The sequence below is a fragment of the Streptomyces sp. NPDC057428 genome (assembly GCF_042803195.1).
Classification (GTDB): domain Bacteria; phylum Actinomycetota; class Actinomycetes; order Streptomycetales; family Streptomycetaceae; genus Streptomyces.
The window spans coordinates 1-57671 of sequence record NZ_JBHVCT010000002.1; the positions used below are offsets into that span (position 1 = coordinate 1).

At 70.2% G+C, this 57671-nt stretch carries 53 protein-coding genes (1 of these 53 running past the window's edge); 31 read left to right on the forward strand and 22 right to left on the reverse strand.

Annotated features, from left to right (window positions below; translation table 11 throughout):
• Nucleotides 1–45: 45 nt before the first annotated feature.
• Both ACFU5K_RS00895 and ACFU5K_RS00900 read right to left on the reverse strand, forming a co-directional pair.
• A complete protein-coding gene (locus ACFU5K_RS00895; protein ID WP_384055099.1) occupies nt 46–789 on the reverse strand; it encodes an isocitrate lyase/phosphoenolpyruvate mutase family protein in 744 nt (247 codons plus the stop codon).
• A gap of 75 nt (nt 790–864) precedes the next feature.
• Nucleotides 865–1371, reverse strand: a complete 507-nt coding sequence (locus ACFU5K_RS00900) for a carboxymuconolactone decarboxylase family protein (protein WP_384055102.1) — start codon at nt 1369–1371, stop codon at nt 865–867.
• Nucleotides 1372–1418: 47 nt separating this feature from the next.
• On the opposite strand from ACFU5K_RS00900, the gene ACFU5K_RS00905 reads away from it, so the two are divergent.
• The 3 genes from ACFU5K_RS00905 (at nt 1419) to ACFU5K_RS00915 (ending at nt 4457) form a co-directional block, all read left to right on the forward strand.
• Nucleotides 1419–2819, forward strand: a complete 1401-nt coding sequence (locus ACFU5K_RS00905; protein ID WP_384055104.1) for a PLP-dependent aminotransferase family protein — start codon at nt 1419–1421, stop codon at nt 2817–2819.
• Nucleotides 2820–2987: 168 nt separating this feature from the next.
• Nucleotides 2988–3263: a hypothetical protein gene (locus tag ACFU5K_RS00910; protein ID WP_384055107.1), complete on the forward strand. Its 276-nt coding sequence runs from the start codon at nt 2988–2990 to the stop codon at nt 3261–3263.
• Between the two features lie 6 nt (nt 3264–3269).
• The gene (locus tag ACFU5K_RS00915; RefSeq protein ID WP_384055109.1) at nt 3270–4457 is read left to right on the forward strand and encodes a glutathionylspermidine synthase family protein; all 1188 of its coding nucleotides are present in this window, start codon (nt 3270–3272) and stop codon (nt 4455–4457) included.
• A 15-nt stretch (nt 4458–4472) separates the two neighbouring features.
• Here ACFU5K_RS00915 and rocD read toward each other — a convergent pair whose 3' ends face one another.
• The 4 genes from rocD to ACFU5K_RS00935 all read right to left on the reverse strand — a co-directional run bounded on the left by rocD (nt 4473) and on the right by ACFU5K_RS00935 (nt 8278).
• Nucleotides 4473–5678: an ornithine--oxo-acid transaminase gene (gene rocD, locus ACFU5K_RS00920; protein ID WP_384055112.1), complete on the reverse strand. Its 1206-nt coding sequence runs from the start codon at nt 5676–5678 to the stop codon at nt 4473–4475.
• Nucleotides 5679–5781: 103 nt separating this feature from the next.
• Nucleotides 5782–6555 carry a hypothetical protein gene (locus tag ACFU5K_RS00925; RefSeq protein ID WP_384055114.1) on the reverse strand — a complete coding sequence of 258 codons (774 nt, stop codon included), beginning with the start codon at nt 6553–6555 and terminating at the stop codon, nt 5782–5784.
• 105 nt (nt 6556–6660) lie between these two features.
• Nucleotides 6661–7548, reverse strand: coding sequence for a hypothetical protein (locus ACFU5K_RS00930; protein ID WP_384055117.1), 888 nt, complete (start codon nt 7546–7548; stop codon nt 6661–6663).
• Between the two features lie 22 nt (nt 7549–7570).
• Nucleotides 7571–8278, reverse strand: coding sequence for an RNA polymerase sigma factor (locus ACFU5K_RS00935; RefSeq protein WP_384055120.1), 708 nt, complete (start codon nt 8276–8278; stop codon nt 7571–7573).
• 54 nt (nt 8279–8332) lie between these two features.
• Between ACFU5K_RS00935 and trpS the strand changes: the two genes are divergently transcribed.
• The gene (gene trpS, locus ACFU5K_RS00940; RefSeq protein ID WP_384055123.1) at nt 8333–9346 is read left to right on the forward strand and encodes a tryptophan--tRNA ligase; all 1014 of its coding nucleotides are present in this window, start codon (nt 8333–8335) and stop codon (nt 9344–9346) included.
• A gap of 90 nt (nt 9347–9436) precedes the next feature.
• Nucleotides 9437–10027 (forward strand): 2'-5' RNA ligase family protein, encoded by a 591-nt coding sequence (locus ACFU5K_RS00945; protein ID WP_384055126.1) that lies wholly within the window; start codon nt 9437–9439, stop codon nt 10025–10027.
• A 40-nt stretch (nt 10028–10067) separates the two neighbouring features.
• On the opposite strand, the gene ACFU5K_RS00950 is transcribed toward ACFU5K_RS00945, so the two are convergent.
• Entirely contained in the window at nt 10068–10826 is a 759-nt protein-coding gene (locus ACFU5K_RS00950) for a decaprenylphospho-beta-D-erythro-pentofuranosid-2-ulose 2-reductase (protein WP_384055129.1), read from the reverse strand.
• Nucleotides 10827–10926: 100 nt separating this feature from the next.
• Nucleotides 10927–12276, reverse strand: coding sequence for an FAD-binding oxidoreductase (locus tag ACFU5K_RS00955; protein ID WP_384055132.1), 1350 nt, complete (start codon nt 12274–12276; stop codon nt 10927–10929).
• A gap of 128 nt (nt 12277–12404) precedes the next feature.
• Here ACFU5K_RS00955 and ACFU5K_RS00960 point away from each other — a divergent pair, with 128 nt between their 5' ends.
• The gene (locus ACFU5K_RS00960; protein WP_384055135.1) at nt 12405–13334 is read left to right on the forward strand and encodes a YihY/virulence factor BrkB family protein; all 930 of its coding nucleotides are present in this window, start codon (nt 12405–12407) and stop codon (nt 13332–13334) included.
• Here the strand turns inward: ACFU5K_RS00960 and ACFU5K_RS00965 are convergent.
• Nucleotides 13282–14529 (reverse strand): D-alanyl-D-alanine carboxypeptidase family protein, encoded by a 1248-nt coding sequence (locus ACFU5K_RS00965; RefSeq protein WP_384055138.1) that lies wholly within the window; start codon nt 14527–14529, stop codon nt 13282–13284. The two genes, ACFU5K_RS00960 and ACFU5K_RS00965, sit on opposite strands and share 53 nt — an antisense overlap.
• 121 nt (nt 14530–14650) lie before the next feature.
• Between ACFU5K_RS00965 and ACFU5K_RS00970 the strand changes: the two genes are divergently transcribed.
• From ACFU5K_RS00970 to ACFU5K_RS00980, 3 genes are all read left to right on the forward strand, one after another.
• Entirely contained in the window at nt 14651–14896 is a 246-nt protein-coding gene (locus tag ACFU5K_RS00970) for an SCO4848 family membrane protein (protein WP_384055141.1), read from the forward strand.
• 51 nt (nt 14897–14947) lie between these two features.
• Nucleotides 14948–16312 carry a metallophosphoesterase gene (locus tag ACFU5K_RS00975; protein ID WP_384055143.1) on the forward strand — a complete coding sequence of 455 codons (1365 nt, stop codon included), beginning with the start codon at nt 14948–14950 and terminating at the stop codon, nt 16310–16312.
• Nucleotides 16313–16564: 252 nt separating this feature from the next.
• Nucleotides 16565–18118: an ABC transporter substrate-binding protein gene (locus ACFU5K_RS00980; RefSeq protein ID WP_384055146.1), complete on the forward strand. Its 1554-nt coding sequence runs from the start codon at nt 16565–16567 to the stop codon at nt 18116–18118.
• Here the strand turns inward: ACFU5K_RS00980 and ACFU5K_RS00985 are convergent.
• The 7 genes from ACFU5K_RS00985 to ACFU5K_RS01015 form a co-directional block, all read right to left on the reverse strand.
• Nucleotides 18105–18848: a TetR family transcriptional regulator gene (locus tag ACFU5K_RS00985; RefSeq protein ID WP_384055149.1), complete on the reverse strand. Its 744-nt coding sequence runs from the start codon at nt 18846–18848 to the stop codon at nt 18105–18107. The genes ACFU5K_RS00980 and ACFU5K_RS00985 overlap by 14 nt on opposite strands.
• Before the next feature lie 253 nt (nt 18849–19101).
• Entirely contained in the window at nt 19102–19698 is a 597-nt protein-coding gene (locus ACFU5K_RS00990; RefSeq protein WP_384055152.1) for a hypothetical protein, read from the reverse strand.
• Nucleotides 19699–19871: 173 nt separating this feature from the next.
• Nucleotides 19872–20639: a succinate dehydrogenase iron-sulfur subunit gene (locus ACFU5K_RS00995; RefSeq protein WP_384055155.1), complete on the reverse strand. Its 768-nt coding sequence runs from the start codon at nt 20637–20639 to the stop codon at nt 19872–19874.
• Nucleotides 20639–22393, reverse strand: coding sequence for a succinate dehydrogenase flavoprotein subunit (gene sdhA / locus ACFU5K_RS01000; protein WP_384055158.1), 1755 nt, complete (start codon nt 22391–22393; stop codon nt 20639–20641). Before sdhA ends, ACFU5K_RS00995 begins: the two co-directional genes overlap by 1 nt.
• A 29-nt stretch (nt 22394–22422) precedes the next feature.
• Nucleotides 22423–22902: a succinate dehydrogenase hydrophobic membrane anchor subunit gene (locus tag ACFU5K_RS01005; protein WP_384055161.1), complete on the reverse strand. Its 480-nt coding sequence runs from the start codon at nt 22900–22902 to the stop codon at nt 22423–22425.
• 5 nt (nt 22903–22907) lie between these two features.
• A complete protein-coding gene (gene sdhC / locus ACFU5K_RS01010; protein WP_384055164.1) occupies nt 22908–23288 on the reverse strand; it encodes a succinate dehydrogenase, cytochrome b556 subunit in 381 nt (126 codons plus the stop codon).
• A 167-nt stretch (nt 23289–23455) separates the two neighbouring features.
• Nucleotides 23456–24154, reverse strand: coding sequence for a 2-oxo-4-hydroxy-4-carboxy-5-ureidoimidazoline decarboxylase (locus tag ACFU5K_RS01015; protein WP_384055167.1), 699 nt, complete (start codon nt 24152–24154; stop codon nt 23456–23458).
• Nucleotides 24155–24389: 235 nt separating this feature from the next.
• Here ACFU5K_RS01015 and ACFU5K_RS01020 point away from each other — a divergent pair, with 235 nt between their 5' ends.
• From ACFU5K_RS01020 to ACFU5K_RS01045, 6 genes are all read left to right on the forward strand, one after another.
• Nucleotides 24390–25976 (forward strand): family 20 glycosylhydrolase, encoded by a 1587-nt coding sequence (locus ACFU5K_RS01020; RefSeq protein WP_384055170.1) that lies wholly within the window; start codon nt 24390–24392, stop codon nt 25974–25976.
• Between the two features lie 226 nt (nt 25977–26202).
• Nucleotides 26203–26907, forward strand: a complete 705-nt coding sequence (locus ACFU5K_RS01025) for a DUF4328 domain-containing protein (RefSeq protein WP_384055172.1) — start codon at nt 26203–26205, stop codon at nt 26905–26907.
• A 73-nt stretch (nt 26908–26980) separates the two neighbouring features.
• Nucleotides 26981–27493: a hypothetical protein gene (locus ACFU5K_RS01030; protein ID WP_384055175.1), complete on the forward strand. Its 513-nt coding sequence runs from the start codon at nt 26981–26983 to the stop codon at nt 27491–27493.
• Nucleotides 27494–27611: 118 nt separating this feature from the next.
• A complete protein-coding gene (locus tag ACFU5K_RS01035) occupies nt 27612–28205 on the forward strand; it encodes a hypothetical protein (protein ID WP_384055178.1) in 594 nt (197 codons plus the stop codon).
• Nucleotides 28206–28566: 361 nt separating this feature from the next.
• Nucleotides 28567–29250, forward strand: a complete 684-nt coding sequence (locus tag ACFU5K_RS01040) for an RNA polymerase sigma factor (protein WP_384055323.1) — start codon at nt 28567–28569, stop codon at nt 29248–29250.
• Nucleotides 29229–30305, forward strand: coding sequence for a hypothetical protein (locus tag ACFU5K_RS01045; RefSeq protein WP_384055181.1), 1077 nt, complete (start codon nt 29229–29231; stop codon nt 30303–30305). Before ACFU5K_RS01040 ends, ACFU5K_RS01045 begins: the two co-directional genes overlap by 22 nt.
• Before the next feature lie 204 nt (nt 30306–30509).
• Here ACFU5K_RS01045 and ACFU5K_RS01050 read toward each other — a convergent pair whose 3' ends face one another.
• Nucleotides 30510–31382 (reverse strand): L,D-transpeptidase family protein, encoded by an 873-nt coding sequence (locus tag ACFU5K_RS01050; protein WP_384055326.1) that lies wholly within the window; start codon nt 31380–31382, stop codon nt 30510–30512.
• A 235-nt stretch (nt 31383–31617) separates the two neighbouring features.
• Between ACFU5K_RS01050 and ACFU5K_RS01055 the strand changes: the two genes are divergently transcribed.
• Nucleotides 31618–33198, forward strand: a complete 1581-nt coding sequence (locus ACFU5K_RS01055; protein WP_384055184.1) for a methylmalonyl-CoA mutase — start codon at nt 31618–31620, stop codon at nt 33196–33198.
• Between the two features lie 128 nt (nt 33199–33326).
• On the opposite strand, the gene ACFU5K_RS01060 is transcribed toward ACFU5K_RS01055, so the two are convergent.
• Nucleotides 33327–34604 (reverse strand): acyltransferase family protein, encoded by a 1278-nt coding sequence (locus tag ACFU5K_RS01060; protein WP_384055187.1) that lies wholly within the window; start codon nt 34602–34604, stop codon nt 33327–33329.
• 217 nt (nt 34605–34821) lie between these two features.
• Here ACFU5K_RS01060 and ACFU5K_RS01065 point away from each other — a divergent pair, with 217 nt between their 5' ends.
• Together ACFU5K_RS01065 and ACFU5K_RS01070 are read left to right on the forward strand one after the other, a co-directional pair.
• Nucleotides 34822–36375: a hypothetical protein gene (locus tag ACFU5K_RS01065; protein WP_384055189.1), complete on the forward strand. Its 1554-nt coding sequence runs from the start codon at nt 34822–34824 to the stop codon at nt 36373–36375.
• The gene (locus ACFU5K_RS01070) at nt 36372–38720 is read left to right on the forward strand and encodes a glycosyltransferase (RefSeq protein ID WP_384055192.1); all 2349 of its coding nucleotides are present in this window, start codon (nt 36372–36374) and stop codon (nt 38718–38720) included. The genes ACFU5K_RS01065 and ACFU5K_RS01070 overlap by 4 nt, the downstream gene beginning before the upstream one ends.
• A gap of 144 nt (nt 38721–38864) precedes the next feature.
• On the opposite strand, the gene ACFU5K_RS01075 is transcribed toward ACFU5K_RS01070, so the two are convergent.
• A complete protein-coding gene (locus tag ACFU5K_RS01075; RefSeq protein WP_384055195.1) occupies nt 38865–40238 on the reverse strand; it encodes a polysialyltransferase family glycosyltransferase in 1374 nt (457 codons plus the stop codon).
• Entirely contained in the window at nt 40235–41218 is a 984-nt protein-coding gene (locus ACFU5K_RS01080) for a glycosyltransferase family 2 protein (RefSeq protein WP_384055198.1), read from the reverse strand. Before ACFU5K_RS01080 ends, ACFU5K_RS01075 begins: the two co-directional genes overlap by 4 nt.
• A 219-nt stretch (nt 41219–41437) precedes the next feature.
• On the opposite strand from ACFU5K_RS01080, the gene ACFU5K_RS01085 reads away from it, so the two are divergent.
• The 13 genes from ACFU5K_RS01085 (at nt 41438) to ACFU5K_RS01145 (ending at nt 56056) form a co-directional block, all read left to right on the forward strand.
• On the forward strand, nt 41438–42823 hold the full coding sequence (locus tag ACFU5K_RS01085) for a DUF6716 putative glycosyltransferase (protein ID WP_384055201.1): 1386 nt from the start codon (nt 41438–41440) through the stop codon (nt 42821–42823).
• A gap of 20 nt (nt 42824–42843) precedes the next feature.
• The gene (locus tag ACFU5K_RS01090; protein ID WP_384055204.1) at nt 42844–44082 is read left to right on the forward strand and encodes a cytidylyltransferase domain-containing protein; all 1239 of its coding nucleotides are present in this window, start codon (nt 42844–42846) and stop codon (nt 44080–44082) included.
• Nucleotides 44083–44094: 12 nt separating this feature from the next.
• Nucleotides 44095–45030, forward strand: a complete 936-nt coding sequence (locus ACFU5K_RS01095; protein ID WP_384055207.1) for an N-acetylneuraminate synthase family protein — start codon at nt 44095–44097, stop codon at nt 45028–45030.
• A gap of 11 nt (nt 45031–45041) precedes the next feature.
• Entirely contained in the window at nt 45042–46085 is a 1044-nt protein-coding gene (locus tag ACFU5K_RS01100; protein WP_384055210.1) for a hypothetical protein, read from the forward strand.
• 471 nt (nt 46086–46556) lie between these two features.
• Entirely contained in the window at nt 46557–47798 is a 1242-nt protein-coding gene (locus ACFU5K_RS01105) for an amidohydrolase (protein ID WP_384055212.1), read from the forward strand.
• 138 nt (nt 47799–47936) lie between these two features.
• Nucleotides 47937–48983 carry a BMP family protein gene (locus ACFU5K_RS01110; RefSeq protein WP_384055215.1) on the forward strand — a complete coding sequence of 349 codons (1047 nt, stop codon included), beginning with the start codon at nt 47937–47939 and terminating at the stop codon, nt 48981–48983.
• A 236-nt stretch (nt 48984–49219) separates the two neighbouring features.
• Nucleotides 49220–50806 carry an ABC transporter ATP-binding protein gene (locus ACFU5K_RS01115; RefSeq protein WP_384055328.1) on the forward strand — a complete coding sequence of 529 codons (1587 nt, stop codon included), beginning with the start codon at nt 49220–49222 and terminating at the stop codon, nt 50804–50806.
• A complete protein-coding gene (locus ACFU5K_RS01120; protein ID WP_384055218.1) occupies nt 50803–51921 on the forward strand; it encodes an ABC transporter permease in 1119 nt (372 codons plus the stop codon). Before ACFU5K_RS01115 ends, ACFU5K_RS01120 begins: the two co-directional genes overlap by 4 nt.
• A complete protein-coding gene (locus tag ACFU5K_RS01125; protein ID WP_384055220.1) occupies nt 51918–53180 on the forward strand; it encodes an ABC transporter permease in 1263 nt (420 codons plus the stop codon). The genes ACFU5K_RS01120 and ACFU5K_RS01125 overlap by 4 nt, the downstream gene beginning before the upstream one ends.
• Nucleotides 53181–53233: 53 nt before the next feature.
• A complete protein-coding gene (locus ACFU5K_RS01130) occupies nt 53234–53575 on the forward strand; it encodes a cytidine deaminase (protein ID WP_384055331.1) in 342 nt (113 codons plus the stop codon).
• A gap of 150 nt (nt 53576–53725) precedes the next feature.
• Nucleotides 53726–55003 carry a thymidine phosphorylase gene (locus ACFU5K_RS01135; protein ID WP_384055223.1) on the forward strand — a complete coding sequence of 426 codons (1278 nt, stop codon included), beginning with the start codon at nt 53726–53728 and terminating at the stop codon, nt 55001–55003.
• Between the two features lie 98 nt (nt 55004–55101).
• Nucleotides 55102–55692 carry a Uma2 family endonuclease gene (locus ACFU5K_RS01140; RefSeq protein WP_384055225.1) on the forward strand — a complete coding sequence of 197 codons (591 nt, stop codon included), beginning with the start codon at nt 55102–55104 and terminating at the stop codon, nt 55690–55692.
• 61 nt (nt 55693–55753) lie between these two features.
• Nucleotides 55754–56056, forward strand: coding sequence for an STAS domain-containing protein (locus ACFU5K_RS01145; protein WP_384055228.1), 303 nt, complete (start codon nt 55754–55756; stop codon nt 56054–56056).
• A gap of 26 nt (nt 56057–56082) precedes the next feature.
• On the opposite strand, the gene ACFU5K_RS01150 is transcribed toward ACFU5K_RS01145, so the two are convergent.
• Nucleotides 56083–57072 (reverse strand): sigma-70 family RNA polymerase sigma factor, encoded by a 990-nt coding sequence (locus ACFU5K_RS01150; RefSeq protein WP_384055231.1) that lies wholly within the window; start codon nt 57070–57072, stop codon nt 56083–56085.
• A 97-nt stretch (nt 57073–57169) separates the two neighbouring features.
• Nucleotides 57170–57671: the 3' portion of a L,D-transpeptidase family protein gene (locus ACFU5K_RS01155; RefSeq protein ID WP_384055233.1), read on the reverse strand. Its footprint extends 215 nt past the window's final position; only the last 502 of its 717 coding nucleotides appear in the window; its start codon lies beyond the right edge, outside the window; the stop codon is at nt 57170–57172.

Sequence of the window (57671 nt, forward strand, 5' to 3'; positions counted from 1 at the left end):
GCCCCCGGCAGCGACTGCTGCCGGGGGCGCCCTGGTACGTGCCTCTCAGTGACCGGCGAGCCGGTCTGCGAGGCCGCGCACGGCTTCCGCGGCCCTGCGCTGAAGCTGGGGCCCGAAGGTGACGCGTGCCGCGCCCAGTTCACCGAGCCGGCGGCTGGTGGACGGCCCGTCGGGTGCGCCGAGCGCGTTCAGCGGCACGGTCAGGGCCGCGGCCACCCGGGGGAGGGAATCCGCCGGGGCCATGATCGGGTAGACGCAGTCCGCACCGGCTTCGGCGTAGAGGCGGGCGCGGGCGATCGTGTCCGACTCCGCCTCGGCGTCCGTCGCGCCCGGGGTGCCGTGGATGTACGTGTCGACGCGTGCGTTCACGAAGAGGAGGCCGCCCGCCGCGGCGCGTACCTCAGCCAGCCGGTCGGCATGCTTCCGCGGTTCCACGAGGACGCCGTCGGCCGAGTCCTCCAGATTGCAGCCGACCGCACCGGCTTCCAGCAGCCGCCCGACGAGTTCGTCCGGGGCCAGCCCGTAGCCGCCCTCGATGTCCGCCGACACGGGAACGGACACCGCTCGCGTGATCCTGGCCACCGCCGCGAACATCTCGGCCGCGGGGGTCTGCCCGTCGGCGTACCCGAGCGACGCCGCGACACCCGCGCTCGGGGTGGCCAGGGCGGGAAAGCCCGCTTCCTCGAAGGCCCGGGCGCTCGGGACGTCCCACGGGCCCGGCAGGACCAGCGGGTCACCGGGCGGGCGGCCGTGGTGCAGTGCGCGGAAGAGGGCAGCGGACTGGGTCATCGGTACTCCGGGTCTGTGGGGGGACGTGCGGGCGGCGGAAACCGGTGTGGCAGGCCCGATCGCGGACGGCTCGGCTCAATGGCTGCCGGGGGTGTAGTGCCCCGGGGTCAGCCGGAAGGTCACGCCGAAGCGGTTCCAGGCGTTGATCACCGTGATGGCCGCGATCAGCTGGACGAGCTCGGCCTCCTCGAACTGCGCGGCCGCCTTCGCGTACACCTCGTCCGGGACGAATCCGTTGGTCAGGACCGTCACCGCCTCCGTCAGCTCGATCGCCGCCAGCTCCTTCTCCGTGTAGAAGTGCAGCGACTCCCGCCAGGCGCTGAGCTGGATGACGCGCTCGACGGACTCCCCGGCCGCGAGAGCGTCCTTGGTGTGCATGTCCAGGCAGAACGCGCAGTGGTTGAGCTGCGAGGCGCGGATCTTGACCAGTTCGAGGAGCTTCGGCTCGACGCCCTTACGGGACGCGGCGTCCAGCCGGACCATGGCCTTGTAGACGTCGGGGGCGAGCTGGGCCCACTGCAGGCGGGTCGGGTGCTCGGGGGCGTACTCGGAGGTGGCGTGGTCCTGTGTGTTCGTCGTCATGCGTACGACGCTACGCGTCGGGTGGCGCAGCGGTATGGTCCATTTCCATGAAGGATTCCTGGGCCGCTTTCGGAGCCGACCTGCATATCGAACCGTTCGGCGCCGGTCTGCGCAGCGGGCTGATGAACGCGTTGCGGGAGGCCGTCCGCACCGGCCGGCTGGCGCCCGGCACCCGGCTGCCCTCCTCGCGGACGCTGGCCCTCGACCTCGGGATCGCCCGCAACACCGTCGCCGACGCCTACGCCGACCTGGTTGCGGAGGGCTGGCTCACCGCCCGGCAGGGCTCGGGGACGAGGGTCGCCCAGCGGGCCGACGCGGCCGGGCCGAAGGCCCACCGTGCCCCGTCCCGGCAGGTGCGGCGGCGGCCCGCCCACAATCTGATGCCCGGATCGCCGGACCTCTCGACCTTCCCGCGCGCCGAATGGCTCAAGGCGTCGAAGCGCGCCCTCACCGTCGCACCCGACCAGGCCTTCGGTTACGACGATCCGCAGGGTCGCATCGAGCTGAGGACGGTCCTGGCCGACTATCTGGCGCGGGCGCGCGGGGTCTACGCCGCCCCGGAACGCATCGTGATCTGTTCCGGATTCGCCCACGGGCTGGCCCTGATGGGCCAGGTGCTGCGGCAGCGCGGCGTGCGGGAGGCGGCCGTCGAGTCGAGCGGGCTCGACATCCACCGGGACCTGTTGAACGGAGCCGGCCTGGGCACCCCGTGTCTCGCGGTGGACGAACTGGGGGCCCGGACCGGCGAGCTCGGCGGGATGCGTCGCGTGGGAGCGGCCCTGCTGACTCCGGCCCACCAGTTCCCCACGGGCGTCCCGCTCCATCCCGACCGGCGAGCGGCGGCGGTCGACTGGGCACGCTCCTCGGGCGGCCTGATCCTGGAGGACGACTACGACGGCGAATTCCGCTACGACCGGCAGCCGGTGGGCGCACTCCAAGGGCTCGACCCGGAACGGGTCGTCTACCTGGGCACCGCCAGCAAGTCGCTGGCGCCGGGCCTCAGGCTGGCTTGGATGGTGCTGCCGGAGGGGCTCGTGCGGGAGGTCTGCGGCGCCAAGGGCGGCCCCGAGTGGATGACCGGGTCGCTGGACCAGCTGACCCTCGCGGAGTTCATCGCGTCCGGTGCGTACGACCGGCACGTGCGTGCCATGCGTCTGCGCTACAGGCGCCGGCGGGACCAACTCGTCGCCACACTCGCCGAGCGGGCGCCGGGCTTCCGGGTGAGCGGCATCGCGGCCGGGCTGCACGCCGTGCTCGAACTCCCCGCGGGGGCCGAGCACTCCGTGGTTCAGGCGGCCACCTGGCAGGGCCTTGCGCTGGAAGGGCTCTCCCGCTTCGGGCACCCGGATGCGGACGCGCGGCGCGACGGCCTCGTCATCGGCTACGGCACCCCGTCGGACAGCGGCTGGGCGGGGGCGCTGGACGCGCTCTGCCGCGTACTGCCCTAGGGAGAGACGTCGAGAACGCGGATGCCGGGAAGGGCGGTCGGCATATCCGGATATGCGGGCGGAGCCGGCGGGGCCTGGTTTCAGCCGACGGGAGCAGGCATCTAATCTGACTGGCAGCTCGCAGGCGGAACGGCGCCCGCGCGCGGACACGACGGGGGAGAAGAGAACATGGACAAGCGCAAGCTGAGGTCCGGCACCGTGGTGCTCGGCGGCATGGGGGTCCTCGCGGCCACGCTCACGGCCTGCAGTTCGGAACCGGACGAGCGGTGTGTCGACCGGGTGACCCAGGAGATCCTGCCGAGCTACGAATGCAGTGACAGCGACGGCCACGGCACCTACTACTACGGCGGCAGCAGCCACAACAACAGGGTCTCGGGCGGCAGTTTCAACAGGTCCGCGGTCGAACGCCACGGATTCGGCTCCTCCGGCTCCAGCGGCGGCTGACCCGACATGGAACGCCGCACCATCGAGCCACGCCCCGGCTGGCAGCAGATCGTCGAGGAGCAGGGGCTGGTCTACCCCCTCACACGCTATCCGGACGACTCACTGCGCCCGTACTGGGACGAGAGCGCCTACTACGTCTTCTCGCTGCCCGAGGTCGAGGCGCTGGAAGAAGTCGTGGAGGAACTCCACGCGATGTGTCTGGCGGCCGCCGCGCACATAGTCGAGCACGGCCGCTTCGCCGCTCTCGGCATCACCGACGCGCGCCTGGCCGGGCTGATTGCCGAGTCCTGGCGGCGCCGCGCCGAACTCCCCTCCGTCTACGGCCGATTCGACCTCCGGTACGACGGGACCGGCCCGGCGAAGATGCTGGAATACAACGCCGACACCCCCACGTCGCTGGTGGAGGCCGCCAGCCCCCAGTGGTTCTGGATGGAGGACCGCTTTCCCGGTGCGGACCAGTGGAACTCCCTCCACGAACGCCTCGTCGATGCGTGGAGGAAGCAGGCCCCACTGCTTCCTCCCGGCCCGCTGCACTTCGCCCACTCCGACGGCGACGAACTGGGCGAGGACCTGATGACGGTCGCCTACCTGCGGGAGACCGCAGCGCAGGCCGGCATCGACACCCAGGCTCTCTCCGTCGAGAGCATCGGCTGGGACCGGCTGTCCGGCCGCTTCGTCGACGAACGGCTCGGCTTCATCCGCAGCTGCTTCAAGCTCTACCCCTGGGAATGGCTGGCAACGGACCGCTTCGGGCCGCACGTGCTGGACACCCTCGACAACGGCGGTGGCACCGGCAGCACCTGCTGGATCGAACCGGCCTGGAAGATGCTCCTCTCCAACAAGGCGCTCCTGGCCATCCTCTGGGAGCTCTACCCCGGTCATCCCAACCTCCTCCCGGCCTACCTCGACGGCCCCCGCGAACTGGCCGGGGCCGACGGCGCGGGATACGTCGCCAAGCCGTTGCTGGGCCGCGAGGGCGCCGGGGTCACCGTTCACGATCCTGGCGGCGCACCGGTACGACGGGACGAACCCTGCTGCTATCAGGAGCTGGCCCCGCTGCCCGACTTCGCGGGCAACCGCGTGGTACTCGGTGCCTGGGTGGTGGGTGACGAGGCCGCAGGGCTGGGCATCCGGGAATCCGCGGGACTGATCACGGACGAATACGCCCGGTTCCTTCCCCACGTCATCCTCTGAACCCAGCCCCTTGGTTCAGCCCGCCAGGACCCCGCGAAGCTGATCCAGTCCCCAGTCCAGGTCCTCCTTGCTGATCACCAGCGGCGGGGCGATGCGGATGGTGGAGCCGTGGGTGTCCTTGACCAGAACGCCCCGGTCCATCAGCTTCTCCGAGATCTCCCGCCCGGTGCCGAGGGTGGGGGAGACGTCGACGCCGGCCCACAGACCCCGGCCACGCACGGCCTCCACCGCGCCGCCACCGGTCAGCAGCCCCAGCTCGCGGTGGAGATGGTCACCCAGCTCCGCCGCGCGCTCCTGGAACTCCCCGGTGCGCAGCATGGCCACCACCTCCAGGGCGACCGCGCAGGCGAGTGGGTTCCCTCCGAACGTCGACCCGTGTTCGCCGGGCTTGAAGACACCCAGGATCGCGGCGGACGACACGACGGCCGAGACGGGAACGACGCCACCGCCCAGCGCCTTGCCCAGCACGTACATGTCGGGCACCACACCCTCGTGCTCACATGCGAAGGTCCTGCCCGTACGGCCGAGACCGGACTGGATCTCATCCGCGATGAACAGCACATTCCGCTCACGGGTCATCTCCCGCACACCCGCCAGATAGCCCGGCGGCGGCACCAGCACACCCGCCTCGCCCTGGATCGGCTCCATCAGCACGGCCACGGTGTTGTCGGTCATCGCAGCCGACAGCGCGGTCAGGTCCCCGTACGGCACCACCTCGAACCCTGGTGTGTACGGACCGAAGTCCGCCCGCGCCTCGTGATCGGTGGAGAAACTGACGATCGTGGTCGTCCGGCCGTGGAAGTTGCCGGCGGCAACGATGATCTTCGCCGTCCCGTCCAGGAGTCCCTTGACGCGGTAGCCCCATTTGCGGGCCGTCTTCACCGCCGTCTCGACGGCCTCCGCCCCGGTGTTCATGGGCAGGACCATCTCCATGCCGCAGAGCTCGGCGAGCTGGGTGCAGAAGTCGGCGAAACGGTCGTGGTGGAAGGCGCGCGACGTCAGCGTCACCCGCTCGAGCTGGGCCTTGGCGGCGTCGATCAAACGCCTGTTGCCGTGACCGAAGTTGAGCGCGGAATAGCCGGCCAGCATGTCGAGATAGCGGCGCCCTTCGACATCGGTCATCCAGGCGCCCTCGGCCGAAGCGACGACGACGGGCAACGGGTGGTAGTTGTGCGCGCTGTGCTCCTCGGCGGAGGCGATGGCGGTTTCCGTGGTCGACACGGGATCTCCGTTCGTCGTGCGGCGTGGGCGGGGGTGGTGCCCACTTTGTATCGTCGGTCGGATCGGAGGCGGGGAAACATTCACTCTGCGGCGCGCCTCCTGCTCAGCCTTCCAGCAGTTCCTGGCGGTGCTCTGAGCGCCGTCGGCCGGGCGACCGCGGCTGCAGTGCCGCCAGGGTCAGCAGTGAACCAGCGACGAGACCCGGTATCGCCCACCACCAGCGGTCCAGCCGCCCATGTGTCGAAGACCCTGTGCTCCGGGGTGTCAGCGCGGACGCGGGCGTCGCTGCCGGCTCCGGGCTCTTCGTCCGTCCGAACGGGCCCTGGCTCTCCCATGGCTCGGGAAAGAGGGCCGGAGCCGCCTTCGCGCCGTCAGCCCTTCCCATCAGGCCCAGCTCCTTGAGGAGCCGGACCAACTCACCCGGCTCCGCTGCCCGGTGCCAATAGCCCTTGTACGAGTCCGGAACTCCGGTGGCCGTGTGGATCCAGACGGTGTCCCGGTCCTCCCCGGGGAAGACCCGGTCCGTCCTGGTCGGCTGCAGATCGAGCGCCATCCAGGTGACATTGACCTGTCGGGTCCCCACCGAGCCGTCCGACGACGAGGGCTGGGTGCGCGTTCCCTTACCGCCGGGGCCGAGAAGCCTCTCCAGCGAGCGATACCTCGCATCGGAGCCGGACAGGGCGGCAACCTCTCCGCGGGACGGCGAGGTGATCAACACACTCGTCGGCCCACCCGCCGAGGCCTGCGGCGCCTGCAGCAGCCCCAGCCCCAGACCCGGCCCCAGCACCGCCGCGAGAACGGCGGTCCTCCGCGCCCACCCGGCAGTCCTGCCCGCCCAGCTCCGCGCTGTCCCCGAACCGTGCCGCTGTCGTCGCATGCCGCCCCCTGACCGCCCTGCCCGGACTTCCCGGACAGCATCACCTCGGATACACCGCCCGCAGCCCGTCGGTTCCGCCCTGTGGCCGGACACTTCCGGATCTGCTCAGAGCGTCGACTCGGCGATCGCCCGAGCCCGGTCGCGGTCGTCCACACCCTCCAGGCGGAAGGTGATCCGCTCGTCCCGCGTCCACAACAACGTCGGTCCAGCGGTGCGTTCGGATCTGATCCACCGGTCGCCGTCCTCGCCGATCATCATGAACTCGAGGAGGTGCGGCTCGGCGATCCACGCCGCGTATGCCGGACCAGGCGGCATTCCACCGGACGGATCACCCCGGTCGTCGGATTGGCCACCCCGGCCGTGGGATGAACCGTCCGAGGCCTCGGCCGAACCGCCCCGGTCGAGCCCGAGCCACTCGGAGCGGACTCGGACCTGCTTGATGAAGTACGGATCCAGACCCGACGCGAACTCATCGAGCCGTACGGTCCGCCCGCCCTCCTGCCAGCAGAGCGTGATCATCGACCGGCCTTCCGGAAGTCGCGTGACCGCCACGGAGTCCGGTCTCCCGAGCTCATGGGGCACCACCGGACGGAAGTCCGCCGACCGGAGGGCCTCGTGCATGGACACGGGAGCCCCGCAGCCCGGTGCGCCGGGCCCCTGCCGGTTCGACGGGGTCCCCGGCGCATACCGCACCCGGACCCCGCCGAAGTCGAACCACTCGACGACGGTCGCCCGGACCGGCGGGGTGAGCACGAGCACGACGAGCAGTCCCGAAAGCGCGGCTGCGAGCAGCCGGGCGTGGTCCCGGAACCACGCGCCGACCAGCTCCCGGCGCCGCACGGGTTCCCGCACGGGAGCGGGCACCGCCTCCGCGACGATCCGGGCCAGGACCCTCTCGGCCATGGTCGAGCCGTCGGTCTCCGGAATGTCGAGCCCGTCGCGCAGGGCCAGCAGATCCGCCCGCAGCCGCTCCCCGCGCCGGTCGTCGTCCACCCCGGGACGCTCAGGATCACCCTCACCCGTCGCCCTTCGCACCGCTCTCACCCCCTTCCCGATCCGGACCCAGCTGACCGCCGAGCCGCCGCTCGAGATTCTTCAGTGCGCGGTTCAGCCGGGACTTCACCGTCCCCCGCGGCCAGCCGAGCGCCTGCGCGGTCTCCGCCTCGTCCATCTCCAGCAGATAGCGATACGTGACCACCTGTCGCTGCACCTCGCTCAGCTCGCCCAGCGCCTCCGCCAGCAAGGCCTTCCGCTCCTCGGCCAGGGCCGCCACCGCCGGGTCGGCCGACTCGGGTATCACCGGATCCACGCCCCGGCAGCGCGCTTCCCGCCCGGCCACCGCCCGCGCCCTGCCCGCCGAGCGCAGCGTGTTTTTCGTCTCATTCATCACGATGCGCAGCAGCCACGGGCGGAAGGACGCCTCGTCCCGGAAACGCCCCAGGGCCTGGTACGCCTTGAAGAAGGCGGACTGCACCACGTCCTCGGCATCCGCACCGGCCCCGAAGGCGACCGCGGCGCGCAGCGCGACACCGGTGTGGGCGCGCACCAGCTGCGCGTATGCCCCGGCATCCCCGGCGCGTACGCGCGCGATCACCGCGGACTCGCCGTCGGAGCCGCCCGCCGGAACCGTCGCGGCACGCCCGAGATCACTGCCGCCGCCCTCGCCATCGATGGCGCGGCCCCCCTCCAAGCCCGGCTGTGGAGCCCCTCCCCGCGTCCTCACATCTTTCCTACACCGGCTGCCGGGGATTGGTTCCACACCTGAGACAATGAAGGCATGGCCTCTGATCGACCCCGCGTGCTTTCCGGAATCCAGCCCACCGCAGGCTCGTTCCACCTCGGCAACTATCTCGGTGCGGTCCGCCAGTGGGTGGCGCTGCAGGAGTCCCACGACGCCTTCTACATGGTGGTGGACCTGCACGCGATCACCGTCCCGCAGGACCCCCGTGAACTCCGCGCGAACACCCGCCTCGCCGCCGCCCAGTTGCTGGCGGCCGGACTCGACCCCGAGCGGTGCACGCTGTTCGTCCAGAGCCATGTCCCCGAACACGCCCAGCTGGGCTGGATCATGAACTGCCTCACAGGCTTCGGCGAGGCGTCCCGCATGACGCAGTTCAAGGACAAGTCCGCCAAGCAGGGGGCCGACCGGGCGACCGTCGGCCTCTTCACCTACCCGGTGCTCCAGGTCGCCGACATCCTGCTCTACCAGGCGAACCAGGTCCCGGTGGGCGAGGACCAGCGTCAGCACATCGAGCTCACGCGTGACCTGGCGGAGCGTTTCAACGGCCGCTACGGCGAGACGTTCACCATCCCGGCGCCGTACATCCTCAAGGAGACGGCGAAGATCTTCGACCTGCAGGACCCGGCGGTCAAGATGAGCAAGTCGGCGTCCACCCCCAAGGGCCTGATCAATCTCCTGGACGACCCGAAGGTCACCGCCAAGAAGGTCAGGAGCGCGGTGACGGACACGGACACCGTGATCCGTTTCGACGCGGAGAAGAAGCCGGGCGTCAGCAACCTCCTGGGCATCTACTCCACACTCACAGGCACGGCGATCGCCGAGCTGGAACGGAAGTACGAGGGCAAGGGCTACGGCGCGCTCAAGACCGACCTCGCCGAGGTCATGGTGGAGTTCGTCACCCCGTTCCGGACCCGGACGCAGGAATATCTGGACGACCCCGAGACGCTGGACTCCCTCCTGGCCAAGGGAGCGGAGAAGGCGCGGGCCGTCGCCGCCGAGACGCTCGCACAGACCTACGACCGTATGGGTCTTCTGCCCGCGAAGCACTGAGTCCAAGGACTCTGGCGAGATCGCGGCCGAAGGGGCCACACTGACGTCGGCACGACCGAGAACAGACCATCGACGATTGAGGAGAACGATGTGGGGACCGTAACGCTTGGCGTTTCGATCGCGGTCCCGGAGCCTTACGGCAGCCTGCTCCAAGAGCGGCGCGCGAGCTTCGGGGACCCTGCCGCGTACGGCATTCCCACCCACGTCACCCTTCTCCCGCCGACCGAGGCCGAGGCTGCCGACCTTCCGGCGATCGAGACCCACCTGTCACAGATCGCCGCGGCCGGCCGTCCGTTCCCCATGCGGCTGTCGGGCACGGGCACCTTCCGGCCGCTCTCGCCGGTCGTCTTCGTCCAGGTCGTCGAGGGTGCCTCCGCCTGTTCCTGGCTCCAGAAGCGGGTCCGTGAGGCTTCCGGACCGCTCGTACGGGAACTGCAGTTCCCCTACCACCCGCACGTGACCGTCGCGCACGGCATCGCGGAGGCGGCGATGGACCGCGCGTACGAGGAGCTGTCCTCGTACGAGGCGGACTGGACCTGTGGTTCCTTCGCGCTGTACGAACAGGGCACCGACGCCGTGTGGCGCAAGATCAACGAGTTCCCGTTCGGGGACGGCGGCGGCGCGCCCGCGGTACCGGCCCAGGGCGGCAGTGCGGTGGACCAGCCGTCCCTCCGTCCCTGACCCGGACGGGCGCGGTGGCCGTCACGACCACCGCGCCCGTCTAGCGGACCGGCAGCCGCCGGAACAGGGGGCGCGGAACGTGCCGCAGGGCCGACATGACGACCCGCAGCGCACCGGGCACCCACACCGTCTCCGAACGCCGCCGCAGGCCTGCCACGATCGCGTCGGCGACCGCGCCGGGGGTCGTGGCGAGCGGTGCCTCCTCGCGCCCCTCGGTCATCCGGGACCGCACGAATCCGGGGCGTACGACCATCACGTGCACCCCGGTCCCGTGGAGTGCGTCCCCGAGGCCCTGGGCGAAGGCGTCCAGGCCCGCCTTGCTGGAGCCGTAGATGAAGTCCGCGCGACGGGCGCGTTCCCCGGCCACCGACGAGAGCACCACCAGCGAGCCGTGTCCCTGCGCCTGCAGTGCGCCCGCGCACACCAAGCCGGCGGACACCGCCCCCGTGTAGTTGGTCTGCGCCACCCGGACCGCGGAAAGCGGCTCCTCCTCGTCGCGCGCCTGGTCGCCCAGGACGCCGAAGGCCATCAGCACCATGTCGATGTCGCCCTCGGTGAAGAGCTTTCCGAGCACCTCTTCATGGGAGGCGGAGTCGAGCGCGTCAAAGCCGACGGTACGGACGTCGGCCCCCAGTTCGCGCAGATCGGAGGCAGCCCGCTCCAGGGCGGGAGAAGGCCGTCCGGCCAGCCGGACGGTGCGGGTGCGGCGAGCGATCAGCCGCCGCGCGGTGGCCAGTCCGATCTCCGAGGTGCCGCCGAGTACGAGCAGGGACTGCGGGGCACCGAAGGCGTCCTTCAAAGGAAAACTCCTAGCGGGATGACGGGCGATGACAGGGCGCGGACGGGCGGGGAGCCCGGGAGCGGGACACCGGGACAGGGCAGGCGGCCCGCCGGACCGCTCAGAGCGCGAGCCGGCGGGACAGGTCCGAGGTGAAGGCGCCGGAAGGGTCGAGTTCCTGGCGCAAGGCCCGGAAGTCGGGCAGCCGCGGGTACATCGCCTCGGTCAGCTCCGGCCTCAGCCGCGCGTCCTTGGCCAGGAAGACACGCCCGCCCGCCGCCGCCACCTCGTCGTCGAGATCGTCCAGCACTCGGGCGAGCCCCGGCAGCCCGGCGGGCAGCCCGAAGGAGAGCGTCCAGCCGGGAACGGGGAAGGAGAGCCAGCCGGGCCCGCCGTCCCCGAACCGTTCGAGAGTGCCGTGGAAGGCCGGAGTCCGGCGCAGGACGAGACGCCGGACGATGCGGTGCAGGGTCTCCTCGTGGCCGTATCCCAAGGCGAACTGGTACTGGACGAAGCTGCCCGTGCCGCGGACGCGGCGCCAGTCGGGCACGGCGTCCAGGGGGTGGAGGAAGGCCGAGACGCTCCGAAGTGCCCCGGTCCGCGAGGGGAGGGCGCCGCGGTGGCCGAGTTCGGCCAGGAGGGCGCCTGCGGTCCGGCCGAACAGTCCCTCAGGGACGAGGGCGTGGGGCGCGGGACGACGCCCGGGGCGGAGATCCAGCGGTGTGCGCCTGGCGCGCGCCGGTAGCGCGTCGAGGGGCGCGTGCTCTCCCCGCATGACGACGGCCCGCCCGGTCGCCTTTCCGCGCGCAAGGAGGTCGATCCTGGCCGTCGCGTACGGCGAGGCGTCGCCGGAGGTCGCGAGCCGTGCCATCGTCTCGTCCAGGTCCGCCGACCGCACCGTGTCGACCGTCATCAGCGAGGTGCTGACGGGACGCAGGGCCAGAGTGGCGGAGAGGATCACCCCGGTCAGGCCGAGGCCACCCGCGGTCGCGTCGAACAGATCCGTGCCCGGGAGCACCGTGCGTACCTCGCCGTCGGCGGTCAGCAGTTCCAGTGCGCGCACGTGCCGGGCGAAGGTCCCCGCCGTCCGGTGGTTCCTGCCGTGGACGTCCGAGCCGATGGCTCCGCCGACCGTCACCTGACGGGTCGCCGGTGTGACCGGGAGGAACCAGCCGAGCGGGAGCACCGTCTCGATCAGGCGGTGCAGGCTCACCCCGGCTTCGCAGACGACCGTGCCCGCCGCCGGATCGACCGAGCGGATCCGGTCCAGGGCGGTCATGTCGACGACCGAACCTCCCGCGTTCTGTGCCGCGTCGCCGTGCGCCCGGCCGAGCCCCCGGGCGACGACCCCTCTGGGGCCACGGCCCCGGACCGCGACCACGGCTTCTTCGTACGTACGGGGGCGAAACCGCACTGCGGTCGTCGGGGCGGTGCGGCCCCAGCCGGTCAAGGACACCGTGTCGACAGACATGGACGTGACGTTATCGCCAGAGAAAACCCTTTTGAGGGATTTGTTACAGCACTCACCGAAATGGGTGATCGGTGATCCGGAGAGCCCCGGGCACCGGTTTTCCGGCTCCGGAGGGGTACGCGTAGGTCATGGACTGGCTGAAAAGACTCCCCGTCGTCGGGCCGCTCGTCGCACGGCTCATGGAGACGCACGCCTGGCGCTCCTACGAGACTCTGGACCGGGTGCACTGGGCCAGGCTCGCGGCGGCGATCACCTTTCTCAGCTTCCTCGCGCTCTTCCCGCTGATCGCGGTCGGTGCGGCGGTCGGGGCCGCGCTGCTCTCGACCGAGCAGCTGGACAAGATCCAGGACAAGCTCGCCGAGCAGGTGCCCGGCATCTCCGACCAGCTCGGCATCGAGGACCTCGTGGCCCACGCGGGCACCATCGGAGTGGTCGCCGGTCTGCTGCTGCTCTTCACCGGCATCGGCTGGATCGGCTCGATGCGGGACTGTCTGCGCGCGGTGTGGGAGAAGGACGACGTGGTCGAGGGCAACCCGGTCGTCCGCAAGATCAAGGACGCCGGGCTGCTGCTCGGCCTCGGCGGCGCGGCGCTCGTGACCCTCGCCGTCTCCACCGTCGCCTCGACCGCCATCGGCTGGACGGCCGACCGTCTGGGTATCCCGGAGAACGGCGCGGGCGGGATCCTGCTCCAGGTGGCCGCCGTGGCCGTGGCGGTCTGCGCCGACTTCCTGCTGCTCCTCTACCTGCTCACCCTGCTGCCGGGCGTCGAGCCCCCGCGGCGCCGGCTGATCGTCGCCGGACTGGTCGGCGCCGTCGGGTTCGAGATGCTCAAGCTGCTGCTCGGCAGCTATATCCGGGACGTGGCGGCGAAGAGCGTGTACGGCGCCTTCGGCGTGCCCATCGCACTGCTCCTGTGGATCAACTTCAGCGCCAAACTGCTGCTCGTCTGCGCCGCCTGGACGGCGACCCCGAGCAAGGGCGGTGACGGGCCGGAGGCCGAGGAGGTCAGCGACGGGGAAGACGGCGCACCAGGTCCGGCAGCGGCCAGCGCCGGTTGACGAGGAACACCCCGGCCGCCAGGACCACCAGCAGTCCGCCGACGATCGACAGGGCGGTCCAGACCCCGCTGGAGCCCGATGCGGCGGCCGCCGTGGTGGCCGCGTGCTTCTTCTCGGCCTTGTCCGCGCCGGCCGCGGGCGCGGAGTCCTTCGCGGGCCCGGTCACGGCGGACTTCGGAGGGACGAGCTCGCCGACCGGGGTCACCTTGCCGTCCGCCGCGAAGCCCCAGTCGAGCAGGCCGGCGGCCTCCTTGTAGACGGCGTGGCTCTCGTCCGCCGACGGGTGCATGACGGTGACGAGCAGGACCTTGCCGTCGCGCTCGGCGATACCCGTGAAGGTGTTGCCCGCGTGGGTGGTGTAGCCGTTCTTGACCCCGGCGATGCCCTTGTACGGCTCGACACCGATGTCGCCGGTGATCAGGCGGTTGGTGTTCTGGATCTCGAAGGACTCGCGCTTCTTGCCCTTCTTCTGCGCACCCGGGAAGTCCGCCGTCGCCGTCGCTGCGTACTCGCGGAAGTCCGCCTTCTGCATGCCGCTGCGGGCGAACAGCGTCAGGTCGTAGGCGCTGGAGACCTGGTTCGGGGCGTCGTAGCCGTCGGGGGAGACCACCCGGGTGTCGAGAGCCTGCAGTTCCTCGGCGTGCCGCTGCATCGCGGCGACCGTGGCGGGCACGCCGCCGTACATCGCCGACAGCACGTGCACCGCGTCGTTGCCCGAACGCAGGAACACGCCGAGCCACAGGTCGTGCACCGTGTACGCCTGGTCCTCCTTCACGCCGACCAGACTGCTGCCCTCGCCGATCCCGGCCAGTTCCTCCTCGGTCACCATGTGGGTCAGGGACTTCGGCTGCAGGGCGGGCAGGACCGTGTCGGCGAAGAGCATCTTCAGCGTCGAGGCGGGCGGCAGCCGCCAATGGGCGTTGTGCGAGGCGAGTACCTGCCCGTTCTCGGCGTTCGCGACGATCCACGACCGTCCGGTGAGCTTCTTCGGCAGGACCGGGGCGCCGGGGCCCAGCTGGACCTGGGTGCCCACCTCGCCCAGCCGCTCGCCACCCACGGTGGACATGGGACCGGTCGGCTTCGGCTGTTTGTCGTCGGTCTTGTCCTTGTCGGCCGCCCCTGCAGGACCGGCGACACATACGGACAGCAACGCGGCAGAGAGGACCGTCATTACGGTCATTTTCAGAGCAGGCACGGTCGGAAACGTACATGGCGTTGCTGGGGATCGGGACCTGGGTGCCCTGACCCGCCGTGCATTCCGCTTGGACAGCCCACCCCGGGCGACCGGGCCGGAGCGCGGCGGCGATACTGATCGTATGAAGCTCAGCCGCCCCGTCTCCTGGTTCCTGCTCGTGTTCGGGGTGTGGAGCTGGTTCATCTGGATCACCTTTGCAAAGAACCTGTGGAAGGACGGCAGCGGGCTCGCGTTCGACGACGCGGGTGGACCGACCGCCTACTTCTGGGTCCATCTCCTGCTCGCCATCACCTCGTTTCTTCTGGGGACGGCCGTCGGAGTCATCGGGTTCCGTGGTGTCAGGGCTTTGCGTCACGCAGGCAGATGACGGGCCGGGCGCTCACCGGCGCCAGGACGGGATTTCAGCGGGGGAGCGTTCGTGGTTGTGGTCTTCGTGCTCGTGGCGGTCGCGGTTCTCGCCCTGCTCGTCCTGGTGCACCGCTACGTGTGGCACCGGCTGATCGGTGACACGACGACACCGGGCGGCCTCGCGCGCCGCGCCGGTACCGTCGCGGCGTTCGTACTGCCGCTGCTCTCCGTCGGCGCCCTCGTCTCGAGCCGGACCGGACTGCCCTTCGCGGTGCAGCAGGTGCTGGCCTGGCCTGGCTTCCTGTGGCTGGCCGCCCTGCTCTACCTCACGCTTGCCCTGCTGGCGGGAGAGGCCGTGCGCCCCGTTCTGCGCCGTGTCCTCGCACGACGGGACGGGACCGCCGAAGCTGCCCCGGGGTCCGCCGGGACGACGAGCCCCTCCGCAGAGGCAGCCGTCGGCGCGCGCCCGGTGGATGTCACCCTCACGGATGCCGCCGGGCCCGAGGCCGCACCGGCCAGGTCAGGCGAAGCCCATGAGGCCCCGGCTGCGACGGACGTCACCGTGTCCCTGGAAGCCCACGACATCCCGGCCGCCCCGAAGGCGGCCGATCCCTCCCGCAGGCTGTTCGTCGCCCGCGCCGTCGGCGGGGCAGCGGCCCTCGCCGGCCTGGGCACGGTCGGATACGGCACCTACGGGGTCCTGCGCGGCCCCCGGGTCAAGCGCGTCACCGTGCCGCTGGCCGGACTCCCTCGCTCCGCACACGGCTTCAGGATCGCCGTGGTCAGCGACATCCACATCGGCCCGGTCCTGGGCCGCTCACACACCCGGCGCATCGTCGACACGATCAACGCCACCGGCCCGGATCTCGTCGCGGTCGTCGGGGACCTCGTCGACGGCTCGGTCGCGGACCTGGCCTCCGCCGCCGAACCGCTCGCCGATCTCGAAGCCCGTCACGGCAGCTACTTCGTGACCGGCAACCACGAATACTTCTCCGGTGCGGCCCAGTGGGTCGATCACGTCCGCGAACTGGGCCTGCACCCGCTGGAGAACGCCCGCGTCGAGATCGGCGGCTTCGACCTCGCGGGGGTCAACGACATCGCCGGTGAGAGCGAGGGGCAGGGACCCGACTTCGCCCGTGCCCTCGGTGACCGGGACCGCAGCCGCGCCTCCGTCCTCCTCGCGCACCAGCCCGTCGTCATCGACCACGCCGTCGAGTACGGGGTGGGGCTGCAGCTCTCAGGCCACACCCACGGGGGTCAGCTCTGGCCCGGCAACCTCGTGGCCGAGCTCGCCAACCCCACGGTCGCAGGCCTCGAACGTTACGGTGACACACAGTTGTACGTCTCGCGGGGCGCGGGTGCGTGGGGTCCACCGGTGCGTGTCGGGGCGCCGTCCGACATCACCGTGGTGGAGCTGGCCTCCCGCCAGGCCTGAGCGCCCACGCCCGGCCTCCCGCCAGGCCCGAGCGCCGACGATGCCCTCCCCGGGCACGGAAAGCACGCACAGAGGTCACATCCAGCGATGAAAACGTCGTGAGAACAGCACTTTTGGCGAACAAGTCACGGCCGGCATCGTCCTTCGACTTCCCGATGTGAATATCGTGTGATTGGGTGAGGGCGAACATGCGGCGATGTGCGCGATTCCCGCACATGAGCCGAGTTGGGCTGGTAAGGGAGAGCACGACACATGCGGTCGATCCGGATACGGATTCTCGCGACAATCGCGGTACTGGCCATCGTCGGATTCGGAGGCTGGAGACTGCTCCCCTCGGACGAGGTGAACGAGGATCCCATCAAGGTCGGCACGACCGACGAGGTGACCTCGCTCGACCCGGCCGGGGCCTACGACGCGGGTTCCTGGGCCATCTACAGCAACTTGTACCAGTCGCTGCTGACCTTCAAGTCCGGTGCGATCGTGCCGGAGCCGGACGCGGCGGAGAGCTGCGGGTTCGTCGGGCAGAAGCTCCAGACCTACCAGTGCACGATGCGGGACGACCTGACGTTCTCCAACGGCCGCAAGATCACCGCCGCGGACGTGAAGTACTCCTTCGACCGCATGCTCAAGATCAAGACGGACGTCGGTCCTTCGGTCCTCTTCCCCAATCTCGCCTCGGTCGTGACCGAGGGGCGGACCGTCACCTTCAACCTGTCGACCCGTGACGCGACCTTCCCGCAGAAGCTCGCGACGGGTGCCGGGTCCATCGTGGACCCCAGCGCCTACCCGAAGGACAAGCTCCGCACCGGCAACCAGGTCGACGGCTCGGGGCCGTACATCCTGAAGGCGTACGAGCCCGGGGTGCAGGCCAAGCTGGTGCCCAACCCGGCCTACAAGGGCGCGCTGAAGAAGACCGGGGTGGCTGTCGACATCCGCTACTTCGAGGGATCCGACCAGCTCCAGGCCGCCTGGCAGGCCGGCGAGGTCGATGTCACGCACCGTCAGCTGCCCGCCGACAAGCTCGCCGAGCTCGACCCGGGTGCCACCGATCAGCGCGTGACCGAGGCGGACAGCGCCGAGATCCGCAACCTGGTCTTCAACGTCCGCGCCGACTCGCCGCTCTCGGACAAGCGGGTCCGCCAAGCGCTGGCGTGGATCATCGACCGCGGCCCGCTGGTCAGCGACGTCTACCACAGCACCGTCGAGCCGCTCTACTCGCTGATCCCCCAGGGCTACATCGGGCACAGCACCCCCTTCTTCGACGCCTACCCGCAGCCCGATCCGAAGCGGGCCAAGGCCCTCATGCAGCAGGCGGGGGTGCAGATGCCGCTGCACATCACGTTCGCCCACCGCGACGACGACGCGAACAAGGCGGAGAGCGCCGAGCTGGTCCGCCAGATGGAGAAGGACGGACTGTTCAAGGTAACCGAGAAGGCCGTGGAGTGGCAGGCCTTCCAGAAGGGTTACGCGGCGGGCGACTACGACGCCTACACGGTCGGCTGGCTCCCCGACTTCCCCGACTCCGACACCTTCAGCCAGCCGCTCGTCGGCCGCGACAACAGCCTCCACAACGGCTACGACAGCGCGAAGATGAACAGGCTGATCACGGCCACGCAGCAGTACAGCGACCGCGGCCGCACGTCGTCCGACTTCAAGGATCTGCAGCAGCTGGTCGGCGAGGACGTGCCGCTCATCCCGCTGTGGCAGAAGAAGGACTACGTCGTCGCCACGCCGGACGTGTCGGGCTCCCAGTACCTCTCGGACGGTACCGGGATCTGGCGCCTCTGGGAACTCAGCTGGATCTGACGTCCCGGGCCCCGGGCATGAACTCGACCAGCACGTCGTGAACCTGCCGCACGAGCGGTCGCAGCACCCGGAAACGGGAGAGTGCGATCGCCCGTGCGGCGAGTGGCGCCGTGCGCTCCACCAGCCGTCGGCTGCGCTCCGTGTTCTCGGTACGGTCGTAGACCCAGAAAAGCACCATCCCCATCTGCATCAGCCACATCAACTGCGGGAGCAGCTCGTCCAGTTCGGGGTCACGCTTGATGTCCGACCCGGCCAGGCAGCGCCTGTGGATGGAGATCGCGGCCTCGCGGGCGGCGACGGAATCCTCCGAGAACGGTGAGAGCGGGCTCTCGGGGTCGGCGGCGTTCTTGAAGAACTGGCCCGCGAAGCGGTGGTACTGCTCTGCCACGTCCAGCCAGCCGAGCAGTACCCCACGGATGCGGACGGCGAGATCGGTGTCACCCTCCAGGACCGGCTGGACGGCGACCGCGTGCTCGGCGGCGATCCGGTCGTAGAAGCCCTGGACGAGGTGTTCCTTCGAGGAGAAGTAGTAGTAGGCGTTCCCCACGGAGACGCCGGCCTCCTGCGCGATGGCCCGCATCGTGGTCTTGTCGTATCCGCGCTGCTCGAAGAGCCGGAGCGCGGTCTCAAGGATCAGCGTGCGGGTCTGCTCGCTCTTGGGGGCCTTGGAGGCCCTGCCGGACGGCCTCGCCGCGTTCGCGTCAGCCACGTTGTCCTCTTCCTTCACCACAGGCCCAAGGCTATCCGGGAGATCCGCCCGCGGAATCCGGCAGCCCGGCCCGGCAGAGCCACACCGCTCCGAGGTGACGGACCTGAACCTCGCCGCGGTGAGCACGGACCCTTCGGGAGGTGCCCAGCCGTCGGATCGGGAACCGGAGAGCCGGGGACCGGTGGTGCGGTCCCCGGCGTGAAACCAGGCGTGGTCCGTGGCCGCGGCAGCTGACGGGCGATCTGGGTGGCGGCCCGGTGCGAGGGACCGGATCTCAGGCGCTCATCGAACGCGCCGTGTTGACCTGCGACATGACCATCTGGAAGGTCTCGGGCCCCGTTGCCGGGATCATCGTCGAGTGGTGGCGGCCGGCGCTGGTGACGGTGACCTGGATGAAGCCGGTCGTGTGCTTTTCCTTCATCAGGAGGAACAGCAGACCGATCAGGCAGAACAGCGCGAAGACGATCGCCAGCACGATGCCGACGGTGGGGATCTTCTCCTCCGTGCGCGACATGTCCGTCGCCGTCCACACCGCGCCCTTCAGCGGCATGGTGCCGGACGGCGTCACGATCCCGTCGTTCATCACCGTGATGTCACCGAACGAGAGCATGGGCACCCCGCCGGTCCCGCCGTACTGCACCGGCAGGTTGAAGCCGGGCTGCGTCGGCTGGCCGCCCGGTCCCGGACAGCCGTACCCGGGGCCGGGCTGAGCCGCGGAATCCGGCAGCGGCTGCGGGTAGCCGTACGCCGGGGTGGCGCCCGGCGCCGGATAGCCGTAACCCTGGCCGTCCGGCATCGTGGGCGGGTTGCCCGGTGGCTGCGGCGGGCCCCACTTGTATGAGTCGTCCGCGTACGGATTCGGATCGCTCACAGCGTTCCCCGTTCTCCCTCAAGGCATCTGCTCCCGTGCTGTGCTGCGCCGGGAGAGGTGAGCCGGTCAGGCTCCGCACGACCGTACCGTCCCGGCCCGCCCCCACGTACCAAGAGACCCCGTTCCCCGCACGTGCGGCGCGGGGAACGGGGTCTCGGGAGGTGACGCGAGGGTCAGAAGCGACGCGTGATCAGGGCGCGCTTCACTTCCTGGATCGCCTTGGTGACCTCGATGCCACGCGGGCAGGCGTCCGTGCAGTTGAACGTCGTGCGGCAACGCCACACACCGTCACGGTCGTTGAGGATCTCCAGGCGCTGCTCCCCGGCCTCGTCACGCGAGTCGAAGATGAAGCGGTGCGCGTTGACGATGGCCGCCGGGCCGAAGTACTGGCCGTCGTTCCAGAACACCGGGCACGAGGACGTGCACGCGGCGCACAGGATGCACTTGGTGGTGTCGTCGAAGCGCTCACGGTCCTCGGCGGACTGCAGACGCTCACGCGTCGGCTCGTTGCCCTTGGTGACGAGGAAGGGCATGACGTCGCGGTACGCCTGGAAGAACGGGTCCATGTCGACCACAAGGTCCTTGAGGACCGTGAGGCCCTTTATGGCCTCGACCGTGATCGGCTTGTCCGGGTTGATGTCCTTGATCAGCGTCTTGCAGGCGAGTCTGTTCTTGCCGTTGATCCGCATCGCGTCGGACCCGCAGATGCCGTGCGCGCAGGAGCGGCGGAAGGTCAGGGAACCGTCCAGCTCCCACTTGATCTTGTGAAGGGCGTCGAGGACACGCTCCTTCGGGTCGATCGAGATCTGGAAGTCCTGCCACTGGACCTCGTCGGAGACCTCCGGGTTGAACCGGCGGATCCGGAACGTGGCGGTGATGTAGGGCGAGTCGCCGAAGCCGGCCTCGGCCTTGTCGCTCTTTTCCAGGGTCGGAGTAGCCATCAGTACTTACGCTCCATCGGCTGGTAGCGGGTCGTGACGACCGGCTTGTAGTCGAGCCTGATCGACTCGGAGCCGTCGTCCGCGACCTCGCGGTACGCCATGGTGTGGCGCATGAAGTTGACGTCGTCGCGGTTCGGGAAGTCCTCGCGGTAGTGACCACCGCGGGACTCCTTGCGGGCCAGCGCCGAGGCCGCCATGACCTCGGCCAGGTCGAGGAGGTTGCCCAGCTCGACGGCCTCCAGGAGGTCGGTGTTGAACCGCTTGCCCTTGTCCTGGATGGACACGTTGAGATAGCGCGCCCGCAGCTCGGCGATCTTGTCGACCGCCGTCTTGATGGTCTGCTCGGTGCGGAACACCATCACGTTGGCGTCCATGCACTCCTGCAGTTCCGTGCGGAGTACGGCGACGCGCTCGGTGCCCGTCGAGTTGCGCAGCCGCTCGAGCTGCTCCTCCACCAGCTTCGCCGGGTTCTCGGGAAGCTCGACGAAGTCGTTCTTCGCGGAGTACTCGGCGGCCGCGATGCCCGACCGGCGTCCGAAGACGTTGATGTCGAGCAGCGAGTTGGTGCCGAGGCGGTTGGCACCGTGCACGGAGACACATGCGACCTCGCCGGCGGCGTACAGGCCCGGGACGACGGTGGTGTTGTCGGCCAGCACCTCGCCCTCGACGTTGGTCGGGATGCCGCCCATGGCGTAGTGCGCGGTCGGCTGGATCGGGATCGGGTCCGTGTAGGGCTCGATGCCGAGGTAGGTACGCGCGAACTCGGTGATGTCCGGGAGCTTCGCGTCCAGCTGCTCCGGCGGGAGGTGCGTGAGGTCGAGGTAGACGTGGTCACCCTCGGGGCCGCAGCCGCGGCCCTCACGGATCTCCGTGTAGATGGAGCGGGACACGACGTCACGGGACGCGAGGTCCTTCATGACCGGCGCGTACTTCTCCATGAAGCGCTCGCCGTCCTTGTTGCGGAGGATGCCGCCCTCACCGCGGGCGCCCTCCGTCAGCAGGATGCCCATGCGCCAGATGCCCGTCGGGTGGAACTGGAAGAACTCCATGTCCTCCAGCGGCAGACCACGGCGGTACGCGGCGGCCTGGCCGTCACCGGTCAGGGTGTGGGCGTTGGAGGTCACCTTGAAGAACTTGCCGGTGCCGCCGGAGGCGAAGATGACCGACTTCGCCTGGAAGACGTGGATCTCGCCGGTCGCCAGCTCGTAGGCGACGACGCCCGCGGACTTCTTGACCCCGTCCACGTCCTGGAGCAGGAGGTCCAGGACGTAGAACTCGTTGAAGAACTCCACGCCCTCCTTGACGCAGTTCTGGTACAGCGTCTGGAGGATCATGTGACCGGTGCGGTCCGAGGCGTAACACGACCGGCGGACCGGGGCCTCGCCGTGGCTACGGGTGTGACCGCCGAAGCGGCGCTGGTCGATGCGGCCCTCGGGCGTCCGGTTGAACGGCAGGCCCATCTTCTCCAGGTCGAGGACGGCGTCGATGGCCTCCTTCGCCAGGATCTCGGCGGCGTCCTGGTCGACCAGGTAGTCGCCGCCCTTGATCGTGTCGAAGGTGTGCCACTCCCAGTTGTCCTCCTCCACGTTCGCCAGCGCGGCGGCCATGCCGCCCTGCGCGGCACCCGTGTGGGAGCGGGTGGGGTAGAGCTTCGTCAGGACGGCGGTGCGGCTGCGCTTGGTCGACTCGATGGCCGCGCGCATGCCGGCGCCGCCGGCGCCGACGATGACTGTGTCGTACTTGTGGATCTGCATGGTTTCCTCTGGTCCCTCTGTCCCGGCGCCTAGCGGATGTTCGGGTCGAAGGTGAAGATCACCAGCGTGCCCAGCAGGACGGTGAACACCGTTGCGGTGTACAGGAGCATCTTCAGCCAGAAGCGGGTGTTGTCCCGTTCGGCGTAGTCGTTGATGACCGTACGGAGGCCGTTGGCGCCGTGGAGCATGGCGAGCCACAGCATCGCCAGGTCCCAGAGCTGCCAGAACGGCGAGGCCCAGCGGCCCGCGACGAACGCGAAACCGATCTTGGACACGCCACCGTCGAGCACCAGCTGGATCAGCAGGTGGCCGATGACCAGGACGACCAGCACGATGCCCGACAGGCGCATGAAGAGCCAGGCGTACATCTCGAAGTTGGTGCGCGATCCCTTGGGTGTCTTGCCCGTGCGCTGGCGCGGGGGCTCGATCACCGGGGCCGGGTTGTCGACGTCGAACAGGCTCACGGCCTCGACGTCGCCGATCGCCGACGAAGGAGTCTCGGTGGACATTGGCCTCAGCTCCCGAAGACTTCACGTACGGCGTGGCCGAGGACGGGGTAAAGGGCCCCGGCCATCAGCACGATCCAGATACCGAGGACGGTCCAGAGCATCTGCTTCTGGTAGCGCGGGCCCTTGGCCCAGAAGTCCACGGCGACGATACGGAGACCGTTCAGCGCGTGGAACAGGATGGCGGCCACCAGGCCGTACTCGAGCAGCGCGACGAGCGGGGTCTTGTAGGTGGCCACGACCTCGTCGTACGCCTCGGGGGAGACACGCACGAGAGCGGTGTCCAGGACGTGTACGAACAGGAAGAAGAAAATGAGGACACCGGTGACTCGATGAGCCACCCAGGACCACATGCCTTCCCGGCCGCGGTACAGCGTTCCAGCCGGCACGGAAGAACCCTCCGGGAGCGGGGATTGGGGTCGGCCGGCTTGACTGTCGGTCTGACCCGGCCGGGTACGGTCCACCGGCCCCGGCCATCGTAGCGACGCTTTGTCGGTTCCATGGCGGCGGGGCCCGTCGGTGTGATCAAAGTGGCAATCAAACAGGCACGGACGGCCTACCGGGGGTCATATGACACCGGGGGCACCTGGCCGGCCTGTCGCCCGGCCTCCGTCACCAGCTCGATGATGCGGCCCCGGGCGAGTCGTCGCATCTCCTCCGCGGTCAGGGCGCGCTCCTCGTCCGGTTCGTGGGCCAGTCGGGTGCGGATGGAGGCCAGCACCTGGTCGACGTGCTGGGAGGGCCGGAGCCCGTCGAGGCAGATCACGAAGACGTGGCCGAAGCGGCTCTCGTAGGCGGCGTGCGCGGCGCGCAGCGCCAGGTGGGCTGCGCGGGGCGCGGCGTGGTGCAGGCAGGGTGCGCTCTCCACCGCGAGCGCTTCGGCGATGTCGGAGGGTGCGAGGTCGTACCCCGCCTCGTCGGAGGCGGCGAGCAGGGTGTCCAGGTCGGGGTAGGGCCGGTGGGCGGCCATCCGCAGGGCCCAGCGGCGGCTGCCGCAGCACTCCAGCAGGGCGGCCTCGGCGAGCTCGCGCGGCCAGGCGTTGAAGTGACGGATCCCGTTCGAGTAGGCATTCTTGCGAGCGCTCCCCGAGACTGATTCCGGAACAAGGGCCTCCGCCGGTGCCTCACGCAGGGTCGGGGCGGGGCCCTGGCCCTGGACGGGTACGGCTGCCCGCCCGGTCTGCTGAGGTTGTTTCGGCAGGCCGGCGTGGGACTCGCTGGACCTGGACAGCGGGACTCCTCGGACGAAAGGCATCTGTGACCCTGCAGACGGGCCTGGGTGCGACGAGGTTGCTCAGAGCGTGGAAGTGAGGACTGGGATGTATGTGCCGCAACGCTATCGAGACCAGGCGACCAGCAACCGAAGGGTGCGAGAAATTCACCCACACGGGAGAGTTTCGGAACGCCTGATGGACGAATTAGCGGATGGATTGTCCGGCTTTCTCGTTGTCTTTGATCTCTTTTGCCCCCGATCCGGAGGATTCTGACCGATGTCGCCCTCACGCGGAACCCTGGTGGCCGGCGCGGCCGTAGCCGTCGCCGCCGCCGTCACGCTCACCTTGGTCGTCTGGCCCGACGACTCCGGCTCCGGGACCCGGAACGGTGGCGCAGCCTCGGCCCGTACCTCGCCCTCCCCGTCCCGGAGCTATCCGCTCTCCACGACGCCGCGGACGATACCCGCGGTGCGCGAGCACACCCCCGCGCGCGGGCCGGGCTGGAAGCCGGCCGGCAACAGCACCGTCGTCGTGGCCGACCCCGAACTCGCGGACGAGGCGAAGCTGCTCGCCAAGGAGCTGAAGATCAGCTACCGGGGTGAGAAGTCCCCCCGTGAAGGTGACGTCGAACTGGCGCTCTCCGCAGGCAAGGGCGACCCGGAGTCGTACACCATGAAGACGGCGGGCGGCCGGGTCACCATCAGCGGCCCCGGGCAGGCGGGTGTCTTCTACGGGACCCGCACCCTCAAGCAGTCGCTGAACGCCGACGGCACCGTGCCCGAGGGCGTCGTGCGCGACACCCCGGACCGTCCCCAGCGCGGGTTCAACCTCGACATAGCGCGCAAATACTACTCCGCGGACTGGATAGAGGACCGGCTGCGCGAGATGGCCGACCTCAAGCTCAACCAGCTCGGACTGCACTTGTCCGACGACCAGGCCTTCCGGATCGAGTCCGACACCCACCCCGAGGTCGTGTCCGACGAGCACCTGAGCAAGGCCGAGGTGCGCCGGATAGTGAAGCTCGCGCAGAGCCTGCACATCACCGTGGTCGGTGAGATCGACTCTCCCGGACACCTCGGCGCCGTCCTGCGCGCGCACCCCGACCTCCAGCTGCGCAACACGCAGGGCGTGGCACGGCAGGGCGCCATCGACATCTCCGAGCCGGAGTCGGCGCAGATCGTCGACGACCTGCTGAACGAGTACGCCGAACTCCTCCCCGGCGCCTGGTTCCACGTCGGAGCGGACGAGTACCAGGCCCTCACGGTGAGCAGCCCGCAGGCCTCCTATCCTCAACTCGCCGCGGCAGCACGCGAGAAGTACGGCGCCGACGCCACCGTCCAGGACCTGGCCGAGGGCTGGCTCAACGACCGCGCCGCCGTCATCCGCAAGGCGCAGAAGATCCCCAAGGCATGGAACGACGGCTTCTTCAGCGGCGGGAGCGTCACCGCGGACAAGGGCATCGAGGTCGAGTACTGGACGGGCAAGGAAATCGGCGCCAGGCCGCCCCAGGACTACCTGGCCGAGGGCCGCAAGGTCGTCAACCTCAACGACGAGTTCCTCTACTACGTACTCGGCGAGCCCAACGACTTCGTGTACCCCACGGGCAAGCGGATCTACGAGCAGTGGACCCCCTTCGTCCTGCGTGGCACCGAGCCGGTGGCCGAGCGCTACTCGAAGCAGATCCTCGGCGGCCGGTTCGCCGTCTGGAGCGACTTCCCGAACGCGCAGACGCAGGAGCAGGTCGCCGCAGGCATCCGGATGCCGCTCAACGCCGTCTCCCAGAAGCTGTGGGATCCGGGCACGCCCGAGCTGACCTGGGCCGACTTCAAGTCGCTGGCCGACGAGGTCGACTCGGTGAACTGATCCCCAACTCCGTGGACATCGCGGTTGAGAAGGGTTAGGTTCCGCTGGCCGCGCGCCTTGGGGGGATGCGCGGCCATGTCCGAGAACCGGAACCCTGGGGGGTCCTTCCATGCTGTGCACGACCTGCGGTACGAGACCGGCCGCATCCGCGGACGGGCGGTGCTCCGTCTGCGCGACGGTTCGTCCCGCGCCGCCGAACGGGCTGATGAAGCCCTCTCCCGCCCCGATGTCGGAGGGACTTCACCGGCTGCGCTCGCCGGCCGGGCTCGCGAAAGCCGTCGTCGTGCTGCTGGGGGTGGTCATCGCGGTCGACGTGTTCGCCCTCGCGGCGGAGCTGAACCTCCGGGGCGAGTACGCGAACATCGGCGACGGGGCGCGGTACGAGTTCGTCTCGGCCACCCACTCCGAGCTCCTCTACCAGCGGGCCGCTGCGGTACAAGGACTCGCGCTGCTGGCCACCGCCATCGTCTTCATCATCTGGTTCCGCCGGGTGCGGCTCAACGCCGAGGTGTTCGACGCGGGCCTCCAGCCCATGCGGCCGGGCTGGGCGATCGGTGCCTGGTTCGTCCCCATCGCCAACATGTGGCTCCCGCGACGGGTCGCCGGCGGCATCTGGACCGCGAGCGCGCAGACCAACACGGACGGCAGTTGGCGAAAGGTCTCGAACGCGCCTCTCAATCTCTGGTGGACGCTGTACCTGGTGTCGGTGCTCGCCGGCTGGGGCGCGTCGAAGAACTACAGCGCGACCGAATACGTCGACGACCTCTCGGACGCCGTGACCCTGATCATGGCCGCCGACGTGCTCGACATCGCCGCGGCCGTCATGGCGATCGTCTTCGTACGCAAGCTGACCCGGATGCAGGGCGAGCGTGCGGCCCGCGGGATGTACCCGCTGTCCGCCCCGGCGCCGGCCGGGGTGCCACAGGCCTGAGTCGGCTCGTTTCGCGCTCCCACCGCGTGTCCGGCGGGCAGAATGGCAGGCCGGACCGCGGGGGGAGCGCGACGTGGGTTTCTGGGGTGTGTACCTGGTGGGCCGCAGCGGTGAACCGCTCCCGGACCACCCGGCGTTGAGGGACGCGCGTGGCCTGCTGACGCTGCGGGAGTTCCGCGCCGACGGCTGGCAGGTGTGGTGTCACCCGGGTCAGCCGGCGCTGGGGAACATGACCGCGCTCGCCGACGCCGCGCGGGCTCCGGTGCTGCTCGGCTTCGTCATGGACAGCGTCTGCGTGGCCGTGGAGGCCGCGGCGCCGCACAGCGGATCGTGGTACGCCTGCCTGGGCCGGGCGCCGATGGCCGTGCACCTCGGCCTGGACGGCACGGCGCTGGAGGATCTCTTCCTGCCGCCCGAGGACGCGGCGGAACGAGCGGTGCGCTGGGCGGCTGAATCCGGCCGCGGTGTGCGCGAGGGGCCGCTGCTCGAACTGCTGCGCATCGAGCAGCCGGAACGGTCCGGCGATGAACTTTTCTTCGCATTTCTGGACTGTCTGGGCATCGAGAGCCTCCAGGCCGAGGCCTGACGTGTTCGGTGTTCCGGCTGAGTGACGCTTTTCGGCCATCCGGCGCTGTACGCGGTAACAGGCAGCACAGCCCTCGTCACTGAGTGGCCGGGCCGCCGAGAAACGAGGGGAGGCGTCCATGACTCTGATGGAGCAGATCGCCCGTGCCGACGAGCGGGGCCTGGCGGCGAGTGCACTCGCCTGTCTGGACCGCTGTCTCACGCCGCCGGACGACGGGAGCGATCCCGAACCGCTGCGCCCGCTCTGGGTGAGCTGCGAGACCGGCAGGGAGTGGGCGGAGCGTCTCGACGCCGTACACGCGGCGCTGGAGCGTGCCGCTTTCGAGGGTGGCGGGGAGACGGCGGCCCGGGTGCGCGCGATGCTCGGTGCCGCGCCGAGGGAGTTCGCGGCCGGGCCGCTGCGGGCCTGGGCGGACGCATGCTCGCTCCTGGCCCTCGACATCCACCGGGAGTTCGACTTCCCGGCCGGTGACGCCGACGCGCTGGAGCTGTACCGCTCGGGCGGGTCGGCCGGCGGCGGGCCGCTCGTCACCGGCGAAGTGCTGCGCCAGACCGAGATCCTGGAGGTGCTCGCCGAGACCCCGGGAACAGCGGGCGGTGGAACGGGCCTGCGGCGGGTGCTGGACCTCTCGGCCGAAGGGCGGCGGGTACTGCGCGCGGTGATGTCGAGACGGGCCCGTGGCCGCGCCCTCGGGACAGGGTCGGGGCATTAGGCCACCGTCGACCCGGATCGTGGCGCCGGTGGCGAAGGACGAGTCCTGACCGGCCGGGAAAGCGACGACTCCGGCCGCCTGTGCGGCCGGCCGCAGCGCCCGAGGTGACGGAACGACGACCGGGGCCGCCACCCCCCACAGGAGAGGCCCCGGTCGTCTTCCACGGAGCCGCAGTGCGGCCCCGTACTCAACTCAGCGCCAAGGGTGCGTTTTCTGTCACACCGCAGTACCTCAGGAGACAGTTGCAGGTTGTACAAGTCATGGACGGGGCACCGTCCGACCACGTAGCGTGCTGACTCGCGCAGGGCTGCGCGGCAGTGGTGACCAGCTGCGATTCGGATCAGCAGGGCGGGTTGAGGGAGTGCTGGGGGACGACGCGGAGCTGACCGCCGCGGTGCTCGCGGCACAGGACGGGGACGAGGACGCCTTCCGTACTGTGTACCGCGCCGTGCACCCGCGGCTGCTCGGCTACATACGGACGCTGGTCGGTGAACCGGACGCCGAGGACGTGGCATCCGAGTCCTGGCTGCAGATAGCGCGTGATCTCGACCGGTTCAGCGGCGACGCCGACCGGTTCCGCGGATGGGCGGCCCGGATAGCGCGCAACCGCTCGCTGGACCACATCCGGATGCGCGGCAGGCGCCCCGCGATCGGCGGCGACGCGAGCGAACTGGCCGGTGAGGCCGCCGAGTCCGACACGGCGGGGGAGGCACTGGAGTCCCTGGGCACCGGCCGCGCCATGTCCCTCATCGCGCAGCTGCCGCAGGACCAGGCCGAGGCGGTCGTGCTGCGCGTGGTGATAGGCCTGGACGCCAAGAGCGCGGCCATGACACTGGGGAAGCGTCCCGGCGCGGTGCGCACCGCGGCCCACCGCGGTCTGAAGAGGCTCGCGGAACTGGTGGGCGGCGACTGCGGCCAGGAGGACGAGATCCCGGTGGCAGGCCCGGGACTGGGCGCCGTACCCGCACAGCGCCCCGCCCGCAAGGGTGCGGCGGCGTCCGCAGGTGTGATGCATTCGCGTCCGTGGACGCAGAGGGACATGTGATGGCCGACGAGCAGCACGAGTGGCTTGACTCGGACGCTGCGGAGAAACTGCTCCGCGGTGCGTCCGTCGAGTCCGTCGACGATCACACCACGACCGGGCTGGCACAGTTGGAGGCCGCGCTCCGTGCAGTGCGGACCCCGGCCCCGGCCAGGGGCGAACTGCCCGGTGAGGCGGTGGCGACGGCGGCCTTCCGCGAGGCCTCCGGCAGCTGGAAGCGGGCCGGTACGGCACATTCCGCCCCGATCGCCGGAAACCGCGGCGCCCTGCCCGCCGTACGGATCCGGGCGGAGTCCACGGCACCCCGGCGTCCGCGCTGGGGCCGCACGGTGCGCTTCGGCCTGGCCGTCTCGCTCGTGGGGTGCGCGCTCGGCGGGGTGGCCGTCGCCGGGGGCGCGGGCATGTTTCCCACGCCGTTCGGCAGCCACGGCTCACCGGTTCCCGCCGCATCCGTATCAGGCGCCGCGTCCCCCGAGGAGATGGGGGGCGAGGCACCCGAGCCGGAGCGTTCCGTGGCCCCGCCGTCCGGGACGCCGAAGGCGCCCAGCCCTCCGCCGCGTCCGAAGGAGACCGGAGGTGCCGAGGAGGAGCCGGCCGACGGCGAACCGCCGAGCGCGACGGGCGGCGACGGATCGCCCGCGCCGGAGGGCGGGACCCGGGACAGGGGCACCGGCGACCACGGCGCGCGGGACGGCACGGACGGGCGAGACGTGCCCGGCGGCTCAGCGGGCGGGGTGTTCGCGAAGTCCGTCCGGGCGTGCCGTGAGTACCGTGCCGACGCCCTGAGCGAGGAACAGGAGCGCCGTCTCGTCGCGCTGGCCGACGGCGAGGAGAACCTGGACCGCTTCTGCGACCGCGTCCTCGCGGCGGACGGCCGGAACGGCGGGAATGCCGACGAGGGCAGGGGCGACGGCAAGGACCACGGCAAGGACGACGGCGGGAACAGCGGTGGAGGTTCCCTCCCGCCCGTCACCTTCCACACGTGGGGCACGCCCGGCGGGTGGGCGCGGCCGACGACGTTCCCGAGCTCGCCGTCCACCCTGTCGGTGCGCCGCTGACCTGCCTCTGGGTGCGCCTCTGACCTGCATGAACGCGTCGGCTGTAACGTTCTTCGGCGCTACGGCGCAGTACTGAGTGCCGACTGGTCATCGGCCGCGCAATGAGCCGGGGTTCCCCCCGTACCTTCGGCTCGGCGCACCCGGCGCGGGCGGGGCACGTTCCCCCGGTCCCGCCCGCGCCCCCGATCTCCGCGTCCCGCGTCGCTACCAGTAGACGACGACCTTGTCGCCGTTCTTCACCTGGGCGAACAGCGACGCGATCTTCCCCTCGTCCCGCACGTTCACGCATCCGTGCGACGCGCCGCTGTAGCCGCGGGCCGCGAAGTCAGACGAGTAGTGCACCGCCTGGCCGCCGCTGAAGAACATCGCGTACGGCATGGGGGTGTCGTAGAGCGTCGAGACGTGGTGGCGGGACTTCCAGTACACCGAGAAGGTTCCCTCACGGGTGGGCGTGTACTGGGAGCCGAACCGCACGTCCATCGCCGAGACGACCCGGCCGTCGATCATCCAGGACAGCGTGCGGCTGTTCTTGCTGATGCACAGCACCCGGCCCGTCATGCAGCGGGCGTCGGGGCGGGCGACCGGCTTGACGGCCGGCGGATCCAGCTCCTTCGCCGTCGGCTTCCTGGTCATCGCCAGCAGCCGCCGCCACGTCACCGTGTCGGTCCTGCCCGTGCGGGGGAGCTCCCGTTTGCCCTGGAAGGAACGCACCGACGCGGCCGTCGCCGTGCCGTAGTACCCGGTGGGGCTGCGGTCGAAGTGGCCGATCTGCCGTAGCCGCGCCTGGAGTTCCCGTACGCGCCTGCTCCGGTCGCCGACGGACATCAGCGTCCGTGGCCGCGGCGAGGGGCGGGCGCTCGGCGACGCCGGCGGGGTAGCGGACGGAGACGGGACGCCCGCGCTTCCGCTCGGCTTGGCGTCGTCCGGGGCCGACGCGGCCGCCCCGGGCGGGGCGGCGGGGCCGGTGGGTGTGGCCTTGCATCCTGTCGTCAGGGCGGCCAGCAGCACCACACCGACGGCGGCCGCGGCCGCCGCGCGCGCCCTGCCGGTCCGGCTGCCGTCCCGTACGCGTCTCATCATGGGTCCCCCGACCGTCGCGCTGCCACCCGCGTGGCGCGGATGTCTCATGAGACGGATTCCCGCGCTGCCCGGTTGCCGAATCCTGCGCATGATGGAAGAGGCCGGCCCCGGGGCTCGGGAGCGTGCTGTGAGCAAGGTCCCAGCGGAGGGCTCCCGACAGGCAGGGGCACCGCCGCTAAAGTCCGTCGCGAGATTTATTACCGATAAGTAGCTTGAGCGGGAGGCACAGCACATGACGCGTGAGTCCGAGTCAGGACTGCCCATCGAGCCGGTGTACGGGCCGGAGGCCCTCGACGGCTGGCAGGCCGACGAGAAGCTGGGCGAACCCGGGGCGTACCCCTTCACACGCGGTGTCTACCCCACCATGTACACGGGCCGGCCGTGGACCATGCGGCAGTACGCGGGCTTCGGCACCGCCACGGAGTCCAACGCCCGTTACAAGCAGCTGATCGCCAACGGCACGGCGGGCCTGTCCGTCGCGTTCGACCTGCCCACCCAGATGGGGCACGACTCGGACGCCCCCATCGCCTCCGGCGAGGTCGGGAAGGTCGGGGTCGCGATCGACTCGGTCGACGACATGCGCGTCCTCTTCGACGGGATCCCGCTGGGCGAGGTCTCCACGTCGATGACCATCAACGCCCCCGCGTCGCTCCTCCTCCTGCTCTACCAACTGGTCGCCGAGGAGCAGGGGGTGCCCGCCGACCGGCTGACCGGGACCATCCAGAACGACGTGCTCAAGGAGTACATCGCCCGCGGCACGTACATCTTCCCGCCGAAGCCGTCGCTGCGGCTGATCGCCGACATCTTCAAGTACTGCCGGGCCGAGATCCCCAGGTGGAACACCATCTCGATCTCCGGCTACCACATGGCCGAAGCGGGTGCCTCGCCCGCGCAGGAGATCGCGTTCACGCTCGCGGACGGCATCGAGTACGTGCGTACCGCCGTCGCCGCGGGCATGGACGTGGACGACTTCGCCCCCCGGCTGTCCTTCTTCTTCGTCGCCCGTACGACGATCCTGGAGGAGGTCGCCAAGTTCCGTGCCGCACGCCGGATCTGGGCGCGGGTGATGAGGGAGGAGTTCGGCGCGAAGGACCCCAAGTCCCTGATGCTGCGCTTCCACACCCAGACCGCGGGCGTCCAGCTCACCGCGCAGCAGCCCGAGGTCAACCTGGTCCGGGTCGCCGTACAGGGCCTGGGCGCCGTTCTCGGCGGCACTCAGTCGCTGCACACCAACTCCTTCGACGAGGCGATCGCGCTGCCGACCGACAAGTCGGCCCGCCTCGCGCTGCGCACCCAGCAGGTCCTGGCGTACGAGACGGACGTGACGGCCACGGTCGACCCGTTCGCCGGCAGTTACGTCGTCGAGAGGATGACCGACGATGTGGAGGCCGCCGCCCTGGAACTGATGCTCAGGGTCGAGGACATGGGCGGCGCGGTCGGCGCCATCGAACGCGGCTTCCAGAAGGGCGAGATCGAACGCAGCGCCTACCGCATCGCGCAGGAGACGGACAGCGGCGAGCGTGTCGTCGTCGGGGTCAACCGCTTCCGGCTGGACGAGGAGGAGCCGTACGAACCCCTCCGCGTCGACCCGGCGATCGAGGCCCAGCAGGCGGCCCGTCTGGCGAAGCTCCGGGCCGAACGCGACCAGGAGGCGGTGGACGCCGCGCTCGCGGAGCTGAAGAGGGCGGCGGAGGGCACGGCCAATGTGCTGTACCCGATGAAGGACGCGCTGCGGGCGCGGGCGACGGTGGGCGAGGTCTGCGACGCCCTGCGGGAGATCTGGGGGGCGTACGTACCGACGGACGCGTTCTGAGCCGAGCGCCTGTCTGACGGCGGACGAGGACTGATCAACCGCATCGCGGACCGCCCGGACGGAGTGTCGCACCCCCGTGCGACACCGGTACCCGCCTGGCCTCCGTCTTCCGCCGTCGCAAGAGGCTGTCAGCAGGCGCCACCACGGCCGCGGGTCTGCTGTTCCTCGGGTTCGCGGCGAAGCTCTCGTTCACCGGGGTGTGACCTGCCGAGGTCCGTGACGGTGCCCGGCCTTGCCCCGCCCGTCAGGGATCTGCGCAGCAGCGGGGTGCACCACAGCTCCACGTACCGGTGCAGCAGCCACGCCAGCGCCAGCATCAGCGCCACTGTGAGCAACGCCGTCACCCCCGCAGGGATGCCGAGCCGCCGGTGCAACGTGCTCACTGCCACCCACCCCAGATGTTCATGGACGAGATAGAAGGGGTACGTCAGCGCTCCCGCGACCGTCAGCCAAGGGCGGTCGAAGCGGGCGAGAGCGCCGAGCGCGATCGCGGCGACCGCGGCGAAGCCGGCGGTCACGATCGCGATGATGACCAGCGACGAGCGGTACGAGAAGTCGTGCGGGCCCGCCGGGTGCCACAGCGTGGCCACCGCGTAGTGCTGGCCGAGCAGCCAGCTGACTCCGACGATGCCCCAGGCCGTGGCGTCCCGCCGGTTGCGGTGGACCAGGTAGAGCCCGATGCCGCCGGTGAAGAAGGGGGCGTACTCGGGCATCAGGACCACCTCGGCCAGAGGCTCGCCGGATGCCTTACCGAGCGCCGCGGCCAGCGTCCACGCGGCGCAGAACAGTACGATCCGTCGCCTGCCGGCCCCCGGCAGCACCACGCACACGGCGAACAGGGCGTAGAAGCGGATCTCCGCCCACAGCGTCCAGCACACACCGAGCACCCGGTCCACGCCCAGTGGCTGCTGCAGCAGTGTCAGGTTCACCAGCGCATCACTGGGGGAGACCGCCTTGTACGCCACCGCGGGGAGGGCGAAGACCAGTGTCACCAGCAGGACCGCCGCCCAGTACGCGGGCAGCAGCCTGGCTGCCCGGGAGGCGAAGAACGAGGCCAGTGAGCGGCCCCAGCCGCTCATGCAGATCACGAAGCCGCTGATGACGAAGAAGATCTGCACCCCGAGGCAGCCGTAGGCGAACCAGGTGTGGGCGGTGGGGAACAGGGAAGCGGCGGAGGTCCCCCACGCCTTGGTGATGTCGCCGCCCCGGCCGCCGTAGTGGTAGGCGGCGACCATCAGCGCGGCGACCAGCCGCAGCCCGTCCAGAGCGCGCAGCCGGGGTCTGGCGCGCGCCGGCCGGCGGTCCCGGGGTGGCGACGACGACGGACGTGGTGGCGCCGGCACCGGCGCAGGGGCGGCGAGTACCCGCTCGAGGGTCCTGCCCGGATTCTCCGGAGTGATGGTCACGGCCTTCCCTTCCCACAGTGGCGAAGGGTCAGGTTAGGGCGCTCCGAGGTCCCGAAACGGACGAGAGGGGAGCAGTTTCCTGTGCTGACAGGGCGATTTCATCTTGCGGTCGTTCAGGTTTCTTAGCGTGCTACGGAACCTCAAACGGTTACCGAACGACTGCACCCCTCCGTATGCCCCCCTTCCCCCCCCACGGGCATCAGACGCTTGGAGCGCCATGACGAAAGCCCGCACCCGTTGGCCACGGCAGCGTGACGCGGAGGACTCGCTCCCGCCCGAAGGCGGTACGTCCCACCTCGCTACCGTCCGGCCGACGGAACTGGAGACCTGCCTGCGCGCCTGCGCCGCGCACAGCGGGAAGCTGGTCGCCGGGCTCGACCGGCGACGTACGGCGCTCGCGGAGGCCCTGCGGAATCTGCTGGCCACCCACGCCACCATGGAGCAGACGTCCTCCGCGGCCTCCCCGATCCCGCTGCTGCGGCGTACCGCCAAGGGCGGTTCGGGCTCCGCCCTGGTGCTCGGCGACGCGCTGCTCGACCCGCTGCTCGCGGTCGGCAACAAGGCGCTGGACTGCGGTTACGAGGACGAGCTGAAGCTCGCGATCCTCATCACGGACACCGTGCTCACCCAGCGCAACCGCTCCCGGGCGGGCTGGCGGCTGCGGGCCCGGACGCTGGAGGCGAGGGGCGCGGAGGCCGCCGCAGTCGAGGCGTACGAGCGCTACCTCGACCTCACCGACGAGGACGGCTTCGGGGTCGCGGCGAAGACGGCCGGGCTGCGGGTGGGCGCCGAGCGCCGGAGCGAGCTGCTGCGGAAGCTGGAGCGCGACTGCCCCGAGGCCGCGGCCTTCGCAGGCCGGTCCGTCACCGAGTCCTGGGCCGAGGGGCTGGCGCTGCACAGGCGGGGAGACTGGAACGCGGCACGACCCCGGCTGATCGGCGCACTTCTGACCCAGGACCGGGCCGGCGCGCCTGTGCCGGAGATCCAGGAGGCCCTGGCCCAGTACCTCGGCCTCGCGCTGGAGGTCAGTGGCGCGGCGGGCAGCGGGGGCAGGCCCCGTGGCCACGCGGGCACCGGCGATCTCGCCCTTCTCACGGACCTCATCGCGCTCTACGCCGAGCAGCGCCGGACCCGGATGCGCGGCCCGATCGCCGACCCCACCTTCGGCGGCGTCGAGTGGACCACTCTCGGCGAGTTCCGTAACCACATCGCGGGCAAGTCGATTTGCCTGATTGCCAACTCGCAGCGTGTCGGCACCGGTTCGATGGGCGCCGAGATCGACGAGTACGACCTGGTCGTCCGCTTCAACTCGTACAAGATCAACCCGTCCGCGACCGGCGAGCGCACCGACATCCACGCCACCATCCACAAGCACGGATTCAACTGGGACCGACAGGTCCACACCCGGCTGGTCTTCGGCGGCACCTCCGGCGACTGGAAGTACTCGCTGCGCAACCGGCTGGTGCCGGGAGCCCAGCAGTACCTCGGCGACGAATCGCTGCGCTGGCCGCTGCGCAACATCGGCAAGGTCGGCGCGGACGTCTGGCCCGCCATCCCCACCAGCGGCTACAACATGCTGTGGCTGCTGGACCACCTGGACGTCAGCACGCAGCTCGACCTGATCGGCTTCGACTTCTACGAGAGCGGCGCCTACCGGCTGCCCGCGGCGATGAAGATGCCCATCACCTCCGTGCACGAGTACACCAGCGAAAAGGCGTGGGTCATGGAACGCGCCCAGAGCGTCACCGATATGAGGATCCGACTGCGATGACGACGACGCCCACTACGAGCGACGCGCTCGTACCCCAGGCCCCCGCCCCCGTGAACGCACTCACCGGCAAGCGCCGCGTCGCCTTCGCGAGCTTCGTGGACGAGAACTATCTGCCCGGCTTCCTCGCCCTGCTGCGCAGCCTCGCCCTGTCCAACCCGGCGGTCTGCGAGGACTTCATCGTCCTGCACGACGGGCTGCGACCCGCCTCCGTCGCACAGATCCGGGCGCTGCACCCGCGCGTCGACTTCCGCCGGGTCGACGCCGCGCACTACGACACGTACGCCAAGGGTGACCAGGACAACTACCTGGTGCGCAAGGCGTACTTCATCCTCGACGTTTTCCGGGTGCGCGACTACGACACCGTGATCACCCTGGACACCGACATGGTGGTCCTGGGCGATCTGGGTGACCTGCTGACCCTGCGCGACGGTCTTGCCGCCGTTCCTCAGTTCTTCTACGGGCAGCACAAGCTCAACAGCGGGCTGCTGGTCATCCAGCGCGAGTATCTGAGCGACGAGTTCTGCGCGAAGATCGATGAGGTCGGCCGCAAGGGCACGTACGAACTCGACAAGCACGACCAGGGCATCCTGAACGCCGTGCTCGACGGTGACTTCGTGCAGCTCGACGCCCGCTACAACTTCGTCAAGCGGCGGCTCTCCGGCGACCTCCCGGTGCCCGACACCACCGCGATCCTGCACTTCACCGGTCGGCACAAGCCCTGGCAGGGCGGCGAGGCCGGCTACGGCCAGGCCGAGGACCGCTGGCGCGAATTCCAGCTGTCCGACGCCGAGTTCCACGCCGCGTACCTGGCGCTGCCCGGTGCGAAGCACCACGACCTGCTGGTGCACTACGGCACCGCGCACGTCCGGTGCACCGCCGACCCCGACACTGCCCGCCGGGTCGCCGCCGCCCACATCGGCGCAGGTGAGTACCAGGAGGCGGCCGACCTGCTGGGCGGGGTCCGGATCCCCGTCGACGAGGCCTGGCCGCACGAGGTGCTCGGTCACGCGCTGATGAGCGTCTCGCGCTACGAGGAGGCCCGCGCCCAGCTCCTGCTGGCCAGCGCCGCCCCCAACCGGGCCGCGACCGCCTTCTCCCGGCTCGCCCAGATCGCCTGGATCCACGGCGACGACGCCACCGCCGAGCAGTACGCCCTCGAAGGGCTCGGCGTCGACCCGACCCACCGGGCGAGCCGGCTGATGTACAAGCGCACCAAGGACGTCGAGGCCCCCGCCGAGGGACCGGCCGCCGAGCAGCTGGCGCACGTCGCCTTCTACATGGACCGACAGGGCAACGCCGGGGACAAGCTGCTCCCGGAGAGTGTCCGGCTGGCCTTCGGCCGCGACACCGGCCCGGCCCGCTGGCACTCCGTCCACGCCCACCGGCTCTTCGACGAGGCCGCACTGGAACGGGTCAACGCCCGCCGTGGACTGGTCATCGGCGGCGGTGGCCTCTTCATCCCGGACACCGCGCCGAACGGCAACAGCGGCTGGCAGTGGAACGTCGCCGACGAACTGCTGGAGCGGATCGACGTACCCGTCATGGTGTACGCGGTCGGGTTCAACGCCTTCGACGGGCAGGCGTACGGCCACGGCCGGGACAGGTTCCTCTCCTCGCTGCGGAAACTGGTGGAGCGCGCCTCCTTCTTCGGGCTGCGCAACCACGGCTCGATCGAGAAGGTCCGCGAGCTGCTGCCGGCGTCGCTGCACGACAAGGTCCGCTTCCAGCCCTGCCCGACCACGGTGACCCGGCAGCTGGTGGACGGCTGGACCGACCCCGTGCAGCGCGAGAACACCGTGCTGGTCAACGCCGCGTACGACCGCTCCGGGCTCCGCTTCGGTCACGACTACGCGCACTTCCTCGCCGAGATGGCCACCGCGGTGAAGGAGCTCGGCAAGCGCGCCGATGTGCGGTGCGTGGCCCACTCGCTGGACGACGAGCGCATCGCGTTCGACCTGCGTCGCGAGCACGGCATCTCGCTGCCGGTGATCCCGATGTACGACTTCGAGAACGACGAGATCCGGTCCACGTACGCCCGGACCAAGCTGGTCATCGGTATGCGCGGGCACGCGGGCATGATCCCGTTCGGCTGCGGTACGCCGATCATCAGCCTGATCTCGCACCCGAAGATGGCGTACTTCCTGTCCGACATCGAGCGGCCCGAGTGGGGCATCTCCGTCCATGACCGGCACCTCGGGGCACGGCTCGTGGAGCGGGCGGCCGGGCTGCTGGACGACCATGCGGCGACGGTGGCCGATGTGCACGGGCGGCAGCAGGAACTCTGGAAGGTCACCGAGGCGAACGCGGCGGACCTCCGGGTGATCCAGGGAGGCGCGCGAGTCTGACGACACGGCGAAGGGGGCGGGATGCCGACCGGGCATCCCGCCCCCTTCGTCTCTCCGCCGATCGCCGGGCGGGCTCGAAGTCCGCCGGCGCTCGACGGCAGTGGCCCCGGCCGACCGGCCGGGCCCCGGTGGCCGTGCGGCCGACTACCGTCGCGCCGCTCTCCGCAACGACCTCGCCCGCCGCGCGACCCTGCGCACCGCGGCGTTCCGCGGCAGGAACGCGAACTGCGAGGGCACACCGCCGGGCAGCCCCAGCGACGTCAGCCGCCTGCGCTTGAAGTAGCGCCAGGTCGTGGCTGTGAGATGGGCGGAGAGATACCGCTCCGCGGCCGGGCGCAGCTGCGGATAGATCTTCGGCTGCATCGTGAAGCCGACCGCGGCGATCAGTTCGTTCAACTCGGCCGGCGCCACCGCAACCGGTCGCGTGGCCGTTCCAAGGTCGCCGAGGTCCGGCACCACCGCGTCCACCAGCGTGACCGGGACCCGGTTGCTGTTCTCGAACGGGGACAGTCGCTCCAGCAACGTCTCCGTACCGACCCGTGCCACCGGCAGTCCGTAGAACGCGGACGCCGTGAGCAGCGCGGTCGAGAAGCAGCCGACGACCAGCGCCGGCCGCATCCGCTGGTACAGCACCTCGGCGAGTACCGGCGCGGTCAGCAGCCCCGAGTCCAGCACGGTCAGCTCGGCGCCGAGTTTCGCAGCCTCCGACTCCATGGCCTGTGACCACCGGGCCGGGGCCGTCGGATGCGGCTTGAACACCAGGCGGGTGTGGCCGAGTCCGACCGCGCCGCGCATCATCCGCAGGTGCAGTTCCTCCTCCTCCGCCACGCTGATCAGGCCGAGCGCGGAGAGGTACTGGCCCAGCAGCAGCGCGGGCGCTTCCACGGACGGCAGGCTCGCCGCGACAGGGTGGGCGTCGCCCAGTTCGCCGAGTACCTTGAGGAACGCCTCGGTCGGCACGATCTGCGACGTCACGCCGAACTCGGTGAGCAGCAAAGGCTTGAGCCCCGGCACGAGGTCGAGGTGGAGCAACCGCCGCACCCGGGTGCCGATCAGCGGGTCGATCTTGTTCCTGGTCGGTCCGTAGCTCATCAGGCCGTCCGCGTACACATCGATCGGTGCGCCGGTGAAGATCTCGGCGATCGCCATCGCCGGGTTGACCTGGATCGACTCGACGGCGATCTCGATGTCGTCCTCGCCGAGTCCCCAGGCGAGCCGCAGATGCCGTTCCCACAGCGGTACGTCGTCGGGGCGCGGGGCCCAGCCGCTCGGATGGTGGGGGGCGATGGTCGTGTTCCAGGACACGATGTCGTCGAACCTGCCGCGCAGCGCGTCGAACCCGGACATCGCGTCGACGGCGGGCGTCGTCTCCGGGATCGCCGCGTTGTTGGAGACGAGCAGGATGCGGCGGTCGGCGTCCGCGAAGACGCCCGCGTCCATGGCGGCGGCGAGCGTGGCCGTGCCGTAGAGGGTGGAGGCGAAGAAGATCTGTGTCGTACGGGTCCGGCTGCTGCTCATGCGGCCGCCACCTCCTTCGCGGCGGCGGGCCGGCGGCGCAGCCGGCGCAGCAGGGTCGCGCGCTGCAGGTCCATCGAGTCGAGGGCGTCGTCCAGCACGTCCTGCGGCATCCGCCTGAGGGCTCCGGCGCTCATCGATTTCAGGGCACGGGCCACAGAGGGTTCGAACCTCTCCATCGAACTCATGTGATGCGAAATGATCGCGCAGTAGGTACGGACCGCCTTCGGCAGGAGTGCCTGCGCGTCACGGTCGGTCGCTGTTTCCCGTACGACTTGGTCGAATGAGCGAATGAAATCGAGCTGGCGTACGTCGCCGATCTGGGTCAGTGACGAGGCGACGCCACGCCGGTAGAAAATGCCGAGAAGCCCCAGCACCGCGAAGGAATCCGCCTCGCGGTGCAGCCGCCAGATCCACGGCCGGTCCTCGGCGGTGCGCAGACCGTCCGTGAAGTGCAGCAGCCCGCGGTCCAGGAGCCGGCGGTGGTAGAGACCCGCCCAGGCGTACGGATAGTCGACCGAGGTGGTGCGGCCGGCGGGCAGGATCGTGTCCCGCGGGTCCATGACCTCGCCCCTGCGGCCGTGCGGGACGCGTTGTACCGTGCGTGTCCTGCCGTCGGCCTGGACATGGTCGGTACGGACGAAGTCGCAGCCCAGCGCCTCGGTACGGGCGAGCAGGTCGGCGTAGTAGCCGGGGGCGAGCCAGTCGTCGCCGTCCAGGAAGGTGATGAACTCACCGCTCGCGGCGTCCAGACCGGTGTTGCGCGCGGTCGCGAGTCCGCCGTTCTGTTCGTGCCTGATGACGACCGCCCCAGGGATTTCGCCCCGCGCGCGATTCAGGATTCCGGCCGTCCCGTCGGTCGAACAGTCGTCGACGAGGATGAATTCGAAATCCTTGCGGGCGTTCGCACGCAGGCTTCTGAGGGTGTCGGGCGCGTATGTCTGCACGTTGTAGAACGGCACGATGACGGAGAGCTTAACCACGTCGATCAGGCTAGGTGCGGGCTTGTCATGCGGCTTGTCCCCGGAAAGGACGGGACATGAACGGACCGTGTCGGATCTGTAAACCTGCCCGGCTCCGACTGCCGTACAGCGAGCGGAACCCCCTGCGAAGAGCCGGATATCCAAGCGTCGGTGGGCTGTTAACCATCTGTTGCGTCTGCGTTGGGCTCCACATCGAAATGCCTTTCTAGCTTCTAGGACGTGCCTCCACGTTCCAGGAATTCGGCTGATCAGGCCGACAGAGCAACAGCCGCGATCCCGGCTCTGCGGGTCGCCGTACTCGCGGACTCCGACACCCGGTGGAAGTGGGGTGCGCTCACCGCGCGCCGCCTGACCGGGGCCCCGGAGTCCGGTGCGGCGGTACGCCCCGTGGAGATCAGCGGGCTGCTGCTGCGTGGCCGGGCCACCCCGACGCCCCGTCAGCTCGCCGAGGTGGGCGAGGTCGGGGTCGACGCGGCGCGGGTGCGTGAGGTGACGGCCGTCGAGTTCCTGCACACCGTCCGGGACGAGGCGTACGACGTCGTGGTCCTGGCCCTCGTCGGCGGCGCCGTGCAGGCGATGCTGCACGGTCTGGCCGCACTGGACCTGCCCCGCAGGCCGGTCGTCGTCACGGGCTACGTCGGTGTCGTCTACGAGAAGCTCGCCGACGGGCTCCTGCTGCGTCACGGAGCCGACGTCGTGCTCGCCAACTCCCGCCACGACGCGGCGCGCTTCCGTGCCGTCTACGAGGGGGTCGGCGCCGACGCGTCGTCCGTCACCGAGGCGGCCCTGCCGTTCCTCGGCGGTGAGCCGCACCGGACGCGGGAGGGCCGCCGCACCGTCGTGTTCGCCGCCCAGCCCTCCGTGCCCGCGTCCCGCGCCGAGCGCACCTACCTGCTGCGCCGGCTCGTCGAGCACGCACGGCTGCACCCCGGCCGCGACGTACTGCTGAAGCTGCGTTCCAAGCCGGGCGAACACACCACGCACATCGAGGAGCTGCCCTACCAGCGCCTCGCGGAGCGGATCCCCGGCGGGCTGCCGCCCAACTTCAGCCTCGTGTACGGACACATGGGCGAGGTCCTGGACCGCACCGACCTGCTGGTCACCGTGTCCTCGACGGCCGCCCTGGAATCCCTGCACCGGCGTATCCCGACGGCGATCCTCTCCGACCTGGGTGTGCGCGAGGCACTCGGCAACCACCACTTCATCGGCTCCGGACTGATCACGTCCTGGGACCACCTCGACGGCGGCCTCGGCCCTGAGCCCGACGAGGAGTGGCTCGCGGGCCAGGGTGTCGCAGCCGACGGCACGTACGCGACGGCCTACGACACCGCCCGCGCCCGGGTCGGTGAACTGCTCGCGGCCGGCCCGCTCCCCCGCCTCACGCCCTACTACACGCCCGCCACCGCCCCCGGTTACCTCCCCGGCATCCTCGCCCGCCACCACCTCGGTCCGGACGGCCACCCGCTGCCCGGTGCCGTCGCTCCGAAGGAGACCGGACGGGTCCGGGGCGCCGTGCGCGAAACCGTACGCAACGCGGCCCGAGGTGCCTACCGCCACGGCGTCCAGCGGGTCGCCCCCGTGATCCGGCGGATGGGCGAGCTGTGACCACCGACTCAGGAGCCTCCATGACCCCGCCCCCCACCGTGCTCGCCGTGATCCCCGCCCGCGGCGGATCCAAGGGCGTGCCGGCCAAGAACCTCGCCCAGGTGGGCGGCGTGCCGCTCGTCGCCCGGGCCGTCCGCGCCTGCCTCGCCTCTCCCGAGGTCACGGACGTCGTCGTCACCACCGACGACCCGGCCATCGCCGAAGCCGCCCGGTCCGCCGCCGAGGCGCTGGGTGAGGCTCCCCGGCTCCACTGCGTGCAGCGTCCCGCTGCCATCTCGGGGGACACCGCGACCAGCGAGGCGGCGGTCCTGCACGCCCTGGACGCGTACGAGGCGATGGGCCACGGCCGGACGGCCGACGTGGTGCTCCTGGTCCAGTGCACGAGCCCCTTCGTCACCCGTGCGGACATCGACGGCGTCGCAACGGCGGTCGCCCGCGACGGCGCGGACACCGCCCTCACGGTCGCCCCCTTCCACGGTTTCGTGTGGCGTGACGGCAGCGCGGTCGAGGACGGCACCTACGGTGTGAACCACGACAAGGCCGTACGCCCCCGGCGCCAGGACCGCCCCCAGGACCACCTGGAGACCGGCGCCGCGTACGCCATGGACGCCGCCGGCTTCCGTACCCACCGGCACCGCTTCTTCGGCCACACCGTGCTCGTACCGACCGACCCGGCGCGGGTCCTGGAGATCGACGACCCGCACGACCTGGCCCGCGCCCGCGTCCTCGCGCCGCTCCTGGACCCCTCGCCGCTGCCCACCCGGACGGATGTCGACGCCGTCGTCCTCGACTTCGACGGCACGCAGACCGACGACCGTGTCCTCGTCGACTCCGACGGCCGCGAGACCGTCGCCGTGCACCGCGGCGACGGCCTCGGCATCGCCGCGCTGCGCAGGTCCGGCCTGCCGGTCCTGATCCTGTCCACGGAACAGAACCCGGTCGTCGCCGCCCGTGCCCGCAAGCTCCAGGTCCCCGTCCTGCACGGCATCGACCGCAAGGACCTGGCACTCAAGCAGTGGTGCGAGGAGCAGTCCATCGCTCCCGACCGCGTGCTCTACGTCGGCAACGACGTCAACGACCTGGCCTGCTTCGGACTGGCGGGCTGGCCCGTCGCCGTGGCGAGCGCCCACGACTCGGTGCGCGCCGCCGCGCGCGCCGTGACCACCAACCCCGGTGGTTTCGGGGCCATACGCGAGATCGCGGCCTGGCTCCTCGGCCCCACCCTCATGACCGAATCTCCCAACGCCCCCACCACGTAAGGAATCACCACCATGACGAACGCCTCCCGGCTGCGCACGTTCGGCACCCGTACCGCCGGCCCCGGCCACCCCGTCTACATCACGGGCGAGATCGGCATCAACCACAACGGCGACCTCGACAACGCCCTCGCGCTGATCGACGTGGCCGCCGAAGCCGGCTGTGACGCCGTCAAGTTCCAGAAGCGCACGCCCGAGATCTGCACCCCCCGCGACCAGTGGGACATCGAGCGCGACACCCCCTGGGGCCGGATGACCTACATCGACTACCGCCACCGCGTCGAGTTCGGCGAGGCCGAGTACACCGCCATCGCCGAGCACTGCGCCAAGCGCGGCATCGACTGGTTCGCCTCCCCGTGGGACACAGAGGCCGTCGCCTTCCTGGAGAAGTTCGACGTCCCGGCCCACAAGGTCGCGTCCGCCTCCCTGACGGACGACGAGCTGCTGCGGGCGCTGCGCGCCACCGGCCGCACCGTCATCCTCTCCACCGGCATGTCGACGCCGAAGCAGATCCGTCACGCGGTCGAGGTCCTCGGCAGCGACAACATCCTGCTCTGCCACGCCACGTCGACGTACCCGGCGAAGGCCGAGGAGCTCAACCTGCGGGTCATCAACACCCTGCAGCAGGAGTACCCGAACGTGCCGATCGGTTACAGCGGTCACGAGACCGGCCTCCAGACGACCCTCGCCGCCGTCGCGCTCGGCGCCACCTTCGTCGAGCGCCACATCACCCTGGACCGCGCGATGTGGGGCTCCGACCAGGCCGCCTCCGTCGAGCCGCAGGGCCTCACGCGCCTCGTCCGCGACATCCGCACCATCGAGGCATCCCTCGGTGACGGCGTCAAGAAGGTGTACGAGTCGGAGCTCGGCCCGATGAAGAAGCTCCGCCGGGTCGCGGGCGTCGTCTCCGAGAACGAGAGCGCGCCGGCCGCCGAGCCGGTCGCGGTCTGACGGGCCGACCGGTGAACCTCGCCTTCGTCGAGAGCCCGGTCCAGCTCCTGAACGTCCTGGAGTGGACCCACACCCGGGGAGGATCCGACGCCACCACGGTCGTCGTCCTCCCCCCGGTCGACCCGATGTCGCGCGGACAGCTGCGCAGGATGGCGGAGCTGGCCCGCGACGAGGGCATCACCGTCCGCTGGCAGGAGGCGCGCGGGGAGACCGGCGCGCCTCTCAAGGCCCTGCGGGCGCTGACCGGTCTGATCCGCAAGGCCGACCGCATCGTCATCGGGGACCCGTTCTCCCGGTACGTGCAACTGCTCCTCAGCCTGGTCCGCACCCGCCGGATCACGGTGGTCGACGACGGCACGGCCACCATGGAGTTCGTCGCCCAGCTGGCGCGCGGTGAGCGCCTGGTGCGCTGGCACCGCAGGGGGAGCGGGGGCCCGCGCGAACTGCTGCTCGCCCCGGTCACCTCCGCGGCCCGCCGCAGCTTCACCCCGTCGGCCACCCGCACCGTCGAGGTGTTCACCGCCATGCCGGTCGATGCGCCCGACGGCATCGAGGTCACGGCGAACACCTTCGCCTGGACACGGGAGCGCTTCGGCCCGCCCCGCATCACCAAGGGTGCCGACCTGGTCGGCACCTCCCTGGTCGAGACGGGCGTCGTCGACCCCGTCCCGTACGAGGAGGCGGTGAGCACGCTGGCCCGTACCCATGGCGCCACCCGCTACTTCGCGCACCGCCGCGAGTCCGCCGACAAACTGCATGCCCTGGAGGCCGCCACCGGTCTGGAGATCGTCCGCCCCGACCTCCCGCTGGAGCTCATCGCCCGCCGCGGCCCCATCGGCCACACCGTGCTGAGCTTCCCCTCCACGGTGGTGCACACGCTGCCGCTCGCCCTCGTCGGCACGGGCGTGAAGGTCGCGGTGTGCGACATAGCGCCGGAGTGGCTGCGCGACACGGCCTCCCCCCGCGCGCAGGGTTTCCTGAGCGGGGTCACGGAGACCGCCCGGGACGTGCAGCGGCTGGCGCCCTGGCGGGTCACCGCGGTGGCGGAGGGCTGAGCGAGGACGGAGGCCGTCGGCACCGGGTGGCCGGTCGCGCCAACCGAGCGGCCATCACGACCGCCGTCGCGCGCCCGCCGCCGTCGCGCGCGCCCGCCCGGCAGACTGTTGCGGAGAGACGGCTACTCCCCGCCGCCCCGGAAGTGGAGGCCGGCCCCGTGGCACCCGGGCGCGACGCGCTCAAGGGGGCACCGCGGCGGCCCCCGCTCCACGCCTCCGGGGCGTGTCGGCTCACCCGTTCGGGTGTACGCGGTGGAGCCCTGGCCCGGCACGCCCCGGGAACCACGCCCCGCGCCGAGGGTGAGACGAGACTCCGTCTCGCGCCCCACTCGCACTCCGGTGGAAAAACGGGCGAGTTTACCCATCGTCCTGCTCCATCACACCCCCCGCCGCCTCTTTTGTTCCCCTGAGCGGCTTAACTTTTGGTCATCTCCAGCCAGTTGAGTGCCCAGGGGGCCTACCCTTGACTGGGTGAACCAGTTGAAGACGCGCGAGCCCCAGGCCGATGCCCAGCCGAAAGGGGAAGCCGCCCTGCCCGGCTCCCTGCCCGACGAGCTCCGCGCCGAGCTGATCGCCTTCCGGCGAGACCTCCACATGCACCCCGAGCTCGGCAACCAGGAGTTCCGCACCACGGCGGCCGTCAAGGCGCGGCTGGAGCGCGCCGGGCTCGCACCCAGGGTGCTGGCGTCGGGGACGGGGCTCGTCTGCGACGTGGGCGAGTGGGACGGCGTGACACCGATGCTGGCGCTGCGCGGGGACATCGACGCGCTGCCGATCCCGGACACCAAGGCGGGCGTCTCCTACCGGTCCACCGTGCCCGACCGCGCACACGCCTGCGGGCACGACGTGCACACCACGACCGTCCTCGGCGCCGGACTCGTGCTCACCGCCCTCGACCGCCAGGGGCTTCTGCCCCACCCGGTGCGGCTGCTCTTCCAGCCCGCCGAGGAGGTACTGCCCGGCGGCGCGGCGGACGCCATCGAGGCCGGGGTGCTCGACGGGGTCGGGCGGATCCTCGCCGTGCACTGCGACCCGAAGGTCGACGTGGGGAAGGTCGGGCTGCGGATCGGGCCGATCACCTCCGCCTGCGACCGTCTGGAGGTCACCCTCGACGGTCCCGGCGGGCACACCGCCCGGCCGCACCTGACCACCGACCTGGTCACCGCGGCGGCCAGGGTGGCCACCGACGTGCCGGCGCTGCTCGCCCGGCGGGTCGACGCCAGGTCCGGGCTCGCCCTCACGTGGGGCCGCCTGGAGACGGGTCACGCCCCCAACGTCATCCCGCAGCACGCCGAGCTGTCCGGCACGGTGCGCTGCCTCGATCTGGACACCTGGCGGCAGGCCCCCGACATGGTGCACGCCGCGGTCGACGAGGTGGCCGGAATGCATCGGGCCAAGACGGTGATCAACTACATCCGCGGTGTCCCGCCCGTGGTGAACGACGCGGAGTCCATCGGCCTGCTCGACGCCGCGATGACGATCCGCCGCGGGTCGTATGCGATCGAGGACACCGAACAGAGCTTGGGCGGGGAGGACTTCTCCTGGTACCTGGAGCGGGTCCCCGGGGCCATGGCCAGGCTGGGAGTGCGCACACCGGGGGACACGCGCGGTCTGGACCTGCACCGCGGAAACTTCGATGTGGACGAGGAAGCGATCACGGTCGGGGTGGAGCTTTTCACCGCCGCTGCGTTGCTCGACCGCAACGGCTCGTGACCGTCCAGGACACCTCCTGTTCGCGACGATCCGATAACGGCTTCCGTACAGGTCATTATCTGACATCTACGCGCGTTACGATCGCGGCGAAACCAGCGCCGGAAGAGGCGCTTCGGTCAGGTTTGAAGGAGCCTTCCCTTGCGCCGGATCACCAGGATTGCCACCGTGGGCGTTATGTCCGCGGCACTTGCGCTCAGCGTCAGTGCGTGTGGCGACTCGTCGTCGGACAGCGCGTCCGACTCCAAGGACAAAAAGACGGCACTCGCGTACGACATCGGTGGCCGCGGCGACCAGTCGTTCAACGACGCCGCGTACGCCGGTCTCGTCAAGGCCCAGGAGGACCTCGGCGTCAAGGGCACCGAGGCCGAGCCCTCCGAGGGTGAGTCGGACGCGGACAAGGTCCAGCGCCTCACCTCGCTGGCCCGCGCCGGCAACAACCCGGTGATCGGTGTCGGGTTCGCCTACGCCCCGGCGATCAAGAAGGTAGCGCCGAAGTTCCCGAAGATCACCTTCGGCATCATCGACGACGCCTCGGTCACCGGCGACAACATCGCCAACATCGTCTTCAACGAGGAGCAGGGCTCCTACCTCGCGGGTGTCGCCGCCGCGAAGGTCACGAAGACCAAGAAGGTCGGCTTCATCGGTGGTGTCGAGACCCCGCTGATCAAGAAGTTCGAGGCCGGCTTCATCCAGGGCGTCAAGGACACCGACTCCTCGGTCAACGTGCTCCCGCAGTACCTGACCCAGCCGCCGGACTTCTCGGGCTTCTCCAAGCCCGACCTCGGCAAGGCCGCTGCCCAGGGCCAGATCGACAAGGGCGCCGACGTGGTCTACTCGGCGGCCGGTCTGGCCGGTTCCGGTGCCATCGAGGCCGTCTCCAAGGCCGGCAAGTGGAACATCGGCGTCGACTCCGACCAGTACAGCCAGGAAGGCCTCGCGGTCTACAAGGAGTCGATCCTGACCTCCGTCACCAAGGACGTCGAGGACTCCGTCTTCAACCTGATCAAGTCCGTCAAGGACGGCAAGCCCCAGTCCGGTGAGGTCCGCTACGGCCTCGACAAGGACGGCGTCGGCCTGGCCATGTCCAACCCGGCCTTCACCAAGATGACCGACGTCATAGCGGCCGTGGACAAGGCGAAGAAGGAAATCATCGACGGCAAGATCACCGTCAAGACCACCCCGTAACGACCCCGGTCGTCACACTGGTTTCCCGTGGGCCCGGAGCGCGTACCTTCGCTCCGGGCCCACGGGGTGCTCCTCGAAGAAGTTGTGCCCGTCGCAGTGCCCTGCTCGCACAGGCCCCGAACCCCGTGTTCGGGCAGTGCCGTGTGCCTTCGCTTTACGATTCGGCAGCGCTACGCGTGTAGACAGGTCTCAGGCGCGATAACTTCACCCCGCCCCCTGCCCCTGTGCTCCCGCTCCTGTCCGGTCAAGGAGAGTGCGTCATCAACGCGTCCAGCAGTCCCCCTGCCGTAGAACTGCACGGCATCACCAAGCGCTTCCCCGGCGTCGTGGCCAACCACGACATCGGCATCACCGTACGCAAGGGCACGGTCCACGCCCTCGTCGGTGAGAACGGCGCCGGGAAGTCCACCCTGATGAAGATCCTCTACGGCATGCAGAAGCCGGACGAGGGCACCATCGCGGTGGACGGCGAGCAGGTCTCGTTCAGCAACCCCGGTGACGCCATCGCGCGTGGCATCGGCATGGTCCACCAGCACTTCATGCTCGCCGACAACTTCACCGTCCTGGAGAACGTCGTCCTCGGCGGCGAGAAGCTGCACGGCATCGGATCCGCCGCGCGCAAGAAGATCAAGGAGATCTCCGACGCGTACGGGCTCGGGGTCAGGCCCGACGTGCTCGTCGAGAACCTCGGTGTCGCCGACCGGCAGCGCGTGGAGATCCTCAAGGTCCTCTACCGCGGTGCCCGCATCCTCATCCTCGACGAGCCGACCGCGGTGCTGGTCCCGCAGGAGGTGGACGCGCTCTTCGCGAACCTCCGCGAGCTGAAGGCCGAAGGCCTCACCGTCATCTTCATCTCGCACAAGCTCGGAGAGGTCCTCTCCGTCGCCGACGAGATCACGGTGATCCGGCGGGGCACGACGGTGGGCACGGCCGACCCCGCGAACACCACGACCAAGCAGCTCGCCGAGCTGATGGTCGGCAGCGAGCTCCCATCGCCGGAAACCCGCGAGTCCACGGTGACGGACGTACCGATGCTGCACGTCCGGGGCCTCTCCCTCAGCGAGACGGACCCGGACGGCGTCGTGCGCGACGTCCTGACAGATGTCGGCTTCACCATCCACAAGGGTGAGGTCCTCGGCATCGCCGGCGTCGAGGGCAACGGCCAGACCGAGCTGATCGAGGCGCTCATGGGCATGCGTGCCCCGGACGGCGGGGTCATCACGCTCGACGCGGACGACATCTCCCACGCCCCCACGCGCAAGCGGCGCGAGGGCGGCATCGGCTACATCCCCGAGGACCGCCACCGGCACGGAGTCCTGCTGGACGCCCCGCTGTGGGAGAACCGCATCCTCGGCCACGTCACCGAGAAGCCCAACAGCAAGGGCTGGCTGCTCGACCCGAAGGCCGCCCGCACGGACACCGAGCGGATCGTGCGCGAGTACGACGTCCGGACCCCGGGCATCGAGGTCACGGCCGCCTCCCTCTCCGGCGGTAACCAGCAGAAGCTGATCGTCGGCCGCGAGATGAGCCACGCCCCGAAGCTGCTGATCGCCGCTCACCCGACCCGAGGCGTGGACGTCGGCGCCCAGGCTCAGATCTGGGAGCAGATCCGCGCGGCGCGCCGCGAAGGACTCGCCGTCCTGCTCATCTCGGCGGACCTGGACGAGCTCATCGGGCTCTCCGACACCCTGCGCGTCATGTACCGCGGACAGCTCGTCGCGGACGCAGACCCCGCGACCATCACACCCGAGGAACTGGGCTCGGCCATGACCGGCGCCGCAGCCGGTCACCTCGAGGCAGCACCGGAGGACGAGGCCCGATGAAGAAATTCGACAAGGACCGGCTGATCCTGGGCTTCGCCGGCCCGGCGCTCGCCCTGGTCGTCGCGTTCGTGCTGAGCACCCTCGTGCTGCTCATCTCCAACCGCGACCCGTTCGAGCTGTACCGCCTGCTGTTCGAGCAGGTCTCGTACAGTGACGTGCAGGTCCTGATCATCAACCAGGCCGGTACGTACTACCTCGCCGCCCTCGCGGTCGCGGTCGGCTTCCGGATGAACCTCTTCAACATCGGTGTCGACGGGCAGTACCGTCTCGCGGCGATGATGGCCGCGCTGGTCGGCGCGAGCGTCAGCCTTCCCGGGCCGTTCCAGATTGCCCTCATCGTGATCGTGGCCATGCTGGTCGGCGCGTTCTGGGCCGGTATCGCGGGCATCCTCAAGGTCACACGCGGAGTGAGCGAGGTCGTCGCGACGATCATGCTCAACTCGATCTCGACCGCGCTGATCGCCTGGCTGATCCTGCCGAAGAACTTCGGCGAACAGGCCGCGGGCTCCAACAACCTCACCACGGGCGACATCCCGGAGGCCGGCTGGTTCCCGGGTGTGTCCCTGGGCGCCGACGCCGGTGAGATCTACGGCTTCACCTTCGTCGCCGCGGGCTGCGGTCTCGTCTACTGGCTCGTCCTGAACCGCACCCGGTTCGGCTTCGACCTGCGTGCCACCGGCGCGAGCGAGAGTGCCGCCCAGGCGTCCGGTGTCGACGCCAAGAAGATGATCCTGACCTCGATGCTGATCTCCGGTGCGATCGCCGGCCTCGTCGGCATGCCGACGCTGCTGGGTGACACGCACACCTACAGCCTCGACTTCCCCGTCGGCCTCGGATTCACCGGCATCACCATCGCCCTGCTCGGCCGTAACCACCCGGTGGGCATCGCCCTCAGCGCACTGCTGATCGCGTTCCTGGACAAGGCGTCGTCCCCGCTCGACCAGTTCGGTTTCGAGAAGGAGATCGCCACGATCATCCAGGGCCTGATCGTGATCTCGGTCGTGGTCAGTTATGAACTCGTCCGGCGCTACGGGACGCGTCGCCAGCAGCAGAAGGTCGGCGAGGAACTCGCCGCCGGCCACGCTCTCACCACCGAGAAGGAGGCGGCCCTGTGAGCGCCGAAGCCATCGCCGCACGCGTCGCCCCCCTGCGGGGCGGCGGCCGACGCAAGCTCTCCCTGCCCGTCGTCCTGCTGATCATCGCCGGTGGGCTGGCCCTCGTCTCGCTGGTCCGCCTCATCAGCGGTGCGGACGACGTGACGTCCGTGGGCCAGGTGAGCGGCGCGCTGGAACTCGCCGTCCCGATCGGTCTTGCCGGACTCGGCGGCCTGTGGGCCGAGCGGGCCGGCGTCGTCAACATCGGTCTCGAGGGCATGATGATCCTCGGCACCTGGTTCGGCGCCTGGGCCGGTTACCAGTGGGGCCCCTGGGTCGGTGTCCTGTTCGGCATCCTCGGCGGCGCGCTCGGCGGCCTGCTGCACGCCGTCATCACCGTCACGTTCGGAGTGAACCACATCGTCTCCGGTGTGGCCGTCAACATCCTCGCCGTCGGTGTCACCCGCTACCTGTCGAACTTCACCTTCGCAGAGGAGCCGGGCGGTTCCTCCAAGCAGTCACCGCGACTGGAGGAGATCGACAAGATCACCATTCCAGGCCTGTCGGACTGGATGCAGGACCTGCAGCAACACCACTGGTTCTTCGTCTCCGACCTCGCCGGCGTCATCGGCGGCCTGGTCACCGGCCTGTCGCTGCTGACCGTCGTCGCCCTGCTGCTCATCCCCATCACGTGGTTCGTGCTGTGGCGCACGGCCTTCGGTCTGCGGCTCCGCTCCTGCGGCGAGAGCCCGGTCGCGGCCGAGACCCTCGGCGTCAACGTCTACAAGTACAAGTACGTCGCCGTGACGATCTCGGGCGGTCTGGCCGGACTCGGCGGCGCCTTCCTCTCCCTCGTCGCCACCAGCATCTACCAGGAGGGCCAGACCGGCGGCCGCGGCTACATCGGTCTCGCCGCCATGATCTTCGGTAACTGGATGCCGGGCGGCATGGCCCTGGGCGCCGGGCTGTTCGGCTTCACCGACAGCCTCAAGCTGCGAGGCGGCGCCGAGAACGTCCACGCGATGCTGCTGCTCCTGGCCATCCTGCTGGTGATCGTCGTGTTCTGGCAGCTGTACCGGAAGAAGTACCTGCCCGCGCTGATCTCGGCGGTCGTCTCGGGTCTGCTGTTCACCTGGTACGCACTGACGGACCAGGTCCCGAGCCAGTTCGTCGACGCCGCTCCGTACGTCACCACGCTCCTGGTGCTCGCCCTGTCGGCGCAGCGGCTGCGACCGCCCAAGGCGGACGGCGTGCCGTACCGCAAGGGCGAGGGCAAGTGACCGCCCACGCTCCGGTCGACTGGGAAGTGCTGCGCGAGGCCGCCCGGGACGCCATGTCCCGGGCGTACGCCCCGTACTCGCACTATCCGGTCGGCGTGGCGGCCCTCGTGGACGACGGCCGCATGATCACGGGGTGCAACGTCGAGAACGCCTCGTACGGCATCAGCCTGTGCGCCGAGTGCGGCCTGGTGTCGCAGCTCGCCGCCACGGGCGGCGGCCGGCTGACCCACTTCACCTGTGTGGACGGTGCCGGCGCGGTGCTCGTGCCGTGCGGGCGGTGCCGTCAGCTGCTGTACGAGTTCGGCGGCCCCGAGCTGGTCCTGGAGACCCCCGACGGGTTCCGTACGCTCGACGAGATGCTGCCGCAGGCGTTCGGGCCGCAGCACCTGGGGTAGTGCCCCACACCGTTCCGTTCCTCCGGCGTGCCGGATCGGCCCCGCCGCACCGGCCCGCCGGGGGAGCGGAGCGGCGGAACGTTTCCTCTCTATGCGCGTAGAGTCAACGGGACTCGCGCCTACCCCTCCGGCCGGAAGGACTCCCCTCCCATGGACGCCATCTCCGTCATCCGCACCAAGCGGGACCGGGGCGAGCTCAGCCCCGAGCAGATCGACTGGGTCATCGACGCGTACACGCGCGGCGAGGTCGCCGACGAGCAGATGTCCGCGCTGGCCATGGCGATCCTGCTCAACGGCATGAACCGCACCGAGATCGCCCGCTGGACCGCCGCGATGATCGCCTCCGGCGAGCGCATGGACTTCGGGGCGCTCTCACGCCCCACCACCGACAAGCACTCCACGGGCGGCGTCGGCGACAAGATCACCCTGCCCCTGGCCCCGCTGGTCGCCGCCTGCGGCGCGGCCGTGCCCCAGCTCAGCGGCCGGGGTCTCGGCCACACCGGCGGCACGCTCGACAAGCTGGAGTCCATCCCCGGCTGGCGCGCCCACATCACCAACGCCGAGATGCTCGACGTCCTGGACACCACCGGCGCGGTGATCTGCGCGGCGGGCGACGGCCTCGCCCCCGCCGACAAGAAGCTGTACGCGCTGCGCGACGTCACCGGCACCGTCGAGGCGATCCCGCTCATCGCCAGCTCGATCATGTCCAAGAAGATCGCCGAAGGCACCGGCGCCCTCGTCCTGGACGTCAAGGTCGGCTCCGGCGCCTTCATGAAGACGATCGAGGACGCCCGCGAACTGGCCTCCACCATGGTCGCGCTGGGCACCGACAGCGGCGTACGCACCGTGGCCCTGCTCACGGACATGGCGACCCCGCTCGGTCTCACCGCCGGCAACGCCCTGGAGGTCCGTGAGTCCGTCGAGGTCCTGGCCGGCGGCGGTCCCAGGGACGTCATCGACCTGACCCTGGCGCTCGCCCGCGAGATGCTCGACGCGGCCGGGCTCAAGGACGCCGACCCCGAGAAGGCGCTCGCGGACGGCTCCGCCATGGACGTGTGGCGCCGCATGATCTCCGCCCAGGGCGGCGACCCGGACGCCGAACTCCCGGTCGCGCGCGAGCAGCATGTGATCAGCGCCCCGTCCTCGGGCGTGCTGACGCGGCTGGACGCCTACGACGTCGGTGTCGCCGCCTGGCGCCTCGGTGCGGGCCGCGCGCGCAAGGAGGACCCGGTGCAGGCGGGCGCGGGCGTCGAGATGCACGCCAAGCCCGGTGACACCGTCACCGAGGGCCAGCCGCTGATGACCCTGCACACGGACACCCCCGAGAAGTTCGAGTACGCCCTCAAGGCACTGCCCGGCTCGTACGACATCGCACCGGCCGGCACCCCCTTCACCGCCACGCCGGTGGTGCGGGAACGTATCGCCTGACCTGTGGCTTTCCCTTTCGGGTGAACGGGACCGGTGGACCACCACCGGTCCCGTTCGGCATGCTGGACTCGGTGACGCACCGATAAGAGGAGACCGCCATGGGCGCACTCACCGTCGATCCCGGGCCGGGCCACGGCCAGGACTGGGACGACCTCGTCCGGATCTGGGAGGAGACGGACGCACCCGAGGGCTGCAAGGTGGAGATCATCGAGGGGATCGTCACCGTGTCGCCACCGCCGTCCAAGGACCACAACACCACCGCAGCACTGCTGCAGCGCAGGCTGTACGCCGTCATCCCCGAGGAATGGGAGATCTACCAGACGCTCGGGGTCTCGGTGCCAGGACGCGCGGGCGTCTACATCCCCGACCTCCTCGTCGTGCCGCGCGCGGTGGCGACCGGGCCGGGGAGTCGCGTGCCGGCGGAGGAGGCCCTGCTGGTTGTCGAGATCACCTCGCAGGCCAACGCCAACCACGACCGCGTCAAGAAGGCGCACGGATACGCGAAAGCCGGCGTCGAACTCTTCCTGCTGCTCGATCCCTGGCACTCGGGCCGCCCGACCGCCACGCTCTACGGTGATCCCGACAACGGCACCTACCGCGTCCTCGACGTGGTCGAGTACGGGGGGAAACTCACCCTTCCCGAGCCGTTCAAGCTGGATCTGGACACGGGGATCCTCCCGGTCAGTTGAGGCGCGAGCCTGCCCGCCGATGAGTTTCCGGCATCCCGCCGGTCTCTGTGGTGTGGATGCCATGCCCCCGAACGCCCTCGTCGTCACCGGCCGCGTCACCCGCGCCGACGTGCCGGGACTGTGCGCCGAGCTGGAGGCCCTGCTGACCGGCCGTCCCGACGCCGCGGTGGTCGACTGTGATGTCGGAGGGGTGACGCACGCGGATCTCGCGCTGGTGGAGGCGATAGCCCGGCTGGGGCTCGTCGCCCGCCGGACCGGACGAGCCCGGCTGCGCCTGCGCCACGCCTCCGCCGAACTCGGGGTGCTGCTCGACCTGGTCGGGCTGGCCGACGTGGTGGCACACCTGAGGCCCGACGAGGAGTGACCCGATCACCACAGGCCGCGTGAGCCTCAAGCCTGATCCGCGTCCAGGCGATCGGGGAGCCCGAACAGCGGGAACCAGCGCGGGGTGTCCAGGAAGCAGTGCATCCCGGTGATGGCACCGTCCGAGATGTCGATGACCTGCACGGCCCACGGCACGAACCCCGGTCCCTCCGGATCCGGCTTGTAGTGCGCGAAGGCCGGGGCCCCGTTTGCCTCGGTCGCCACCAGGCGGGAACCCGCGCAGCTCGCGCCGATGCTGAGCATGAAACCCGCGATGTCCTCATGCCCCCGCAGCCACAGGTCGAACGGCGGCATGGTCATCACAGCGTCCTCGTGGAGCAGGGCCGTCAGCGCCGCCATGTCGTACCCCTCGAACGCCGCCACGTAGCGGTCGAGGAGCTTGCGCTGCTCCTCGTCCAGCGGGTTCGCCGTGTCGGGCACGGTGCCCTCCGTGTCCGACAGGGTCGCCCGGGCCCGCTGCAGAGCGCTGTTGACCGAGGCGACCGAGGTGTCGAGCAGCTCCGCGACCTCGCTCGCCTTCCAGGCCAGCACCTCTCGGAGGATCAGCACCGCGCGCTGCTTGGGCGGCAGGTGCTGGAGCGCCGCGACGAACGCGAGGCGCACCGACTCGCGGGCCACGGCGGCCTCGGCCGGGTCGGCCACCGACGGGAGGATGCGCCCGTCGGGCATCGGCTCCAGCCAGGTGTTCTCGGGAAGGGGATTGAGCGCCGCCTGGGCGAGAGGGGTGGGTCCGGTCAGATCCACCGGTCTGGCCCGCTTGTTGCCGGCCTTCAGCATGTCCAGGCAGACGTTCGTCGCGATCCGGTACAGCCAGGAGCGCAACGAGGAACGGCCCTCGAACCTGTCGAAGTTCCGCCAGGCACGCACCAGCGTGTCCTGGACGGCGTCCTCCGCCTCGAAGGCCGAACCGAGCATCCGGTAGCAGTAGCCGGTCAGTTCGACCCGGTGTCCCTCCAGACGGCTGTCCACGTCTGCCGTCGCCGTCAGATCACTCATCGCTCCACCCCTGTTGCGCTGTGACGCCGATCACCCAGCACTGTGGAAGCTACCGCAGGGCACTGGCAACAGGGGCGGGAAGCGAGGAAAGCGCTGCTCAGGTGCCGGGCTTGCGTCCGTAGACGAAGACGTCGTCGCCGTTCTTCAGCAGGTTCCAGTACGCCTTCGCGTCCGCCGGGCGCATGTTGACGCAGCCCGCCGAGCCCGGGTTGTTGTACATGGACTTGGTGACCGAGTGGAACGCCTGGCCGCCGTCGAAGAACTGGGCGTACGGCATGCTGACGTCGTAGAGCGTGGACCAGTGGTCGATGTTGCGCCAGTAGATCTTCTTCGAGCCGGTCCGCGTCTCCGCACCGTTACGGCCCGTCCGCACCGGCACGGGACCGAACTTCAGCTTGGACCCGTCCTGGATCCAGCTCAGCTGCCTGGTCAGGTCGACGCAGGCGATCCGGCCCTTGTTGGTGGGGCAGTTCTTCGCCGCGTTGGGGTTCTTCCCCGCCGCCTTCTGCGCGGTGATCGTCTTCATCGTGCGCCAGGTGACCGGCCCCGCGTAGCCGGCCGCCGGGGTGATTCCCTTCGACGCCTGGAACGACCGGATG

Coding starts and splice junctions, on each gene's coding strand:
- ACFU5K_RS01090 (WP_384055204.1), top strand. CDS start 42,844: ATGACCCCGCCCCCCACCGTGCTCGCCGTGATCCCCGCCCGCGGCGGA.
- ACFU5K_RS00925 (WP_384055114.1), bottom strand. CDS start 6,555: ATGCGACGACAGCGGCACGGTTCGGGGACAGCGCGGAGCTGGGCGGGC.
- ACFU5K_RS01140 (WP_384055225.1), top strand. CDS start 55,102: ATGGGCGCACTCACCGTCGATCCCGGGCCGGGCCACGGCCAGGACTGG.
- ACFU5K_RS01035 (WP_384055178.1), top strand. CDS start 27,612: ATGACTCTGATGGAGCAGATCGCCCGTGCCGACGAGCGGGGCCTGGCG.
- ACFU5K_RS01050 (WP_384055326.1), bottom strand. CDS start 31,382: ATGAGACGCGTACGGGACGGCAGCCGGACCGGCAGGGCGCGCGCGGCG.
- ACFU5K_RS01135 (WP_384055223.1), top strand. CDS start 53,726: ATGGACGCCATCTCCGTCATCCGCACCAAGCGGGACCGGGGCGAGCTC.
- ACFU5K_RS00915 (WP_384055109.1), top strand. CDS start 3,270: ATGGAACGCCGCACCATCGAGCCACGCCCCGGCTGGCAGCAGATCGTC.
- ACFU5K_RS01130 (WP_384055331.1), top strand. CDS start 53,234: ATGTCCCGGGCGTACGCCCCGTACTCGCACTATCCGGTCGGCGTGGCG.
- ACFU5K_RS01145 (WP_384055228.1), top strand. CDS start 55,754: ATGCCCCCGAACGCCCTCGTCGTCACCGGCCGCGTCACCCGCGCCGAC.
- ACFU5K_RS00900 (WP_384055102.1), bottom strand. CDS start 1,371: ATGACGACGAACACACAGGACCACGCCACCTCCGAGTACGCCCCCGAG.
- ACFU5K_RS01005 (WP_384055161.1), bottom strand. CDS start 22,902: ATGTCCACCGAGACTCCTTCGTCGGCGATCGGCGACGTCGAGGCCGTG.
- ACFU5K_RS01070 (WP_384055192.1), top strand. CDS start 36,372: ATGACGACGACGCCCACTACGAGCGACGCGCTCGTACCCCAGGCCCCC.
- ACFU5K_RS00960 (WP_384055135.1), top strand. CDS start 12,405: ATGGACTGGCTGAAAAGACTCCCCGTCGTCGGGCCGCTCGTCGCACGG.
- ACFU5K_RS00970 (WP_384055141.1), top strand. CDS start 14,651: ATGAAGCTCAGCCGCCCCGTCTCCTGGTTCCTGCTCGTGTTCGGGGTG.
- ACFU5K_RS00905 (WP_384055104.1), top strand. CDS start 1,419: ATGAAGGATTCCTGGGCCGCTTTCGGAGCCGACCTGCATATCGAACCG.
- ACFU5K_RS00980 (WP_384055146.1), top strand. CDS start 16,565: ATGCGGTCGATCCGGATACGGATTCTCGCGACAATCGCGGTACTGGCC.
- ACFU5K_RS01075 (WP_384055195.1), bottom strand. CDS start 40,238: ATGAGCAGCAGCCGGACCCGTACGACACAGATCTTCTTCGCCTCCACC.
- ACFU5K_RS01055 (WP_384055184.1), top strand. CDS start 31,618: ATGACGCGTGAGTCCGAGTCAGGACTGCCCATCGAGCCGGTGTACGGG.
- ACFU5K_RS00910 (WP_384055107.1), top strand. CDS start 2,988: ATGGACAAGCGCAAGCTGAGGTCCGGCACCGTGGTGCTCGGCGGCATG.
- ACFU5K_RS01120 (WP_384055218.1), top strand. CDS start 50,803: ATGAAGAAATTCGACAAGGACCGGCTGATCCTGGGCTTCGCCGGCCCG.
- sdhA (WP_384055158.1), bottom strand. CDS start 22,393: ATGCAGATCCACAAGTACGACACAGTCATCGTCGGCGCCGGCGGCGCC.
- ACFU5K_RS01065 (WP_384055189.1), top strand. CDS start 34,822: ATGACGAAAGCCCGCACCCGTTGGCCACGGCAGCGTGACGCGGAGGAC.
- ACFU5K_RS01025 (WP_384055172.1), top strand. CDS start 26,203: ATGTCGGAGGGACTTCACCGGCTGCGCTCGCCGGCCGGGCTCGCGAAA.
- ACFU5K_RS01015 (WP_384055167.1), bottom strand. CDS start 24,154: ATGCCTTTCGTCCGAGGAGTCCCGCTGTCCAGGTCCAGCGAGTCCCAC.
- trpS (WP_384055123.1), top strand. CDS start 8,333: ATGGCCTCTGATCGACCCCGCGTGCTTTCCGGAATCCAGCCCACCGCA.
- ACFU5K_RS01150 (WP_384055231.1), bottom strand. CDS start 57,072: ATGAGTGATCTGACGGCGACGGCAGACGTGGACAGCCGTCTGGAGGGA.
- ACFU5K_RS00895 (WP_384055099.1), bottom strand. CDS start 789: ATGACCCAGTCCGCTGCCCTCTTCCGCGCACTGCACCACGGCCGCCCG.
- ACFU5K_RS00995 (WP_384055155.1), bottom strand. CDS start 20,639: ATGGCTACTCCGACCCTGGAAAAGAGCGACAAGGCCGAGGCCGGCTTC.
- ACFU5K_RS01020 (WP_384055170.1), top strand. CDS start 24,390: ATGTCGCCCTCACGCGGAACCCTGGTGGCCGGCGCGGCCGTAGCCGTC.
- ACFU5K_RS01095 (WP_384055207.1), top strand. CDS start 44,095: ATGACGAACGCCTCCCGGCTGCGCACGTTCGGCACCCGTACCGCCGGC.
- ACFU5K_RS00955 (WP_384055132.1), bottom strand. CDS start 12,276: ATGTCTGTCGACACGGTGTCCTTGACCGGCTGGGGCCGCACCGCCCCG.